Origin of the sequence: Haliea sp., assembly GCF_040222615.1 — a bacterium.
Taxonomy (GTDB): domain Bacteria; phylum Pseudomonadota; class Gammaproteobacteria; order Pseudomonadales; family Halieaceae; genus Haliea.
The window spans coordinates 1-54379 of record NZ_JAVKCQ010000140.1 but is presented as its reverse complement, the minus strand read 5'-3'; the positions used below and the strand labels follow the sequence as shown (position 1 = coordinate 54379).

Annotated in this window: 61 protein-coding genes (1 of these 61 cut by a window edge); 25 read left to right on the top strand and 36 right to left on the bottom strand. The window is 64.2% G+C overall.

Annotated elements, in window-relative coordinates; all coding sequences use genetic code 11:
* Nucleotides 1-563, top strand: partial view of a hydrogen peroxide-inducible genes activator gene (locus RJQ10_RS11415; protein ID WP_350146662.1) — the 3' portion only. The gene continues 352 nt to the left of window position 1, outside the view; the window shows 563 of its 915 coding nt (coding positions 353-915); its start codon lies off the left edge, out of view; its stop codon occupies nt 561-563.
* 57 nt (nt 564-620) lie between these two features.
* On the opposite strand, the gene RJQ10_RS11410 is transcribed toward RJQ10_RS11415, so the two are convergent.
* Both RJQ10_RS11410 and RJQ10_RS11405 read right to left on the bottom strand, forming a co-directional pair.
* Nucleotides 621-989: a hypothetical protein gene (locus tag RJQ10_RS11410; protein WP_350146660.1), complete on the bottom strand. Its 369-nt coding sequence runs from the start codon at nt 987-989 to the stop codon at nt 621-623.
* 74 nt (nt 990-1063) lie between these two features.
* Nucleotides 1064-2107, bottom strand: coding sequence for an SPOR domain-containing protein (locus tag RJQ10_RS11405; protein ID WP_350146659.1), 1044 nt, complete (start codon nt 2105-2107; stop codon nt 1064-1066).
* Nucleotides 2108-2247: 140 nt separating this feature from the next.
* Between RJQ10_RS11405 and uvrD the strand changes: the two genes are divergently transcribed.
* Together uvrD and RJQ10_RS11395 are read left to right on the top strand one after the other, a co-directional pair.
* Complete coding sequence (gene uvrD / locus RJQ10_RS11400; RefSeq protein ID WP_350146657.1) at nt 2248-4398, top strand: DNA helicase II; 2151 nt, start codon at nt 2248-2250, stop codon at nt 4396-4398.
* Between the two features lie 152 nt (nt 4399-4550).
* Nucleotides 4551-5717 (top strand): TRAP transporter substrate-binding protein, encoded by a 1167-nt coding sequence (locus RJQ10_RS11395; RefSeq protein ID WP_350146655.1) that lies wholly within the window; start codon nt 4551-4553, stop codon nt 5715-5717.
* Here the strand turns inward: RJQ10_RS11395 and RJQ10_RS11390 are convergent, their stop codons facing one another.
* Genes RJQ10_RS11390 through RJQ10_RS11380 form a run of 3 tightly spaced genes read right to left on the bottom strand, consistent with a single transcriptional unit; the run spans nt 5718 to nt 8028 of the window.
* Nucleotides 5718-6110, bottom strand: a complete 393-nt coding sequence (locus RJQ10_RS11390) for an acyl-CoA thioesterase (RefSeq protein WP_350146653.1) — start codon at nt 6108-6110, stop codon at nt 5718-5720.
* 41 nt (nt 6111-6151) lie between these two features.
* Nucleotides 6152-7516, bottom strand: coding sequence for a TRAP transporter large permease (locus RJQ10_RS11385; RefSeq protein ID WP_350146651.1), 1365 nt, complete (start codon nt 7514-7516; stop codon nt 6152-6154).
* Entirely contained in the window at nt 7516-8028 is a 513-nt protein-coding gene (locus RJQ10_RS11380) for a TRAP transporter small permease subunit (protein WP_350146649.1), read from the bottom strand. The genes RJQ10_RS11385 and RJQ10_RS11380 overlap by 1 nt, the downstream gene beginning before the upstream one ends.
* A 102-nt stretch (nt 8029-8130) precedes the next feature.
* Between RJQ10_RS11380 and yaaA the strand changes: the two genes are divergently transcribed.
* Complete coding sequence (gene yaaA, locus RJQ10_RS11375) at nt 8131-8910, top strand: peroxide stress protein YaaA (protein ID WP_350146647.1); 780 nt, start codon at nt 8131-8133, stop codon at nt 8908-8910.
* A 34-nt stretch (nt 8911-8944) separates the two neighbouring features.
* The gene (locus tag RJQ10_RS11370; RefSeq protein ID WP_350146644.1) at nt 8945-10408 is read left to right on the top strand and encodes a flavin-containing monooxygenase; all 1464 of its coding nucleotides are present in this window, start codon (nt 8945-8947) and stop codon (nt 10406-10408) included.
* Nucleotides 10409-10420: 12 nt separating this feature from the next.
* Here the strand turns inward: RJQ10_RS11370 and RJQ10_RS11365 are convergent, their stop codons facing one another.
* From RJQ10_RS11365 to RJQ10_RS11355, 3 genes are read right to left on the bottom strand one after another with little or no spacing between them, the layout of a single operon-like run.
* Nucleotides 10421-11587: a GNAT family N-acetyltransferase gene (locus tag RJQ10_RS11365; RefSeq protein WP_350146642.1), complete on the bottom strand. Its 1167-nt coding sequence runs from the start codon at nt 11585-11587 to the stop codon at nt 10421-10423.
* Nucleotides 11588-11594: 7 nt separating this feature from the next.
* Complete coding sequence (gene ubiA, locus RJQ10_RS11360) at nt 11595-12464, bottom strand: 4-hydroxybenzoate octaprenyltransferase (protein WP_350146640.1); 870 nt, start codon at nt 12462-12464, stop codon at nt 11595-11597.
* Between the two features lie 32 nt (nt 12465-12496).
* Nucleotides 12497-13258 (bottom strand): chorismate--pyruvate lyase family protein, encoded by a 762-nt coding sequence (locus tag RJQ10_RS11355; RefSeq protein WP_350146638.1) that lies wholly within the window; start codon nt 13256-13258, stop codon nt 12497-12499.
* Nucleotides 13259-13338: 80 nt separating this feature from the next.
* Here RJQ10_RS11355 and RJQ10_RS11350 point away from each other — a divergent pair, with 80 nt between their 5' ends.
* The 3 genes from RJQ10_RS11350 (at nt 13339) to RJQ10_RS11340 (ending at nt 15727) form a co-directional block, all read left to right on the top strand.
* The gene (locus tag RJQ10_RS11350; protein WP_350146636.1) at nt 13339-13581 is read left to right on the top strand and encodes a hypothetical protein; all 243 of its coding nucleotides are present in this window, start codon (nt 13339-13341) and stop codon (nt 13579-13581) included.
* 179 nt (nt 13582-13760) lie between these two features.
* Nucleotides 13761-15131, top strand: coding sequence for an FAD-dependent oxidoreductase (locus RJQ10_RS11345; RefSeq protein ID WP_350146634.1), 1371 nt, complete (start codon nt 13761-13763; stop codon nt 15129-15131).
* Complete coding sequence (locus tag RJQ10_RS11340; RefSeq protein WP_350146700.1) at nt 15128-15727, top strand: DUF1415 domain-containing protein; 600 nt, start codon at nt 15128-15130, stop codon at nt 15725-15727. The genes RJQ10_RS11345 and RJQ10_RS11340 overlap by 4 nt, the downstream gene beginning before the upstream one ends.
* A 7-nt stretch (nt 15728-15734) precedes the next feature.
* On the opposite strand, the gene recG is transcribed toward RJQ10_RS11340, so the two are convergent.
* Nucleotides 15735-17831 carry an ATP-dependent DNA helicase RecG gene (gene recG, locus RJQ10_RS11335; protein WP_350146632.1) on the bottom strand — a complete coding sequence of 699 codons (2097 nt, stop codon included), beginning with the start codon at nt 17829-17831 and terminating at the stop codon, nt 15735-15737.
* Nucleotides 17832-17950: 119 nt separating this feature from the next.
* Between recG and RJQ10_RS11330 the strand changes: the two genes are divergently transcribed.
* The gene (locus RJQ10_RS11330; protein WP_350146630.1) at nt 17951-18820 is read left to right on the top strand and encodes a Rossmann-fold NAD(P)-binding domain-containing protein; all 870 of its coding nucleotides are present in this window, start codon (nt 17951-17953) and stop codon (nt 18818-18820) included.
* A 16-nt stretch (nt 18821-18836) separates the two neighbouring features.
* Here RJQ10_RS11330 and RJQ10_RS11325 read toward each other — a convergent pair whose 3' ends face one another.
* The 5 genes from RJQ10_RS11325 to RJQ10_RS11305 all read right to left on the bottom strand — a co-directional run bounded on the left by RJQ10_RS11325 (nt 18837) and on the right by RJQ10_RS11305 (nt 23370).
* Nucleotides 18837-19220 (bottom strand): RidA family protein, encoded by a 384-nt coding sequence (locus RJQ10_RS11325; RefSeq protein ID WP_350146628.1) that lies wholly within the window; start codon nt 19218-19220, stop codon nt 18837-18839.
* Nucleotides 19217-21373: a bifunctional GTP diphosphokinase/guanosine-3',5'-bis pyrophosphate 3'-pyrophosphohydrolase gene (gene spoT / locus RJQ10_RS11320; RefSeq protein ID WP_350146626.1), complete on the bottom strand. Its 2157-nt coding sequence runs from the start codon at nt 21371-21373 to the stop codon at nt 19217-19219. The genes RJQ10_RS11325 and spoT overlap by 4 nt, the downstream gene beginning before the upstream one ends.
* 41 nt (nt 21374-21414) lie before the next feature.
* The gene (gene rpoZ / locus RJQ10_RS11315; RefSeq protein ID WP_350146624.1) at nt 21415-21678 is read right to left on the bottom strand and encodes a DNA-directed RNA polymerase subunit omega; all 264 of its coding nucleotides are present in this window, start codon (nt 21676-21678) and stop codon (nt 21415-21417) included.
* A gap of 111 nt (nt 21679-21789) precedes the next feature.
* Nucleotides 21790-22410, bottom strand: a complete 621-nt coding sequence (gene gmk, locus RJQ10_RS11310; RefSeq protein WP_350146622.1) for a guanylate kinase — start codon at nt 22408-22410, stop codon at nt 21790-21792.
* Nucleotides 22411-22497: 87 nt separating this feature from the next.
* On the bottom strand, nt 22498-23370 hold the full coding sequence (locus RJQ10_RS11305) for a YicC/YloC family endoribonuclease (protein WP_350146620.1): 873 nt from the start codon (nt 23368-23370) through the stop codon (nt 22498-22500).
* Nucleotides 23371-23524: 154 nt separating this feature from the next.
* Here RJQ10_RS11305 and rph point away from each other — a divergent pair, with 154 nt between their 5' ends.
* Entirely contained in the window at nt 23525-24244 is a 720-nt protein-coding gene (rph, locus tag RJQ10_RS11300; protein WP_350146618.1) for a ribonuclease PH, read from the top strand.
* Between the two features lie 100 nt (nt 24245-24344).
* Here rph and RJQ10_RS11295 read toward each other — a convergent pair whose 3' ends face one another.
* The gene (locus RJQ10_RS11295) at nt 24345-25109 is read right to left on the bottom strand and encodes an exodeoxyribonuclease III (RefSeq protein WP_350146616.1); all 765 of its coding nucleotides are present in this window, start codon (nt 25107-25109) and stop codon (nt 24345-24347) included.
* Between the two features lie 160 nt (nt 25110-25269).
* On the opposite strand from RJQ10_RS11295, the gene pyrE reads away from it, so the two are divergent.
* Nucleotides 25270-25914 (top strand): orotate phosphoribosyltransferase, encoded by a 645-nt coding sequence (pyrE, locus tag RJQ10_RS11290; RefSeq protein ID WP_350146614.1) that lies wholly within the window; start codon nt 25270-25272, stop codon nt 25912-25914.
* Between the two features lie 54 nt (nt 25915-25968).
* A complete protein-coding gene (locus RJQ10_RS11285; RefSeq protein WP_350146612.1) occupies nt 25969-26640 on the top strand; it encodes a hypothetical protein in 672 nt (223 codons plus the stop codon).
* On the opposite strand, the gene slmA is transcribed toward RJQ10_RS11285, so the two are convergent.
* From slmA to coaBC, 4 genes are all read right to left on the bottom strand, one after another.
* Nucleotides 26637-27278 (bottom strand): nucleoid occlusion factor SlmA, encoded by a 642-nt coding sequence (gene slmA / locus RJQ10_RS11280; protein ID WP_350146610.1) that lies wholly within the window; start codon nt 27276-27278, stop codon nt 26637-26639. The genes RJQ10_RS11285 and slmA overlap by 4 nt on opposite strands.
* Nucleotides 27279-27371: 93 nt before the next feature.
* Complete coding sequence (argB, locus tag RJQ10_RS11275) at nt 27372-28274, bottom strand: acetylglutamate kinase (protein ID WP_350146608.1); 903 nt, start codon at nt 28272-28274, stop codon at nt 27372-27374.
* A 39-nt stretch (nt 28275-28313) separates the two neighbouring features.
* Nucleotides 28314-30851, bottom strand: a complete 2538-nt coding sequence (locus RJQ10_RS11270) for a phosphomannomutase/phosphoglucomutase (protein WP_350146606.1) — start codon at nt 30849-30851, stop codon at nt 28314-28316.
* Complete coding sequence (coaBC, locus tag RJQ10_RS11265; protein ID WP_350146604.1) at nt 30844-32049, bottom strand: bifunctional phosphopantothenoylcysteine decarboxylase/phosphopantothenate--cysteine ligase CoaBC; 1206 nt, start codon at nt 32047-32049, stop codon at nt 30844-30846. Before coaBC ends, RJQ10_RS11270 begins: the two co-directional genes overlap by 8 nt.
* A gap of 100 nt (nt 32050-32149) precedes the next feature.
* On the opposite strand from coaBC, the gene radC reads away from it, so the two are divergent.
* The 5 genes from radC (at nt 32150) to RJQ10_RS11240 (ending at nt 34695) form a co-directional block, all read left to right on the top strand.
* Nucleotides 32150-32824, top strand: coding sequence for a RadC family protein (gene radC / locus RJQ10_RS11260; RefSeq protein ID WP_350146602.1), 675 nt, complete (start codon nt 32150-32152; stop codon nt 32822-32824).
* 128 nt (nt 32825-32952) lie between these two features.
* The gene (gene rpmB, locus RJQ10_RS11255) at nt 32953-33189 is read left to right on the top strand and encodes a 50S ribosomal protein L28 (protein ID WP_350146600.1); all 237 of its coding nucleotides are present in this window, start codon (nt 32953-32955) and stop codon (nt 33187-33189) included.
* Between the two features lie 26 nt (nt 33190-33215).
* Nucleotides 33216-33371 carry a 50S ribosomal protein L33 gene (rpmG, locus tag RJQ10_RS11250; RefSeq protein WP_027950179.1) on the top strand — a complete coding sequence of 52 codons (156 nt, stop codon included), beginning with the start codon at nt 33216-33218 and terminating at the stop codon, nt 33369-33371.
* A gap of 65 nt (nt 33372-33436) precedes the next feature.
* Nucleotides 33437-34249, top strand: coding sequence for a bifunctional DNA-formamidopyrimidine glycosylase/DNA-(apurinic or apyrimidinic site) lyase (mutM, locus tag RJQ10_RS11245; protein ID WP_350146598.1), 813 nt, complete (start codon nt 33437-33439; stop codon nt 34247-34249).
* A 56-nt stretch (nt 34250-34305) separates the two neighbouring features.
* Nucleotides 34306-34695 carry a hypothetical protein gene (locus RJQ10_RS11240; protein ID WP_350146596.1) on the top strand — a complete coding sequence of 130 codons (390 nt, stop codon included), beginning with the start codon at nt 34306-34308 and terminating at the stop codon, nt 34693-34695.
* On the opposite strand, the gene coaD is transcribed toward RJQ10_RS11240, so the two are convergent.
* Nucleotides 34692-35174, bottom strand: coding sequence for a pantetheine-phosphate adenylyltransferase (coaD, locus tag RJQ10_RS11235; protein ID WP_350146594.1), 483 nt, complete (start codon nt 35172-35174; stop codon nt 34692-34694). The genes RJQ10_RS11240 and coaD overlap by 4 nt on opposite strands.
* Before the next feature lie 43 nt (nt 35175-35217).
* Nucleotides 35218-35865 carry a 16S rRNA (guanine(966)-N(2))-methyltransferase RsmD gene (gene rsmD / locus RJQ10_RS11230; RefSeq protein ID WP_350146592.1) on the bottom strand — a complete coding sequence of 216 codons (648 nt, stop codon included), beginning with the start codon at nt 35863-35865 and terminating at the stop codon, nt 35218-35220.
* A gap of 74 nt (nt 35866-35939) precedes the next feature.
* Here rsmD and ftsY point away from each other — a divergent pair, with 74 nt between their 5' ends.
* From ftsY to trmB, 6 genes are all read left to right on the top strand, one after another.
* Nucleotides 35940-37106, top strand: a complete 1167-nt coding sequence (gene ftsY, locus RJQ10_RS11225; RefSeq protein ID WP_502880235.1) for a signal recognition particle-docking protein FtsY — start codon at nt 35940-35942, stop codon at nt 37104-37106.
* Entirely contained in the window at nt 37103-37765 is a 663-nt protein-coding gene (ftsE, locus tag RJQ10_RS11220) for a cell division ATP-binding protein FtsE (RefSeq protein ID WP_350146588.1), read from the top strand. The genes ftsY and ftsE overlap by 4 nt, the downstream gene beginning before the upstream one ends.
* Complete coding sequence (gene ftsX, locus RJQ10_RS11215; protein WP_350146587.1) at nt 37762-38736, top strand: permease-like cell division protein FtsX; 975 nt, start codon at nt 37762-37764, stop codon at nt 38734-38736. The genes ftsE and ftsX overlap by 4 nt, the downstream gene beginning before the upstream one ends.
* Before the next feature lie 132 nt (nt 38737-38868).
* Nucleotides 38869-39723, top strand: a complete 855-nt coding sequence (rpoH, locus tag RJQ10_RS11210; protein WP_350146586.1) for an RNA polymerase sigma factor RpoH — start codon at nt 38869-38871, stop codon at nt 39721-39723.
* A 71-nt stretch (nt 39724-39794) separates the two neighbouring features.
* Nucleotides 39795-40172, top strand: a complete 378-nt coding sequence (locus RJQ10_RS11205; protein WP_350146585.1) for a DUF423 domain-containing protein — start codon at nt 39795-39797, stop codon at nt 40170-40172.
* A gap of 3 nt (nt 40173-40175) precedes the next feature.
* Nucleotides 40176-40859: a tRNA (guanosine(46)-N7)-methyltransferase TrmB gene (gene trmB / locus RJQ10_RS11200; RefSeq protein WP_350146584.1), complete on the top strand. Its 684-nt coding sequence runs from the start codon at nt 40176-40178 to the stop codon at nt 40857-40859.
* A 106-nt stretch (nt 40860-40965) separates the two neighbouring features.
* Here trmB and hemW read toward each other — a convergent pair whose 3' ends face one another.
* The 8 genes from hemW to RJQ10_RS11160 form a co-directional block, all read right to left on the bottom strand.
* Nucleotides 40966-42111, bottom strand: coding sequence for a radical SAM family heme chaperone HemW (gene hemW / locus RJQ10_RS11195; RefSeq protein WP_350146583.1), 1146 nt, complete (start codon nt 42109-42111; stop codon nt 40966-40968).
* Nucleotides 42111-42740, bottom strand: a complete 630-nt coding sequence (rdgB, locus tag RJQ10_RS11190) for an RdgB/HAM1 family non-canonical purine NTP pyrophosphatase (protein WP_350146582.1) — start codon at nt 42738-42740, stop codon at nt 42111-42113. Before rdgB ends, hemW begins: the two co-directional genes overlap by 1 nt.
* A 5-nt stretch (nt 42741-42745) precedes the next feature.
* Nucleotides 42746-43180, bottom strand: coding sequence for a DUF4426 domain-containing protein (locus RJQ10_RS11185; RefSeq protein ID WP_350146581.1), 435 nt, complete (start codon nt 43178-43180; stop codon nt 42746-42748).
* A gap of 7 nt (nt 43181-43187) precedes the next feature.
* Entirely contained in the window at nt 43188-43778 is a 591-nt protein-coding gene (gene metW / locus RJQ10_RS11180; RefSeq protein ID WP_350146580.1) for a methionine biosynthesis protein MetW, read from the bottom strand.
* A complete protein-coding gene (gene metX, locus RJQ10_RS11175) occupies nt 43778-44935 on the bottom strand; it encodes a homoserine O-succinyltransferase MetX (protein WP_350146579.1) in 1158 nt (385 codons plus the stop codon). The genes metW and metX overlap by 1 nt, the downstream gene beginning before the upstream one ends.
* Nucleotides 44925-45512 carry a YggT family protein gene (locus RJQ10_RS11170; RefSeq protein ID WP_350146577.1) on the bottom strand — a complete coding sequence of 196 codons (588 nt, stop codon included), beginning with the start codon at nt 45510-45512 and terminating at the stop codon, nt 44925-44927. The genes metX and RJQ10_RS11170 overlap by 11 nt, the downstream gene beginning before the upstream one ends.
* Nucleotides 45509-46342, bottom strand: coding sequence for a pyrroline-5-carboxylate reductase (gene proC, locus RJQ10_RS11165; protein WP_350146575.1), 834 nt, complete (start codon nt 46340-46342; stop codon nt 45509-45511). Before proC ends, RJQ10_RS11170 begins: the two co-directional genes overlap by 4 nt.
* A gap of 65 nt (nt 46343-46407) precedes the next feature.
* The gene (locus RJQ10_RS11160) at nt 46408-47112 is read right to left on the bottom strand and encodes a YggS family pyridoxal phosphate-dependent enzyme (protein WP_350146573.1); all 705 of its coding nucleotides are present in this window, start codon (nt 47110-47112) and stop codon (nt 46408-46410) included.
* A gap of 122 nt (nt 47113-47234) precedes the next feature.
* On the opposite strand from RJQ10_RS11160, the gene RJQ10_RS11155 reads away from it, so the two are divergent.
* On the top strand, nt 47235-48269 hold the full coding sequence (locus RJQ10_RS11155) for a type IV pilus twitching motility protein PilT (protein WP_350146571.1): 1035 nt from the start codon (nt 47235-47237) through the stop codon (nt 48267-48269).
* A 23-nt stretch (nt 48270-48292) separates the two neighbouring features.
* The gene (locus tag RJQ10_RS11150; RefSeq protein ID WP_350146570.1) at nt 48293-49441 is read left to right on the top strand and encodes a PilT/PilU family type 4a pilus ATPase; all 1149 of its coding nucleotides are present in this window, start codon (nt 48293-48295) and stop codon (nt 49439-49441) included.
* A 46-nt stretch (nt 49442-49487) separates the two neighbouring features.
* Here RJQ10_RS11150 and ruvX read toward each other — a convergent pair whose 3' ends face one another.
* The 7 genes from ruvX to RJQ10_RS11115 form a co-directional block, all read right to left on the bottom strand.
* Nucleotides 49488-49955: a Holliday junction resolvase RuvX gene (ruvX, locus tag RJQ10_RS11145; RefSeq protein ID WP_350146568.1), complete on the bottom strand. Its 468-nt coding sequence runs from the start codon at nt 49953-49955 to the stop codon at nt 49488-49490.
* Entirely contained in the window at nt 49948-50538 is a 591-nt protein-coding gene (locus tag RJQ10_RS11140) for a YqgE/AlgH family protein (protein ID WP_350146566.1), read from the bottom strand. The genes ruvX and RJQ10_RS11140 overlap by 8 nt, the downstream gene beginning before the upstream one ends.
* A gap of 47 nt (nt 50539-50585) precedes the next feature.
* Nucleotides 50586-51437, bottom strand: a complete 852-nt coding sequence (locus RJQ10_RS11135) for an energy transducer TonB (RefSeq protein ID WP_350146564.1) — start codon at nt 51435-51437, stop codon at nt 50586-50588.
* 8 nt (nt 51438-51445) lie between these two features.
* A complete protein-coding gene (gshB, locus tag RJQ10_RS11130; RefSeq protein WP_350146562.1) occupies nt 51446-52399 on the bottom strand; it encodes a glutathione synthase in 954 nt (317 codons plus the stop codon).
* 84 nt (nt 52400-52483) lie between these two features.
* Nucleotides 52484-53221 (bottom strand): 16S rRNA (uracil(1498)-N(3))-methyltransferase, encoded by a 738-nt coding sequence (locus RJQ10_RS11125; protein WP_350146560.1) that lies wholly within the window; start codon nt 53219-53221, stop codon nt 52484-52486.
* Nucleotides 53222-53230: 9 nt separating this feature from the next.
* Entirely contained in the window at nt 53231-54058 is an 828-nt protein-coding gene (metF, locus tag RJQ10_RS11120) for a methylenetetrahydrofolate reductase [NAD(P)H] (RefSeq protein WP_350146558.1), read from the bottom strand.
* A 7-nt stretch (nt 54059-54065) separates the two neighbouring features.
* The coding region (locus tag RJQ10_RS11115; protein WP_350146556.1) for an adenosylhomocysteinase at nt 54066-54379 on the bottom strand (314 nt) is incomplete at its 5' end.

The following is a 54379-nucleotide window of genomic DNA, read 5'->3' as shown; positions in this document are numbered from 1 at the left end:
ACCCCGATTTCCGCCTGAGCATCATGGAAGAACAATCCCATGTACTGGTGGAGAAGGTGCGCAGGGGGGAGCTGGACACCGCGGTACTGGCGCTGCCCTACAGCCACGAGGGTCTGCTGGCATTTCCGTTCTGGGAGGAAGACCTGTTCCTGGTGACCCATCGGGACAGCCCGCTGGGCAAGCGGACGCGGGTCAAGGCGGGGGATCTGCGCGAGCTGAGCCTGATGCTGCTCAAGGATGGGCACTGTCTCAAGGATCACGCCCTGGCGGTGTGCCACCTGCAGTCATCCAGTCTCGATGAAACCCTGGAGGGCGCCAGCCTCTATACCCTGATCCAGATGGTGGCCGGGCACATGGGTTCCACCCTGGTGCCGGAGATGGCGCTTGATCAGTTGCTCTCAGGCAGCTCCGAGCTCAATGCCCTGCACCTCGATGAGCCCGGCCCGCATCGGACCATCGCCTTTATCGTGCGGCCGAATTTCGGCGGCCTGGCGAATATCGAGGTGCTGAAGCAGCTGTTCAAAAGGGAGCTGGCCGTCCACGCCGCTGCTGCGCCGCGGTAGTCAGAAGGGGGGGTCGGGAGGGCGCAGGGGTCATCGGCCATCCCGACCAGCGGCGCCTCAGCCCGGGTTGGCGGCGCGGTATTCGCGGATTTCCGTATTGAACTGGCCGGCAACCGCTTCCTCGGTGGAGACTGCTGAGTTGTAGGCATCAATGGATTTCTCATAGACCGCTTGCAGCGCCTTCGGATCTTCTGCCTTGCCGCCTTCGATTGCCGTCTTTGCCGCGGTGAACTCGCCCTCCAGGCAACTCATGTACTCCAGGTTTGCGGCCTGGAAGGTCTTCACGGCCTGCTGGCCGGCTATCATTTCGTCCATGGTGGCAGAGGCGCCATCGGGCAGGTCGGGGGCCTCAGGCTGGACACATTCCGCCATTGCCATGGAACTGCCCAGGGCCAGTACTGCCAGCAGGGAATTTACAACTTTCATGGTGGTGCTCCTCAGTGAGTTTGGGTGAACCTTAGCAGCACCGGCGGGCGCTGCCAAGCTGGTGCGAGGCTCGTCTATTCGCGACCCACCCAGAGTTTGGACAGTCCGTAATCCTGCTCCAGTTTCCGGGCCACGGTTTGCGCCTGGCTGTCCGAGGCCAGGCCGATAACGCGCACGCGGTACAGAGTTGTACCGTCGCGTTGGGTTGCGGTGACGGTTACCTGGCCGGAGGCCGGCTGCAGGCGCGCGGCCCACTGCTCGGCCACGCTGCGTTCGCTATAACTGCTGAAATTGACGAACCAGTCGCCGCCAGCGGTCGCAGCCGGGTCCGGGGCGGGAGTCGCCTGTGCCACGGCTTGTTGTGGTTTGGCGGGCGCCGGCGCTGCGCGGGCGGTGGCGTCGCGTTGGGCAACGAGCTGTTGTTCCAGCCCCGCCAGGGTGTCGCTGAGCTGGCGGTTCTCATCCCGCAGCGCGGCGAGGGTTGTGCGCAGCTCGCGGTTGTCTTCTTCCAGGGTGCCGAGGCTGGCGCGAGTGCTGCTGATTTCTTCGGGCTTCGCGGCTACCGCCAGCAGTGCCTGCAGGTCGCGGATCTCCTGCTCCATGGCCGCGCGCTGTTTCATGACGCCATAGCCACCGGCTGCGAGCAGCACCAGCGCCAAGGCGGCAACGGCGATCAGCCCGACTGGCCAGGTATCGGTAAAGCGGGAAGCCTCTGTCGGCCGGTACTCGTCGTCCTGCGGCTCCTCTTCATCCCAGGAATCGACATCATCGTAATCATCCGCTTCGTCCTCGGAGGAAAACGCCTCTTCCTGCGGTTTGTAGGCGGGCGGGGCAGCCCTGACCGGGCTTACGGGGGGCATTGCGAGCGCCGGTGGCTCGCTGTCCAGTTGGGAACTGCCGCTCTCGTCATCCTCGTCCCCGTCCCCGTCCCCGCCCTCATCCTCGTCCAGCGGGTCGCGCACGCTGGTCTCGTCGTAGCGGCGGAAATCGGCTTCTTCCTCGTCACTGTCGTGACTGAAGCTGGGCAGGTCATCTTCGCTGGAATCCTCGTCCTGCCAGGGGTTCCAGTCCTCCGCGGAGTTGTCCTGGTCCCGATCATCGCGCCTGTCGTTGCTCATCCTGTCACTCCGGTCCGCCCCTGTGGCCATCGCGAATCTTAACAGAGGGCCGCGGCCAATGCTCTGCGGGGACGCCAATTGGACAACAGGAGAGCGGAATTGCTCGTTCGCCAGCGCCACAATTTGGGTAGAATGCGGCAATGGATGTTTCCGATATTCTCTCCCCCCTCAACGATGCCCAGCGCGAGGCCGTCGCCGACGACAGCCCGAACCTGCTGGTGCTGGCAGGCGCCGGCAGCGGCAAGACCCGGGTTCTGGTGCATCGTATCGCCTGGCTTGTCCGCGCCCAGGACGTGTCGCCCTGGGCAATACTCGCCGTGACCTTTACCAACAAGGCGGCGAGGGAAATGCGCTCGCGCATCGAGGAGATGCTGCATATTCCCGCCCACGGCATGTGGGTCGGGACTTTCCACGGCCTGGCTCACCGCTTGTTGAAGGCGCACTGGAAGGAGGCAAAGCTGCCGCAGAATTTCCAGATCCTGGACAGCGACGACCAGCTGCGGCTGGTCAAGCGGGTGTGTCGGGAGCTGGAGCTGGATGAGTCCCGCTGGCCGCCGCGGCAGGCCCAGTGGTATATCAATGCGCAGAAGGATGAGGGCCTGCGCGCGGCCCACATCAACCCGCCCCAGGGGGACCTGTTCGCCCAGACCATGCTGCAGGTCTACCGCGCCTATGAAGCGGCCTGCGAGCGCGGCGGGATGGTGGACTTTGCCGAGCTGCTGTTGCGCGCCCACGAACTGTGGCTGCACAGCCCGGCGGTGCTGCAGCACTACCGCGATCGCTTCCGCCAGATCCTGGTGGACGAGTTCCAGGACACCAACACCATCCAGTATGCCTGGCTGCGCGTGCTGGCGGGGGATCGTATCCCGGTGGTGGCGGTGGGCGATGATGACCAGTCCATCTACGGCTGGCGCGGGGCCAAAATCGAGAACATCCAGCGTTTCGGCGAGGACTTCAGCGGAACCCGCACCGTGCGTCTGGAGCAGAACTACCGCTCCACCCAGACCATCCTGCAGGCCGCCAACGGCGTCATCGCCCACAATTTTGGCCGCCTCGGCAAGGAGCTTTGGACCGAGGGGGAGTCCGGTGAGCCCATTTCTCTCTATGCCGGTTTCAACGAGCAGGACGAGGCCCGCTTTATCGTCGAACAGGCGGAGGCCTGGATCAATGACGGCAACGAGCGCGCTTCCATAGCCATTCTGTATCGCTCCAATGCCCAGTCCCGGGTGCTGGAAGAGGCGTTGATCCGCAGCGCTATTCCCTACCGAATTTACGGTGGCCAGCGTTTCTATGAGCGCCTGGAAATCCGCAATGCCCTGGCCTATATGCGATTACTTACTAACCGGGGAGACGACGCAGCTATTGAGCGCGTCATCAATACTCCGCCACGGGGTATTGGCAGCAAGACCCTCGAGACGCTGCGCCAGCTGGCCCGGGAACGGGGCATCCCCCTGTGGCAGGCAATCAACGGCGCCCGCGAGGAGAAGCTGCTGCCGGCCCGCGCCCTGGGTGCGCTGGAGGGATTCCAGGTGCTGATCAACGAGCTCGACTCCGGCACCGATGAGCTCGCCCTGGAAGAGCTGGTGGAGCATGTGATCGAGGGCTCCGGGCTGGTGGATTTCCACCGCAACGAGAAAGGGGAAAAGGGTCAGGCCCGGGTGGAGAACCTGGAGGAGCTGGTCAGCGCCGCCAAGCAGTTCAGCCCCGAGGGCGAAGAGCTGTCGCCCCTGCAGCAGTTTCTCGACAATGCCGCCCTGGACGCGGGCGACGCCCAGGCGGACGACTTTGAGGACAGCGTACAGCTGATGACCCTGCACTCCGCCAAGGGCCTGGAGTTCCCGCTGGTCTTCCTGGCCGGAATGGAAGAGAACCTGTTTCCCCACCGCATGTCCCTGGAGGAGCCGGGCAGGCTGGAGGAAGAGCGGCGCCTGGCCTACGTCGGTATCACCCGGGCCATGCAGCGGCTGGTTATCACCTACGCCGAGTCCCGCCGCATCCACGGCAGTGAGAGCTACAACACGCCCAGCCGGTTTATTCGGGAAATCCCGGCGGAGCTGCTGCGCGAGGTACGTCTGCACACGGCCATCAGCCGTCCGGTCAGCAGCCTGTCCCAGGCCGCGGTACCGGATACCGGCATAGCCCTGGGCCAGCGGGTGTATCACCAGGTTTTCGGCGAAGGGGTGGTGCTCAATTTCGAAGGCCGCGGCAACAACGCCCGGGTGGAGGTGAACTTCGATTTCGAGGGCAGCAAGTGGCTCGTGGTGCAGTACGCAAAGTTGCAGTTGTTATAGCTGGACGGCGTTCCGTCGGGCGGCGCTCCGTCGGGCGGCGCACCGTCGGGCCGAGCACGCCCGGGGCGGTCGGTCGCTGGTCAACCCCGGGCCCCCGGGGTAGACTGCTGCCAACGCCAATAAACTGATTTTCACCTGCAAGTAGAATAATCATGGCTCTGTCCCCGTTCGAACGCCGCTACACCCCCGCCATCATCCTGCTCCTGCTGGCCGCGCTGGTAGTCGTCATCGCCCTGTGGGCCAGCGAGCGCAGCGGCGGCATCGGTGCCCTGGCAGGGCGCGACGGGGTCCAGGCGGGCAGTGGCGACCAGGCCCGCTTTACCTGGAAGATCGTCACCACCTGGCCCAAGAACCTGCCCGGGCTGGGTTCAGGGCCGGAAAACTTTGCCCGCATGGTGGGGGAGATGAGCAACGGCCGCCTTACGGCCCGGGTCTACGGAGCCGGCGAGATGGTTCCCGCCTTCGAGGTATTTGATGCGGTGCGCCAGGGAGTGGCGGATGCGGGCCACGGTGCTGCCTATTACTGGAAGGGCAAGGTGCCGTCGTCAGTGTTCTTCACCGCTATCCCTTTTGGCATGACCGCCCAGGAAATCAACGCCTGGCTGCACTACGGCGGCGGTCTGGAGCTGTGGCGGGAGGCCTATGCGCCCTCCAATATAATCCCCTTCGCCGGGGGCAATTCCGGGGTGCAGATGGCGGGCTGGTTCCGCAAGGAAATCAACTCCCTTGCCGACCTGCAGGGCCTGAAGATGCGTATTCCCGGGCTGGCCGGCGAGGTGTTCAGCGCGGCCGGTGGCACGTCCGTGCGCATTTCAGGCGGCGAGCTGTATACCTCGCTGCAGACCGGCGTGATCGACGCCGCCGAGTGGGTTGGGCCCTACAACGACCTGGCGCTGGGCCTGCATGAGGTGGCCAAGTACTACTACTATCCCGGCTGGCACGAACCGGGTGCCATGCTCGAGTTCATCGTCAACAAGGATTCCTACGAAGCCCTGCCGCCGGACCTGCAGGCCATCGTCACCGCCGCCGCCCGCGCCGCCAACCAGGACATGCTCGACGAATTCACCGCGCGCAACAACGCCGCCCTGCGGGAGCTGGTGGAGAATCACGGGGTGCAGCTGCGGCAGCTGCCGGACGATGTAATGCAGGCATTTCATACTGCGGGCGAGCAGGCCATGCGGGATCTGGTCGCTGCGGATCCCATGGCGGCGAAGGTTTACGCCTCGTTCATTGAGTTCTACGCGGGGGTGCGGAACTATCACCACATCTCCGAGCAGGCCTACATCAACGCCCGGGACGAGGTACTGGGCAGGGACTGATCAGTTGCTGATGGCGCGGGTCCTGCCCTTCTCGTCGATCGCAACGAATACGAACTCCCCCTCGGTGACCTTGATCGGATCGCCGTCGTGCTTGGAGTTGATCCACACTTCCACCACGATGCGCACAGAGCTGCGGCCCACTTCCAGTACGTCGCAATAGCAGGCCACAACAGCGCCCACATGCACCGGGGTCAGGAAAGCCATACCCTCAATGGCTACGGTGGCAACGCGGCCTCCCGCGACATCCGTGGCGGTGACGGAACCGGCCATGTCCATCTGCGAGACCAGCCAGCCGCCGAAGATATCACCGCTGGCGTTGGTGTCCCGCGGCATGGCGACAACCTGCAGGGCCAGGTCGCCCTGGGGCATGGGTGTGGTGTCGATGTCGTTCATGTGAAGCCTGGTTGTGTGGTCCGAGTAACGTTGCCGGGCCCCTATTGTTTCAGGGCGGCGGGCAGCCATGTTGCCAGGGCGGGCCACACCCAGAGGGCCGCCAGCACCAGCAATTGAATGATTATAAAGGGAATCACGCCCCGGTAGATAGCGCTGGTACGAAGCTCCGGCGGCGCCACGCCGCGCAGGTAGAACAGGGCGAAGCCAAAGGGCGGAGTGAGGAAAGAGGTCTGCAGATTGATGGCGATCATGATGCCCAGCCAGATCGGGTCCAGTCCCATCATCAGCAGCACTGGTCCCACGATCGGCACCACCACGAAAGTGATCTCGATAAAGTCGAGGATGAAACCGAGCAGGAAGATCACCAGCATCACCACCAGCGTGGCGCCGAACACGCCGCCGGGCATCTGCCCGAACCAGTGGTGGATCAGGTCCTCGCCGCCGAAGCCGCGGAACACCAGGGAAAACACCGCCGCACCGATCAGGATCATGAACACCATGCAGGTGACCTTCATGGTGTCGATCATTGCCTCGCGCAGCCGCAGCGGGGGCATCTCGCGCTTGGCCAGGGCCAGCAACAGGGCGCCCACCGCGCCAACGCCGGCGGCCTCGGTCGGGGTGGCGGCGCCCGCCAGAATGGAGCCCAGCACCACCGCGATCAGCACCAGTGGCGGCACCAGGCTGCCCAGCAGTTCGGCCAGCGCCACCGGCTCGGTTTCCACATTGGGCGCCAACCGTGGCCGGAACCTGGCGACAGCCATGATGTAGGCCAGATACAGCATTACCAGCAGGATCCCCGGAATCAGGGCGCCGACGAAGAGGTCGCCGACCGACACTGTCTTGGGGTTGAAGATACCCATGCTCAGCTGCGCCTGCTGGTAAGCATTGGAGAGCACGTCACCGAGCAGTACCAGAGCGATGGAGGGTGGAATGATCTGGCCCAGGGTGCCGGTGGCGCAGATGGTGCCTGCGGCCAGGGAGGGGCTGTAGCCGCCCTTGAGCATGCTCGGCAGGGACAGCAGGCCCATGGTCACTACCGTGGCGCCGACGATCCCGGTGCTCGCCGCCAACAGCATCCCCACCAGTATGACCGCGATACCCAGGCCCCCGGGCAGCGAGCCAAAGCTCCGGGACATGGTGCCCAGCAGCTGCTCGGCGATCCGGGACTTCTCCAGGATCACCCCCATCAAAATGAACAGCGGTACGGCGATCAGGGTGTCGTTGCTGATGGTGCCGAAAATGCGCGCCGGCAGCGCTGCCAGGAACGCGGGATCGAAATGCCCGGCAATGACGCCCACTGCGGCAAAGGCCAGCGCCGTGCCCGCCAGGGTGAACGCTACCGGGTAGCCTAGCATCAGCAGCAGGCAGATCGCGGCGAACATGTAGAGCGCTATGTAGCCGTCCATCAGCCCCGCCCCCCGACCAGGACAGAGGCGTTGCGCAGGGTTTCCGCCAGGGCTTGCAGGAACAGGTTGATGGCGAGCAGCGGCAGCAGGGTTTTCAGCAGGAACACCGCCGGGATGCCACCGGCTTCGGCCGAGGTTTCGCGGATTATCCAGCTTGCCTCGACGTAGTCCCAGCTGGAAACGAGAATGAACCCGCACATGGGCAGCAGGAACACGATGCCGCCGATCGCGTTGATCCAGGCCTGGCCCCGGGGCGAGAAGCGCCGGTAGAAGATGTCCACCCGCACGTGGCCGTCGTGCTTCAGGGTGTAGGCGGCGCCCAGCATGAATACGCAGCCATGCAGGTAGGTGATTGCCTCCTGGGCCATGATGGAGCCGGTATTGAAACCGTAGCGCAGCAGCACCACCGCGGCGGTGAGCAGGGCCATCGCCAGCAACAGCCATGCAAGGAACCTGCCGCAGGTCTCGGTAAAGCGGTCAATGGTGTGCACAGCAAGTGTCAACAGGGCCATCTGTTATTGGTCTTTTTGAACAAACCGGTGCAGGGTATCATAGGCGTTATAGTTGGGCACAAGCTGCATCAGCCCGATCAAGCCCCTGACGGACCCGTTTCCATGCTGACACTGATTTCGCCGGCGAAGACGCTGGATTTTGACACGCCTCCCGCCACCCGCAAAAGCACCCAGCCCCGCTTCCTCGAGCAATCCACGGCGCTGGTGGAAGACGCCCGCAAACTGGACCCGGCGGCCATCCGTGAGCTGATGGGCGTCAGCGAGGCGATTGCAGAGCTCAACCATCGCCGGTTCCACAACTGGACTACTCCTTTCAGCCTCGACAACGCAAAGCAGGCGATCCTCGCTTTTCGCGGTGACGTCTATACCGGCCTGGAAGCGGATACCCTGGGCAAGGCACAGCTGGATTTCGCGCAAAAACACCTGCGCATCCTCTCAGGCCTGTATGGCCTGTTGCGCCCGCTGGACCTGATGCAGCCCTACCGCCTGGAAATGGGCCTCAAGTTCGCCAACCGCGGCGGTAGCAACTTGTACCAGTTCTGGGGCGGGGAGATCACCCGGGCCATCAACGCCGAGCTGGGCAAGAGCGGCAGCCGGGTACTGGTGAATCTCGCTTCCAATGAATACTTCAAGGCGGTGCAGCCCGGAGCGCTGGATGCCGATATCATCACGCCCCAGTTCCGGGACCTGAAGAACGGCAAGTACAAAGTCATCAGCTTCTACGCGAAGAAGGCCCGGGGCCAGATGGCGCGCTTCATCATCGAAAACGGGCTCAATGACGCCGACAGCCTGCTGCAGTTCAGCGTCGACGGCTACAGCTACAATCGCCGGGAATCCGGCCCCCGGGAACCGGTGTTTACCCGCAAGGCGCCGACCGCCTGAGCGGCGTCTCCGATAACGATAACAGGGACACAACATGAACGGCGGCACACTGCACCAGGTCATCATCATCGGCGCGGGCATGTCCGGCCTGTGCGCCGGGGTCCGCCTGCACGCTATGGGCATCGACGATTTTGTGATCCTGGAGAAGTCCGCCGGCGTGGGCGGCACCTGGCACGACAACACCTACCCCGGCGCCTGCTGTGATGTCCCCTCGGTACTCTACAGCTTCTCCTTTGAGCCCAACCCGAACTGGTCCCGCGAGTACTCGGCGCAGGAGGAAATTCGCGCCTATTTCGAGCACTGCGCGGACAAGTATGGTTTGCGCGATCGTCTGCGGCTGTCGACCGCCGTGCGCTGCGCGCGCTTCGATGAGGGCGCCGGGGAGTGGGAAGTCACGCTGGAGTCCGGTGAACAGCTGCGCAGCAAGGCGGTGATCAGCGGCCTGGGCCAGCTCAACATCCCCAATACGCCGGAGTTTGCGGGCGCTGGTTCCTTTCGCGGCGAATCCTTCCACTCCGCCCGCTGGCGCCACGATATCGACCTCACCGGCAAGCGGGTCGCGGTGATTGGCAATGCCGCCAGCGCCCTGCAATTCATTCCCCACGTCGCGGCACAGGCGGCTCAGCTGCATGTGTACCAGCGCAGCGCGAACTATGTGATCAAGCGCAACGACAGCTTTTATACCGAAGCCCAGAAGCGCCGGTTCGCGCGTTGGCCCTGGCTGCAGAAACTGCACCGGGCCGGGGTATACATCCGCGGGGAGCTGCTGTTCTACCCGGTTTTGCGCAACAGTCGCTTGTTGCGGCCGCTGTGGGAAAAATGGGCCCGGGAGCACCTGGAAGAACACATCCAGGATCCGGAATTGCGCCGCAAGCTCACTCCGGACTATCCCGTGGGTTGCAAGCGGATCCTGGTTGCCGACGATTATTACCAGGCTTTTGCCCGTGCTAATGTGGATCTGGTCACCTCACCGATTACCGCCATTGATGAACAGGGCGTGGTCACGGAAGACGGTGTGGCGCGGCCGGTCGACGTTATCATCTATGGCACCGGATTCAACACCTCGGCGATGCTGTCCGGGGTGGATTTCATTGGCGCCGGCGGGCGCAGCCTGAAGCAGGCCTGGGCCGACGGCGCCGAGGCCTATCGCGGTGTCTGCGTCGCCGGCTTTCCCAACCTGTTCATGCTCTACGGCCCCAACACCAACCTCGGGAGCAACTCCATCATCTTCATGGTCGAGCGCCAGGTGAACTATATCGCCGCGTGTATCGACAAGCTGCTGGCCCACGATCTGCGGTCGCTGGCGGTGAATGCCGCGGTCATGCGCGCCTACAACGACCGCCTGCAGGGCGACATGGCGGGAACGGTGTGGGTGGCCAACTGCGACAGCTGGTACAAGAACGCCGCCGGCAAGGTGGTCAACAACTGGCCCCGGTCGACGCTGTATTATTGGTGGCAGATGCGCGCCCCGGACTTTGCCGATTTCGACATGACCTGACGCCGGCGCAACTCAGCTGTCCCGGCGAAAGGGCAGCAGGTTGGCGGCATCCTGCCGGTAGGCCTCGATGTGGGGCCGCTCCCGGCGGGTAAAGTCGGCAACCGCCGCCGCCAGCTGTGGGTCGGCTATCCAGTGATTGGAAAAGGTGTGTACCGGGCGGAAGCCGCGCTGGATCTTGTGCTCGCCCTGGGCGCCGGGGTCGAAACGCTGCAGCCCCTCGCGGATGCAGTACTCGATTCCCTGATAATAGCAGGCCTCGAAGTGCAGGCAGTCGAATTCCTCGATGCACCCCCAGTAGCGCCCGAACAGCGTGGTTGCCGAGCGGAAGTAGAGGGCGGCGGCCACCGCCCTGGCGCCGTGCGCTGCCACCACCATGATCACCTGGTCCCCGAGCGACGGGGCTGTCTGCAGGAAAAAGTCGCGCGTCAGGTAGCCACCATGGCCGCTGCGCTTGGCATAGGTGAGCTGGTAGAAGCGGTGGAACTGCTCCCAGTGTGACGGGGTGATCTCGGCGCCGCGCAGCAGCTGCAGCCGCAGGCCCTGCTCCCCGACGCGCTCGCGCTCCCGGCGCAGGTTCTTGCGCTTGCGACTGGCAAAGGTTCCCAGGAACTGGTCGAAACTGTCATAGCCCTCATTGAGCCAGTGGAACTGGGTCGACATGCGCTGGGGCAGCCCGGCGGCCAGCAGGCGGGCGGAGGTGTCTTCCTCCGGAAACAGCAGGTGCCAGGAGGAAATGCCCCTGGCGTCGGCAAAGCTGCGGATGGCCGCCAGGGCGTGGTCCCACAGGGCATCGCTGTCGAACCCGGCGGCCACGCACAGGCGGGGTCCGGTGGCGGGGGTGAAGGGAATCGCCGATACCAGCTTCGGGTAATAGCTGAGGCCTGCGCGCTGCCAGGCATCGGCCCAGGACCAGTCGAAAACGTATTCGCCGTAGGAGTGGGACTTCAGGTACAGGGGCAGCAGCGCTATCAGCCGCCCGCCCTGGCGCAGCAGCAGGTGGCAGGGCTGCCAGCCGGTCGCGGCGGTCGTACAGGCGGTTTCCTCCATGCCGAGCAGAAAGGCATGGCGCAGGAACGGGTAGTCGGTTGCGGCGACGGCATCCCATTCGCTGGCACTGACGCCGGCGAGGGAATCGATAAATTCGGCGACGGGCAGGCCCGCTGCTTCGGTGGCGGCCATGACCTGTTCAGTGACCTTGGCTTGCGTAGTGCAGGGCAATACCCATGAATATGACCAGTCCCACCCAGTTGTTGTGGCGGAACGCCTTGAAGCAGGCGTCCCGGTGCCGGCTGCGTATCAGGTACTGGTGATAACCGAACAGCAGCGCCACTGCAACCAGACTGAGATAATAAATGCCTCCCAGACCGAACCGCTGGCCGGCGAGAAGCAGGGCGAGCAGACACAGCAGCTGCAGTGCCGCCAGCACCAGACGGTCGGCGTCGCCAAACAGGATGGCGGTGGACTTGATACCCACCCTGAGATCATCGTCGCGGTCCACCATCGCGTACTGGGTGTCAAACACCATGGTCCACAGCAGATTGGCGATATACAGCAACCACAGGGCACTGGGCAGCTCGCCCAGCTGGGCGGCAAAGGCCATCGGGATGGCCCAGGAGAACGCTGCCCCCAATACCACCTGGGGCCAGTAGGTGAACCGCTTCATGAATGGGTAGGTGGAAGCCAGCAGCAGACCGCCCACGGACAGCAGTATGGTCAGGGTATTGGTCAGCAGCACCAGACCGAATGAGGCCAGGCAGAGCACCAGGAACAGGATGCGGGCCTGGGTGACGGAGACTTCACCCGTCACCAGCGGTCTGGTGCTGGTGCGCTCGACGCTGCCGTCCCAGTGCCGGTCTGCCAGGTCGTTGACGATGCAGCCGGCAGAGCGCATCAGGAAGGTTCCCAGGGCGAAGATCAGCAGCAGTTTTGGCTCCGGCAGTCCGTCGGCGGCGATCCACAGCGCCCACAGGGTCGGCCACAGCAACAGCAGGGTGCCAATGGGCTTGTCGAAGCGAACAAGTTTCAGCAGGGGGACGATGTTGACGCCTTGACGCATGATCGGTAGCGGTGGGGAAACAAGCTGCAAGCTTACTGGTTTACGCCACCGATTGCAGCGCTTACCTTGCCGCGCCGGCTGCGGTGCACCGGCAGGGTAGCATCCCAGGGGTTGAAGCCCTGCAGGAATACCTCACTGACCAGCAGGCGCTTGCCGCGGATATCGAAGCAGGAGCGCCGGGCCCAGGCGTCGTCCTGCTGGTGTATCCACGGTGCCATGTAGGCGCTGTCGCCGGCGAGACGGGCCAGCTCGAAGGGGCTGCGCTGCATGGCCGGAAAGCGGAACAGGATGGCGCCCAGGGAGCGGTTTCGCAGTTTGCGCAGGTGCGCCAGTTCACCGCCCAGGCTGCTGATGGGAAACACACTGCGGGCAAATACCACGGCGCGCTCATCCAGGCGCAGCAATACTTCGCGAACCAGCGCGCGCTGGCGGGGCGGCACCTGCAGCAGCGCCTGCTCGGAGGGCAGGGGAACCTGCCAGCCCTGGTCGAGGCGCAGGACATTGAAGCGGCCGGCGTCGAGCGCGATCAGCCGGGCGGTGAGCGAGTCGTCATCCAGCAGCCAGCGGCGACAGGCCGCGGGCAATTCCGCGGCGGTAAATTGCTGCACGCGGCGCCAGCGCGGGTCGCGGGCGCTGTGGGCCGTCAGGTTGGCGGGCACGTCGCGGGTCTCCCCGGGCAATCCAAAGGCGGGAGCATGCGGCAGTAGTGGCCGGCGTGCAAGGGCAGCAGACGCGTCCCGGCCGCGCTTGCGCTGGATACGGGCGGGGCTCCCCGGCAGGGTCGGTCCCCGCATGGTGTCCCGGTGCCTGGCTGCGGTAAGCTTGGAGCGGCGCTGGCTCCGGCCCGCCTCCGGGGTGGCAACAGGGTGGAACAGTGATGAGATTGGTTGTGGTATTGGTAGCGCTGCTGATTGTTGGTCTTCTGGTGCAGAAGCAGCTGGGGGGCAGCAGTACTGTGGAACAGGCGGGACAGGGGGCGCAGCACGTGCGCGAGGGAGCGCCCCGGGTGCCGACCAACCCCGGGCAGCTGCAGGCATTTGAGCAGCAGATGGGTGACTACATGGCCGATGAGGCCGAGCGCAGGGCCAGGGAGATCGAGGCGGCGGAGCAGCAGTGACCGAAACCGGGACGAAGTTGAACCAGGGATCGGTTCAACGACTGCCCGACCGCAAAGCCCTTGCACAATTTTCATACAACCTTATAGTGTTGCGCTCGAAATTCGGCTGCTACTACCCCCGGTTGTCCGCGTTATCAGGGGAGGGTTGCCCGCATAACTGACAGAGAGCGAGAGTCCTTATGAGCAAGTGGGAATGCATTGTCTGCGGCCTGGTCTATGACGAAAAAGAGGGTTGGCCGGACGATGGCATCGCCCCGGGCACCAAGTGGGAGGATGTGCCCGAGGACTGGCTGTGTCCGGATTGCGGCGTCGGCAAAGAGGATTTCGAGCTGATCGAGGAGGCTCCCGTTGACGAGACGCCCCACCACGAGGAGCCGGTAGCGGACAAGGTGCACCCACCGGTGGTGATTATCGGCACTGGTCTCGCGGGCTACGGTCTCGCCAAGGAGTTCCGCAAACACGACAGCGAAACACCGCTGATCCTGATTAGCTCCGATGACGGTCGCGCCTACTCCAAGCCCATGCTGTCCACCGGCTACACCAAGGACACCAGCGCCGATGACCTGGCCCAGCTGGATGCCGGCTCCATGGCCAAGCAGCTCAAGGCCAGCGTCTGGACCATGACCCAGGTCAGCGACATTGACACCGCGCAGCAGGTGATCCGGGTGGGAGACGCGAAAACCGCGATCCACTACGGCAAGCTGGTGCTGGCGCTGGGTGCCCAGACCATCCAGCCGCCCATCGCGGGCGACGCGCTGGAGCTGGTGTATTCGGTCAACGACTTGCTGGACTACGACGATTTCCGCACAGCGATGGCCAAGAACAAGGTCCGCAAGGTCTGCATCATCGGCGGTGGGCTGATCGGCTGCGAATTCACCAACGACCTGCTCAACGGCGGCTTCGAGGTGGAAGCGGTGGACCCGCTGGGCTACTGCCTGCCGACCCTGCTGCCTGAAGCCGCGGGCAAGGCCGTGCAGGCAGCGCTGGAAGAGAAGGGCGCAAAGTTCCATTTTGGCCCTCTGGTGACGGCGGTGAACAAGGCAGAAGACGGCGTTGTCGTGAGCCTCAACAATGGCCATACCATCGCCGCGGACATCGTGGTCTCGGCGGTGGGTGTGCGTCCCCGCGTCGATCTGGCGAAGGCTGCCGGTATCGAGGTCAACCGCGGCATCGTCACCAACCGCCTGCTGGAAACCAGCGCTGCCAACGTCTATGCGCTGGGCGATTGCGCCGAAGTGGCCGGCCACGTGCTGGTCTATGTGGCGCCGCTGGTGGCAGCTTCGCGGGCGCTGGGCAAGACCCTGGCGGGTGAGCCCACCGAGGTGGTCTATCCGCCGATGCCGGTGACGATCAAGACCCCGGCCTGCCCCGTGGTGGTAGCGCCGCCGGCGGCGGGTGCCGCGGGCGAGTGGAAGATCGAGGCGGAAGGCAACAATGTCCGCGCCGAATTCCGCAGCACTGGCGGCGACCTGCTGGGCTTTGCCCTGACTGGCGATGCGACCAGGGCCAAGATCGAGCTGCAGAAGGCGCTGCCGGCGATCCTGCCCTGAGCCCCGGCGGCACCGGGATCCGCGGGGCGGCCCTCGGCGTCGACCGGGCGGAGCGCCAGCTGCGCGCCTGGCTGGAAAGCTGCGTGGTCGGCCTCAACCTCTGCCCTTTCGCCCGGCCCCTGCTACAGGGGCCCGGTTTGCGCATAGCGGTCTGTACTGCCGACGACAGCGAGCAGGGCCTGCAGCAGATGCGGGCCTCTCTGCTGCGCGAACTGGACCTGCTGCAGGGCAGTAGCGCAGATGAAATCGCCACCACGCTGCTGGCCTATACCGGCGGCCTGTCCCGCTTTGACGACTACCTCGATTTTCTCGACCAGGCCAACATGCTGCTGGAGGCCGCTGGCCTGGAAGGGGTTATCCAGCTGGCCAGTTTCCATCCCGACTACCAGTTCGCGGGGGAAGCGCCCGACGCCGCCAGCCATTACAGCAACCGCGCGCCGCTGCCGGTAATCCACCTGCTGCGGGAGGACATGCTGGAGCGTGCGCTGGCTGCCTGGCCCGAACCGGAAAACATCCCCCGGGCCAATATTGCCCGTCTGAACAGCATGGGCCGGGAGGAACTGGCCGCCCGCCTGGCTCGCCTGCGGGCGCTCTGACGGGCCCTCAGACTTCGGCGAAGCGTGCCTTGCTGCCGGTCCAGCGCTGGATCAGCTCGTCGACAATGGCCGGGTCGCCGCCCTGCAGGTTTGCGGCGATAGCCTGTACCCGCTCCAGCAGGTGGTTGTGGGTCGGCAGCTCGGCGATGCGGAAAGCCAGCAGACCGGTTTGGCGCGTACCCAGCACTTCTCCCGGGCCCCGCAGCTCCAGGTCCCGCTCGGCGATGTAGAAGCCGTCGTTGCTCTCGCGCATGGCCACCAGGCGCTGCTTGCCGCTGCGCGACAGCGGCGCCTGATAGAGCAACACACAGTGACTGGCGCCTCCGCCGCGTCCGACCCGGCCTCGCAACTGGTGCAGCTGCGCCAGCCCCAGCCGCTCCGGGTTTTCGATGATCATCAGGCTCGCATTGGCGACATCGACACCCACTTCAATCACCGTGGTCGCCACCAGCAGCGCCACCGCGCCCGCCTTGAACGCGGCCATGACGGCCGCTTTTTCCGCGGGTTTCATTCGCCCGTGCACCAGGCCCACCGACAGATCCGGCAGCGCTTCCCGCAGCAGTTGCGCGGTCGCTTCCGCCGCCTGGGCCTGCAGGGCATCGCTCTCCTCAATCAGGGTACAGACCCAGTAGGCCTGGCGGCCCTCGGCGCAGGCGCTGGCAACCCGGCTCATGACCTGATCCCGGCGCTGGCTGTCCACCAGCAGGGTTGTCACTGGCTGCCTGCCCGGCGGCAGTTCATCGATGACCGAGCAGTCGAGGTCGGCATAGGCCACCATCGACAGGGTGCGCGGGATGGGAGTGGCGGTCAGCACCAGCTGGTGCGGGCGACCGTCGATGCCCGCCTTCTCACTCAGCGCGAGACGCTGGTGCACGCCGAACTTGTGCTGCTCGTCGACCATGACCAGGCCCAGGCGATGGAAGGCTACATCCTCCTGGAACAGGGCATGGGTGCCGATCACCATGGCCGCCTCGCCGGAGGCGATTCTCGCTGTCGCGGCCTTGCGGGCCCTGCCCTTCACCCGCCCGCTGAGCCATTCCAGGTCAATGCCCAGGGCTTCGAACCAGCCGCCAAAATTGAGCCGGTGCTGTTCGGCGAGAATCTCCGTGGGGGCCATCAACGCCACCTGGTAGCCGTTGGCGATTGCCTGCAGCGCGGCGTGAGCCGCAACCAGGGTCTTGCCGGAACCGACATCCCCCTGGACCAGGCGCAGCATGGGCAGGGGTTGCGCCAGATCCTGGCCGATTTCCGCCATCACCCGCAACTGGGCAGCGGTGGGGCTGAAGGGGAGCCCGGCCAACAGGGACCGCTGCAGCGCAGCTGCCCGGCCCTGCGGCAGGGACGGCGCGGCTCTTTGTTGCTGTTTCTCCCGCAGTCGCAGGAGCGACAGGTTGTGCGCGACGAGCTCTTCCAGTGCCAGCCGCAACTGTGCCGGATGGGTTCCCCCCAACAGCGCCTGCAACGGCGCGTCCGGCGGCGGTGCGTGCAGGTAGCGCAGGGCCTCCACCAGAGTGAAGCGCTGTCCGCTGCCGGTGGGCAGGAGATCCCTGGGCTGGGCCCGTTCCAGCTGCTGCAGGGCCTGGGCGCAGAGCTTGCGCCACTGGGCCTGCCCGATCCCGCTGGTGGTCGGATACACCGGTGTCAGGGTCGCGTCCCCGGCGGCGCCCGCAGCGCCGGCGAACCCGTCGTCGTCATCGTCCGCGAGCAGGCGGTACTCCGGGTGGAAGATCTCATAGCCACTGGCACCGCGCCGTATCTGGCCGAAGCAGCGCAGCCTGGTGCCGGGCTGCAGACCCTTCTTCTGCGCCGCGCTGAAGTGGAAGAAGCGCAGGGTGAGGGTGCCGGTGCCGTCCTGGATCCGCGCCACCAGGCTCCGCCGCCGGCCGAACACGATGTCCGCGAGACGCACCTCGCCCTCGACGGACACCTCGCCCCCTTCCTGCAACGCGGCGATCGGGGTGACCCGGGTGCGGTCCTGGTAGCGCAGGGGCAAGTGAAACAGCAGGTCCTCTACCTGGCTGATGCCGTAGTCTTCCAGCTGCCGGGCGAGACGTGGACCGACCCCCCGCAGCGCGGTAACCGGCTGGGGTTCAAGCACGGCCAAGACTGGAGACTCCGGGGAGGGTGGTGCGGGCACCTGCGCAGGGGGTGCAGTACACTGTGATCACGGCGTTGGGCCCGTTGGGTCGAAGCTGCACAGTGTAACCAGTCAGGGAAGGGCAGATGAAGGGCAAAAGCGTTTTGATTGTCGGTTGTGGTGACCTCGGGGCCCGCGCCGGCGGTATCCTGCAGCAGGAGGGCTGGTCGGTGACGGGTCTGCGGCGGAATACCCGCTCCCTGCCCCGGGGTTTTGCCGGGATTGCTGCGGACTACGCCGCCGAGGACACCTCTCTGACCATGCTGGAAGCACTGGCGCCGGACTTTGTCATTCTTACCCTGAAGCCGACCGGCGGCGGCGAGGCCGGATACCGCGCGGGATTCAGCCGGGCCATGCGCAAGGTGCTCGCTGGCCTGGGCAGGCATCGTCCGGCGGGCGTCGTGATGGTGTCCAGTACCCGTGTCTACGCGGAGGCAGGGGGCGGCTGGGTAGAGGATGACAGCCCCCTGGCAAGCGCTGATCCCGCCGCCCTGGCGATTATCGACGCTGAGCGGCAACTACTCGATTCGGAGCACCCGGCTTGTGTGCTGCGCTGTGCCGGTATCTACGGCCAGCCCGAGGGCTATCTGCTGCGCCGGATCGCCGGTGGCGAGCTGTGCCCGCAGACGCCGCTGCGCTACAGCAACCGGATTCACCGGGATGATGTGGGGGGCTTGCTGGCCTGGTTGCTGCAACAATGGCAGCGGGGTGTCGCCCCGGCACGAACCATGATTGCGGTCGACAACGCGCCCGCGCCGCAGTTCGAGGTCGAACTCTGGCTGGCGCAGGCGCTGGGTATTGCCGAGTGGCGCAACCGCGTCGATGGCATGCGCGCAGGTGGCCACAAGCGCTGCCGCAACCTGGCCCTCAGGGCCAGCGGTTACAGGCTCAAGTATCCTGACTATCGAGCAGGTTATACCGCGGTACTGGAGGAACGCCCGCTGCCGGGCGACTGAAGCGGGCGCCGGGGTGTCAGAGGGCCAGGATTGCCTCGACTTCGATAGCGACACCCTTGGGCAGGCCGGCAACCTGGACACAGGCCCGGGCCGGGAAGGGGGCCTGCAGGAATTCCGCCATCACCTCGTTGACGGTGGCAAAGTCGCCCATGTCGGTCAGCGAGATATTGATCTTCACCGCGCTGTTGAGCGTGCCGCCGGCGGCTTCGGCCACGGCAGCCAGGTTGCTGAACACCTGTTGGGCCTGGGCGCGGATGTCCCCGGTGACCAGTTCCATGGTGCCGGGCACCAGCGGAATCTGGCCGGAGAGCCACACGGTGTTACCCACCTTGACTGCCTGGGAGTAGGGTCCGATCGCGGCGGGGGCGTCGGGGCTGGAGATGATGGCGCGGTTGGTCATTTGCCTGTTCCCTGCTTGGGGCGCCGTGCGGGCGCCTCGTTCTTGAGTCGCGATACCCGGCGCACCGAGTTGACGGTGCGCAGGCGCTTCATGATCCGCGCGAGGTGGATCCGGTTGTTGACCTGCATGGCGAGGTCGACGTAAGTGAACTGGTAATCCTTGTCTTCGGTGGAGATCTTCTCGATGTTCACGCCCATGCTGTTGATACGCGTGGCGAGCACCGCGATCATGCCGCGGCGGTTTTCCACTTCTATCCTCAGTTCGGTAAGGTACTCGCCCTGTACCTGTTCATCCCAGCGCAGCGCCACCAGGCGCTCGCGGTTCTCGCGCATCTCCGCCAGGTTCTTGCAGCGCTCGCGGTGCACCACCACGCCTTTTTCCGAGCTCAGGTAGCCCTCGATGGGGTCGCCCGGAATCGGGTGGCAGCAGCGCGCGTAGGTGACCATGAAGCCCTCGGTGCCGCGGATGGCCATGGGCTGCGGCTTCTGCTCCGCCGGCTCCAGCTGGCCTGCCGCCAGCTCCCCGAGAATCTGCTGGGCAGTAATGGGTGGCAGCCGGTTGCCGCGGGCGATGTCTTCCAGCAGGTCATCCAGGGCGGCGTACTCGTGCCGTTTCAGGTAGTCCTGCATCTGGCTGGCGGGAAGCTGTTCCAGGCTGCTGTCGAAGGCCTGCAGGGCCTTGTCCAGCAGGCGCCGCCCGAGGGCGACAGAGTCCTCCCGGGTCTGGTGCTTGAGAAAGTGGCGGATATTGGTCCGCGCCTTGGCGGTAACCGCGTAGTTGAACCAGGAGGGGTTCGGGCGCGCCCCCGGCGCGGTGAGGATCTCAACGGTCTGGCCGCTCTGCAGGGGCTCTGACAGGGGCGCCAGCCGCCGGTTGATGCGGCAGGCCACGCAGCTGTTGCCGACGTCCGTGTGCACCGCGTAGGCGAAATCCACGGCGGTGGCGCCGCGGGGCAGCTCCAGGATGCGGCCCTTGGGTGTGAACACGTAAATCTCGTCCGGGAACAGGTCGATCTTGACGCTTTCGATGAACTCCAGCGAATTGCCGGCCCGCTGCTGCATTTCCAGCAGCCCCTGCACCCATTCCCGGGCCCTGGCGTGGCTGCCGTTGGCGGACTGGCCATCGCTCTTGTACAGCCAGTGCGCGGCGATTCCGTTGTTCGCCATCTCCTCCATTTCCCGGGTCCGGATCTGGATTTCAATGGGTACACCATGCATGCCCATCAGCACCGTGTGCAGGGACTGGTAGCCGTTGGCCTTGGGGATCGCGATATAGTCGCTGAACTCTCCCGGCACCGGCTTGTAGAGGCTGTGTACGGAGCCCAGCACCCGGTAGCAGGTATCCACCGAGTCGACGATGATGCGGAAGGCATAGATGTCCATGATTTCCGCGAAGGACTTCTTCTTCGACTTCATCTTGCTGTAGATGCTGTAGAGGTGCTTCTCGCGGCCAATCACCTCGACATCGTGGCCCTCCTGCTCCAGGGTGGACTCGATCTGGTGGCGGATCTTGTCGACCAGCTCCTTGCGGTGGCCGCTGCCGGCCCGCATCGCCGCTGCAATGCGGGTGGCGCGCATGGGATAGAGAGCGCTGAAGCCAAGGTCCTCGAACTCGATGCGCACCGAGTTCATGCCCAGGCGCATGGCGATGGGAGCGTAGATTTCCAGGGTTTCGCGGGCGATCCGGCGGGCCTTGTCCTGGGGCAGGACACCGAGGGTACGCATGTTGTGCAGGCGGTCCGCCAGTTTCACCAGGATCACGCGGATGTCCCTGGCCATGGCCAGGGCCATTTTCTGGAAGTTTTCCGCCTGCTTTTCAGCCAGCGAGCTGAACTCCATCTGGGTCAGCTTGCTGACCCCGTCCACCAGTTCCGCCACCGCGGGCCCGAACTGGCTGCCAATGGAGTCCTTGTCGATGCCGGTATCTTCAATGACATCGTGCAACATGGCCGCCATCAGGCTCTGGTGGTCCATGTGCATGTCGGCGAGGATACCGGCAACGGCCAGGGGGTGGGTTACATAGGGCTCGCCGCTGCGCCGGATCTGCCCGAAGTGGGCCTGCTCGGCAAAGTAGTAGGCGCGCCGAACCTGCCGGGCCTGTTCGACGTCCAGGTAACTGCGGAGGGTGGAATCAAGGGCATCGATGGTTTGCATGTCAGTAATGGTACCTGCCTAGCAAGGATGCCCGAAAGACATCAGAAGGACTCGTGAGACGCCGCCATGACTTCGGCGAATTCCTCTTCCGCGTCCATTTCCTCTTCGCGGGTGAGGATGGACGAGGTGATCAGGCCCTCGGCAATTTCACGCAGGGCGATAACGGTGGGCTTGTCGGACTCTTCCTCCACCAGGGGATCCTTGCCGCCGGTGGCGATCTGGCGGGCGCGCTTGCTGGCGACCATCACCAGTTCAAAACGGTTATCTACATTTTCCAGACAATCTTCAACGGTTACGCGTGCCATCTGTCAATCAATCCTGTTGGGGTTAACGAACCCTCAATTATACCCGCATTGACGGGTTTAGGGTACAGCGGCGAATAGCCGCGAGGCGATGTGAATAATGCCGCTGACGAATCAGCTGTCGAGCAGATTCAGCAGCAGGTCGGTCAGCACTTCCTGCTGGCGGGGCGTTTGCAGCCGCTGGCAGACCACTATGGCCTCCAGCTCGGACAGGGCCTGGTCGAAGTCGTTGTTGACCACCAGGTAATCGGACTGGACGTAGTGCGACATCTCCTCGACCGCCTCTGCCAGGCGCGCGGCGATGATGCCCGGGTCGTCCTGGCCGCGGCCGGTGAGACGCTGCTCGAGGGCCTGTCGCGACGGTGGCAGGATGAATATGCCGCGGGTGGCGGGCAGCAGGCGCTTGACCTGCTCGGCTCCCTGCCAGTCGATCTCCAGAATGACGTCAGTGCCGGTGGCCAGCTGTTCCTCTACCCAGGCCTGGGAGGTGCCATACAGGTTGCCGAACACCCGCGCGTGTTCCAGAAAAGCGGCCTTGTCCAGCATGCGGAGAAACGCCGGCTCATCAATGAAGTGGTAGTTGACCCCGTCCTGTTCGCCCGGGCGCTGGGGTCGGGTGGTGTGGGATACCGAGACGCGCAGGCGCTCACAGCGCTCGATAAGCGCATTGACCAGGCTGGTCTTGCCGGCCCCGCTGGGGGCGGAGACGGTATACAGGGTGCCGGTGCCGCTCATGATCTGGGGCTGTCCTATTCCGGATGTGTACTGGGGGGCATTTTACACAGTGACGCGGGCCTTGGGGCAAGCAGTGTTGCTCCCCCGTTACTCAATGTTCTGAATCTGTTCCCGCATCTGCTCGATCAGGACCTTGAGCTGGACCGCGCTGTGGGTGCTGCTGCTGGCGATGGACTTGGAAGACAGGGTATTGGCCTCCCGGTTCAGCTCCTGCATCAGGAAATCCAGTCGTCGGCCGCAGGGGCCGCCCTGGTCGAGGGTGCGGCGCACCTCTTCCACATGGGTCTGCAGCCGGTCCAGTTCCTCGTCCACATCTGCCTTCTGGGCCAGGTAGACGAGCTCCTGCTCCAGTCGCCCGCTGTCGACCTCGACCTGCAACTCGGCCAGCCGCGCCTGCAGGCGGCTATTCTGCTGTGCCTTGAGCTCCGGCAGTAGTGCGCGGGTGGCCGCGGTTTCCTCCTCGACCTGCGCCAGCCGCTCCCGGATCAGGGTGGCCAGCTTGGCACCCTCCCGGGCGCGATTGTCGACCAGTGAATCCAGGGCCTGCTCGAACACGGCAGCGGCACTGACCTGGAGCGCTTCTTCATCTGTTGCAGGAACGCTGCACACGCCGGGAAACTGCAGCACCTCCAACGGGTTTAGCGGCTGCGCCTGTCCCAGTGCCCGGGTCACCTGGCTGGCGGCCTCAACGACCCGCCGCAGCTGCTCCTGGTTGATTTCCAGCGCCGGCAGCTGGTCGGACAGCGGTTGCAGCCGGAAAGCGCACTCCACCTTGCCCCGGGCCAGCTTCAAGGCGGCTTGCTGGCGCAACTTCCCCTCCAGGTTGCGCAGGGACTCCGGCAGCTTGAAGCCGCAATCCAGATAGCGGTGGTTGACGGTGCGGATCTCGACCGTGAGGGCGCCCTGTGCGGTCTCCAGGGACTCGCGGGCAAAGGCGGTCATGCTGTAAATGGCTGCCAAGGGGGTGCCTTACTACGCTGGGGGGAACGGGAAGTCTAGCAGTTTGCACAGCCAGCTCACAGGATTGCAATCCCGTAAGCGCACTCCCGGGCCTGCAGCGCGGCCATGGCTCGCGTATACTGTCGCGTTGCCATTCTGACCGGAGTTCCAGCCCATGCAAAGACCCAGTGGCCGCGCGCCCGCCGACCTGCGTACCGTCACCCTGACGCGCGACTATACCTGCCACGCCGAGGGCTCTGTGCTGGTGGAGTTCGGCGCCACCAAAGTCATCTGCACCGCTTCGGTGGATGCCGGGGTACCCCGGTTCCTGCGCGGAACCGGCAGCGGCTGGGTTACCGCCGAGTACGGCATGTTGCCGCGCTCCACCGGCTCGCGTATGGATCGCGAAGCCAGCCGCGGCAAGCAGGGCGGGCGCACACTGGAAATCCAGCGCCTTATCGGGCGCTCCCTGCGCTCCGCCGTGGACCTGAAAAAGCTGGGCGAGTACACCATTACCGTGGACTGCGATGTTATCCAGGCCGACGGTGGCACCCGCACCGCGGCCATCACCGGCGCCTGCGTGGCCCTGGTCGATGCCCTGAACCACCTCCAGCGCAAGAAACTGATTACCACCGAACCGCTGCTGCAGATGGTGGCTTCGGTGTCCGCGGGAATTTTCCAGTGCGTACCGGTGCTGGACCTGGACTACCGCGAGGACTCCAGGGCTGATACCGACATGAATGTGGTCATGGGTGAAGACGGCGGATTTATCGAAGTCCAGGGCACCGCTGAGGGCCAACCCTTTCACCGCGCCGAGATGGACGCCATGCTGGATCTTGCGGAGTCAGGTATCCGCCACCTGTTTGCCCTGCAAAAACAGGCCCTTGCGGGCTGAATCTTGTGCGGCGCTCAAAGGGCGGCTGAGATTTGGGCCCAGGTGGGCAATGCCTCTACTTGCCCGCCTGGCCCCAAATCCCAGACCGCCCCTCGCGCAGTCAGACCTCGATATCGTAGTCCATGATCACCGGCGCGTGACTGGAAAACACCCGCGCCTTGTAGAGCGCGCCATAATCCACAGCGTACTTCAGCCCCTTGGACACGACCTGGAAGTCGGTACGCCAGCCGTTCTCGCCGGGCTCACCGTCCGGCCACCAGCTGAACTCGTCGCTATCGGAATTGATTTCCCGGAAAGCATCTACATAGCCGGACTCGACCAGCTCGTCCATCCATTGCCGCTCTTCCGCCAGGAAACCGGGTGTGTTGCTGTTGCGCTCGGTATCCTGCACGTCGGCCGCGGTGTGGGCGATATGCCAGTTGCCGCAGATAATGAACTCCCTGCGCTTGTTGCGGATTTTCTGCAGGTGATGCTGCAGCAAGCCGTAGAATTCGGTCTTGCGCCGCAGCTGTTCGGCGTTGCCGGGTTCTGCGTAGGGCGCCAGCAGGCAACCCACGCTCAGGTTTTCATAGTCGGCCTGGATATAGCGGCCTTCCATGTCAAAGTCCGCGAAACCGAGGCCGGTCATGATGGCCTTGGGCAGCTTGCGGCAGTAGATGGCCACGCCGTCGGTTTTGCCGTCCATATGGTCGAAAAAGTAGGCGTTGTATTCCCGCGGGAAGTACAGGTCGTCGCGCAGGTCATACTCTGTGCAGCGCAGATCCTGGATACAGACGAAGTCCGCGTCCTGCTCGCTCAGCCAGTCATAAAAACCATTGCTGGCGGCGTGCTGGATGCCGTCGGCACTGAAACTGATGATCCTCATGCGTGGCCCCTTGCAGAGAGAGCGTGTATCATAAATTGGACAAGTCGGACGCCGGTTGATGGCGGCGAACAACCGCAGCCGCCCATAATAGCGGCGCTGCTGCGGAATCATAACCCCTATCCCCTCATTTCGCAGCTTTTACCCTGCACCGGATTAGCGCATGAATACATATCAGCAGGAGTTCATTGAACTGGCTCGCCGTTACGAGGTGCTCAAGTTTGGTGAATTTACCCTGAAATCGGGGCGCGTCAGCCCCTATTTCTTCAATGCTGGCGGTTTCGCCAGTGGCGCCGCCCTGGCGGCGCTGGGGCGTTGCTATGCCCAGAGTATTGTTGCCGCCGGGATCGAGTTTGACGTCATCCTGGGGCCAGCCTACAAGGGTATTCCGCTGGCGGCGGCAACCGCCATAGCCCTGGCCGACGGGCACGGACGCGACGTTCCCTTCGCCTACAATCGCAAGGAAGCCAAGACCCACGGCGAGGGCGGCGTCCTGGTGGGGGCTCCCCTCCGCGGACGGGTACTGGTGATTGACGATGTCATTACCGCCGGTACCGCAGTCCGTGAGGTCATCGCCATGATCGAGGCCGCCGGCGCCAGTCTCGCCGGGGTGGCCATTGGTCTCAACCGGCAGGAGCGCGGTGCCGGGGAGTTGTCGGCAATCCAGGAAATCGAAGCGGAGTTCGGTATACCGGTCCTCAGCATCATTGAGATGAACCACATCATCGCCTACCTCGAAGCTGCCGGGGACGATCACGCGGAGGCGCTGGCCGCCATGCGCAGCTATCGTCTGCGCTATGGGGTGTGACTTGTTTGCCCATGTGGCAGGCTCTATATTGGGAACATGACTGCAACGCGATATTTGCTATACCCAACTCTGGCGCTTCTTCTGTCGGGTCATGCCCTTTTCGCGCATGCCCAGGGCAAGGAGCTGTACCGCTATATCAACTCGGACGGGGTCGTCGTTGTCGACTATCAGGTGCCTCCCGAGTACGTTGCCGGAGGCTACGAGGTCCTCAACCTTCGCGGCGTGGTCCTGCGGGTAGTACCGCGAACGCCGACGGCGGAGGAACTGGCCGATGGCAGCTTCATCTCGGCTGAAGAGGAGGCGCGGTTGCGCCGGTACGACAAGGCCCTGCTGCTGCGCTATAGCACAGTGCCGGATATAGAGGCGGCCCGGGACCGGTCCCTCGGCGACCTGCGCATGCGGTTGAATATCCTGGAGAGCAATCGTCGAGGGTATAGCCAGCAGATTCAAAAATACCAGGCCCAGGCGGCTGATCTTGAGCGCCGCGGCACGGAGGTGGATCCGCAGCTACTGAAAACCATTGCCGAGTTGCAGAGGAAAGTGGTTTCCACTGAGCGGCAGATTGCAGAGCGCAGAGGCGACCTGGAGGAGGCAGAGGCGAGCTTTGCCGCCGATATCGAGCATTTCTTGCTGCTACAGGAAAATGTGCAGCTGCGGGGGGGGCCACCTGTTGTAGAGAACGCAGAGGACACCGATACCGGCACCGACACCGGGGAGGAGAACTAGGCTTGTCCCAGCAGTGACCCTGACTGCCCTGCGGCCGGGCTGGTAACGACCTGGCGGAAGAAGCCGTCCATCACCAGATCCCACTGTTCCTGCCAGTTCGCAGTGGGAGAGCGGGTAAAACCGCTGCGCACGAACTGGGCTATCCGCCCCTCGGCGGTTGCCATGAGCAGATTGGCTGCCGCTCCGAGGGGGATCACCGGTCGCAGGCCCTCGCGCAACTCCGCCTCCCTCAGCACCTGCTTTAATTGGGTTTCGTAACGGTCGAACAACTGCACGACTCGCTGATGGAGGCGCCCGGTCTCACCCGTCAGGGCGTCGCCGGTCAGAATGCGCGTGATACCCGGATTGCGCTCGGTGAACGCCAGCAGCAGCAGCAGCAGTTTGGCACAGCGCGCAGCGGCGCCGGGTTCTTCGTTGAGGATGATGCTGATGCGGGAGAACAGGGTGTCCTCAATGAATTCGATGAGTCCCTCAAACATCTTGCCCTTGCTGGGAAAGTGTCGGTACAGCGCAGCTTCCGAGACACCCACCTGGCGCGCCAGCCCTGCGGTGGTGATGCGGGTGCCGGGGCCGGCCTCCAGCATCTGGGCAAGCGCTTCCAGGATCTGCTGGCGGCGTTGGGACTTTTTTGGCGGCATGACGCTCACGATCGGCAGAGGATTCGATAATGCTAGCGGCTCACCGGCGGTCCTGCAATAACTCCGGGCCGACGGCGGGGCTTTTTTGCGGCCTCAACCCGGGCGGCTGGTAATCAGGGTCCCTATTCCGATGTCGGTAAAGATTTCCAGCAAAACGGCGTGGGGTACCCTGCCGTCGATAATATGGGCACTGGCAACCCCGGACTTTACCGCATCCAGGGCACAGCCGATCTTGGGTAGCATGCCGCCGCTGATGGTGCCGTCGGCAATCAGCCCGTCCACCTGCCCGGTGCTGAGGCCGGTAAGGATATTGCCGTCCTTGTCCAGTAGACCGGAGACGTTGGTCAGCAACATGAGCTTCTCGGCACGGATTACCTGGGCGATTTTCCCCGCCACAAGATCTGCGTTGATATTGTAGGTGTTCCCCTCCCGATCAACGCCGATCGGTGCAATAACCGGAATGAAATGGCTGCCAAGGATGACCTGCAGCACTTCGGTGTCGATTTGCTCAACTTCCCCAACGTGACCGATATCGACAATTTCAGAAGCGCCCAGCTCCGGGCTGTAGCGGTTGACCCGCAGCTTGCGGGCGCGGATCAGCTGGCCATCCTTCCCGGTAACACCAATGGCTTTGCCGCCGGCGCGGCTGATGGAGGAGACGATCTCCTTGTTGACACTGCCGCCCAGCACCATCTCCACCACGTCCATGGTTTCGCTGTCGGTTACCCGCATGCCGTTCACGAACTCGGTGTGGATGTTGAGCTTCTTCAACAGCTCGCCGATCTGCGGGCCGCCACCGTGCACCACCACCGGGTTCATGCCGACAAGTTTCATCAGCACCACATCGCGAGCGAAGCTCTCGTGCAGCAGGGGGTCCACCATGGCATTGCCGCCGAACTTGACCACAATGGTCTTGCCGGTGAAACGCTGGATGTAGGGCAGGGCTTCGGTCAATACCCTGGCGATATTCATGGCCGATTCGCGATCGAGTGACATAACGGTTCCTGCACAGGGCTTGCGCCCGGGTAAATGAGATCAGTCGGGGATTTCGAGGCCCGGGGCAATCGCCGCGAGCTGGACCCGGAAAGTGTCCATGATAAGTTGCAACTGCTCGGGTGAGGAGGCCTCAAACCGTGCGGTCAGTGCGGGGGAGGTATTGGAAGCCCGTATCAGGCCCCAGCCGTCACTGAAATCGACCCGCAAGCCGTCCAGGGTGTTGGTCTTGCCCTCGGGGAAACTGGCGTTCTCGATGAATTTTTCTATCAGTGCGAACTTGGTCGCCTCGGGCACTGGAATCAGGATCTCGGGCGTATTGGCAGTTTGCGGGAACACACTCATCAACTGATCCAGGGAGTCGCCCTGGTTACTGATGATTTCCACCAGTCTGGCCGCTGCGTACAGGCCGTCGTCAAACCCGTACCAGCGCTCGCCGAAAAATATATGCCCGGAAAACTCGCCGCCCAACAGGGCGCCGGTCTCCACCATTTTTTCTTTCATGAAGGCGTGCCCGGTTTTCGACAGGACCGGGCGGCCGCCGTGGTCTACCACCAACCGGGACAGATTGCGGCTGCACTTGATGTCGAAGACGACATCAGTTCCCGGATGTCGGGAGACGACGTCCTGCACATAGAGCATCATCAGCTGGTCTGTACGCAGTATCTGACCGGAGCTGGTGACCACCGCCAGCCGGTCACCATCGCCGTCGAAAGCGATGCCCAGATCGGCTTTCTCGCGCACGACTGTGGTTACCAGGGCGCCGAGGTTGTCTTCCCTGCTGGTATCGGGCGAGCGGTTGGGAAAGTCACCGTCGATATCGCAAAACAGCGGCACAACCTCGCAGCCCAACTCGGAGAAGAGGCGCGGCGCCAGCTCGCTGGTAGCGCCGTTGCCGGCGTCAATCACAAGTTTCAGGGGCAGGGTCAGGGCGATGTCTCCGACCACTTCATCCAGATAGTCGGGCAGCGGGTCCGCCTGGGACAGGCTGCCCTGGCCCTCGCTGAAATCTCCCGCCAGCGCTCTCTCCCGGATTTGCTGTATCAGGCCACCGGCGACACTGTAGTGGTCAAGGACGATCTTGAGCCCGTTGTCTGCGGCCGGGTTGTGGCTGCCGGTAACCATGATGCCGGAATGTTTGGTCAGTTTGCGGGTGGCATAGTACAGCAGTGGTGTCGGGACTACGCCGATGTCTATTACCCGACATCCGGTATCCAGCAGGGCGTGGATCAAGGCCCGCTTGATACGTGGACTGGACGTGCGGCCGTCGCAGCCCACCACCAGGGTATCCTGATTCATCCCGGTCACGAGGCTGCCTATGGCGCTGCCGATCAGGCCTATGGCGGTGTCGCCCAGCTCGCTGTCGGCCTTCCCGCGGATGTCATAGGCCCGGAAAATATGCTGTGGAAGGAGCTCTGCAGTCACTGGCTCCGCGCTTTCCTCTCCCAGTTCCAGCTCCAGGCTCTCCTCGTCTTCAGAGGCCTCGGAGTCCAGAATGGTGTCGCGCTGGAACAGGGGGTTGGTCAGGTGGTGGCCGGTGAGTACGGCGGGAGGTGTGGGTCTGGCGTCATCGTTTGCGGGGGCGGTAGTCTGCCCGGCCAGCAGGCCGCGCAGGTGTTGTCCCAGGGGTACCAGATGGGGAATATCCAGATGCAGGCGTGTTTTCAGGCCGGCGCTGTCGATGATCCGGGCCACGTCGCGGCCGACCAGTCGCGGCAGCCACAGAATCACAGTGAGCAGCCCGGCGCAAACGCCCCCCAGCATTACGCCGAGCACCAGCAACAGCGGCAGCCGGCTTGCGTCGAGTTCTGCCACCAGGGTGTCCGAGGGGGTGAAAGATACTTGCCAGGCAGTGTCCGGGACTGCCTGCACGGCGCGGTAGGGCAGGCCGTCTGTACCGCTCTGGCCAGTGCGCAGGAGCTCGCTGCGATTATTGCCGAACATTTGTTCCAGAACCACTGCCCCGAGGTCATCTTTGCCGGTCTGCAGGTGCGCGATCAGCCCCTGCTGGCGCAGCGTGCAGAGGACCGCGGTGCGGCTTTCGCCTCTTGTCCGGTTGGGGGCGAGGAACGCCACGACAGTGAACTGTTCCCCGTCAATAGTGTAGGCCTCGGGTCTTCCGCCCTCGCCGGTGGCAGCCCTGCGCACCAGATCGACCTCGATATGGTTGCGCAGACCGTAGTTTCCCTCGCCAAGGGTGGCGGTGCCCACGTCTGTCAGCGGTATCAGCCTCAGCTCGGAAAACTCGGGAAAATAGGGCAGCAGGGTCGCGGCGAGTGCTTCCGGATCGGCGCCTTCGCCCAGTTGCCGCTGCCAGGACGTCGCCCGGGCTGCCTGCTGCAGCCTGAGATCCAGGTCCTGGAGCAGGGTAGAGAGACTGGTCGCCTGTTGCCTGGCCACCATGGCGCTGATGGTCTGGATGTGCCTGCTCTCCAGCTGCGGTTCCCGAAGCAGGGCCAGATAGCCAAACCCGGCCAGCAGGGGCGCCAGCGCCAGGAGCAGCGCTATGGCTGTAATCCTGAACAGCGTGCTTTTGCCGGCGATTACCCCGCGGCTGTTGTGCGGATCCCGGTCAGTCACGAGCGGTACCCAGCCGTTCTGCGATCAGTGCGACCAGCTCCCGGGCTATGGCCGCCTTGCTCGCCCGGGCCAGTTCCCGGTGGCCTTCCGCCCAGAGCACCGTCACCGCGTTGTTGTCGCTATTGAAGCCAATGCTGCTGTCGGAAACGTCATTGGCGACTATCATGTCCACTCCCTTGCTCTCCAGCTTGCCTTTTGCGTAGGCAATGATGTTGCTTGTTTCTGCGGCAAATCCCACGGTGAACGGCGCGTCGGCGCTGGCGCTCACTGTGGCGAGAATATCCGGGTTGCGCTGCAGTTCCAGGGTGATGCGTTCGGCCCCCTTCTTTATTTTCTCCCCGGCCACGGCGGCCGGACGATAATCGGCGACCGCGGCGCAGGCAATGAAAACATCACAGCTCGGCACCAGACCCAGGCATTCCCGCAGCATGTCCTCCGCGCTTTGCACGTTGACCCGGTGTACATGATCCGGCGTCGGCAGCTGCACCGGGCCGCTCACCAGGGTGGTCAGGGCGCCGGCATCCGCCGCGGCTCGCGCCAGGGCGAAGCCCATCTTTCCCGAGCTGTGGTTGGACAGGTAGCGGACGGGATCGAGCGCCTCACGGGTGGGCCCCGCCGTGATCACCACGCGTTTGCCCGCCAGCAGGCCGCTGCTGAACAGGTCCGCTGCGGCCCGGGCAATGGCTGCGGGCTGCTCCATGCGCCCGGGGCCGACGTCGCCGCAGGCCTGCTCGCCATCGGCGGGGCCGATTATGTGGAAACCCCGCTCGGCGAGCACGCTGACATTGGCGGTCGTCGCCGGGTCGCGCCACATCTGCTGGTTCATTGCCGGTGCGAGCAGCCTGGGTGCCGCGGTGGCGAGGGCAACGGTGGTGAGAAGGTCGTCGGCGCGGCCCGCTGCAAGCCGGGCCAGCAGGTCTGCGGTCGCCGGGGCCACAAGCAACAGATCGGCCCAGCGGGCGAGCTCAATATGACCCATGCCCAGTTCCGCCTCGGTATCCAGCAGTTCGGTGTGTACCGGCCTGCCGGACAGGGCCTGCAGGGTCAGGGGAGTAATGAACTCGCGGGCGCCGCGGGTCATGATCACCCGTACATCGGCCCCCAGTTCCTTGAGCTGGCGCACCAGTTCCGCAGCCTTGTAGGCGGCGATGCCGCCGCTGACGCCGAGCACAACATTGCGATTGAAAAGATGTGCCACTGCGGCCACCGAACTGGGACAATGAGTTTGAGAGATAGAGACAATACCATCACGTCAGGGGTTTTGACACAGCACAGGCATTGCCAGGGAGGGTGAGCCGATGTCAATCAGGCACTGGGGCGCCGGCGAGGGTCCGCGGGAAAAATTGCTGCAGCGGGGGGCGGTATCGTTGTCCGATGCGGAGGTATTGGCGGTGATGCTGCGTACCGGGCGCCGCGGCCATACGGCGCTGGATATGGCCCGGGAACTGCTGCTGCGCTTCGGCAGTCTATCGGGGCTGCTGGCGGCGGGGCAGGAAACGCTGCTGGGCAGCCCGGGAATGGGAGCCGGCAAGGTCGCGCAGCTGGCAGCGGCCCTGGAGCTGGCCCGGCGGCATGCGCTGGAAGAGGCCAGGGCCGGCAGCGCCCTGTGCAGCCCGCGGGAAACGCGGCGCTTCCTGCAACATCATCTGGGCGGCCAGCAGCGGGAAGTGTTTACCTGCCTGTTTCTGGACAATCAGCACCGGATCATCCGCTGCGAAGATCTGTTCTACGGCACCCTCGACGGCGCCGCCGTGTATCCGCGCGAAGTGGCGGTGCGGGCGCTGCAGTATCACGCCGCGGCAGTCATTCTGGCGCACAACCATCCCTCCGGGGTGGCCGAGCCCAGCCAGGCTGACCGGCGTATCACCGAGCGGCTGCAGTCCGCACTGGGGCTGCTCGACATCCGGGTACTGGACCATGTGATTATCGGCCGCGGGCAGAGCTATTCCTTCGCCGAGAGCGGCTTGCTATAGGCCCCGCTTTTGCTTGCGAAGCGGGTTGCCTTCTGGTATAAAGTCGCGCTCCGCGCGGCCGGGGTACCATTTCAGACCCGTTTGGCCACACCAATTTTACAAGTCCCGTGGTAATGGGAGAGGCGAACATGGCAAGAGTATGTCAGGTAACCGGCAAGCGTCCGGTCACCGGTAACAATGTATCACACGCGAAAAACCGCACCCGTCGTCGTTTTTTGCCCAATCTGCATCACCACCGGTTCTGGGTTGAGTCCGAGAAGCGCTTCGTGTCCCTGCGGGTTTCCAGCAAGGGCATGCGCATTATCGACAAGAAGGGCATCGACCAGGTGCTGAGCGATATCCGCGCCAATGGCATCAAGGTCTGAGCTGTCAGAGCTGAAGGAGAGAAACCATGAGAGACAAGATCAGAATGATTTCGTCAGCCGGTACAGGCCACTTCTATACCACTGACAAGAACAAGCGCACCACCCCGGACAAGCTGGAAATGAAGAAGTACGATCCTGTGGTTCGCAAGCATGTCATGTACAAGGAAGGCAAGATCAAGTAATCGATCAGTGTCTTCGGTACTCGTCAAACCCCGGCCCAGGTCGGGGTTTTTTGTGGGCTGCGCTGATGCCTGAACTACCTGAGGTAGAGACCACGCGCCGCGGTGTCGAGCCATGGAGCCGGGGCCAGCGAGTGGTTGCGGTGCAGGTGCGGGAGCCACGCTTGCGCTGGCCGGTGCCGCCCGACCTGGCCCTGCGGCTGCAGGGGCAGTTGATCGAGGCCGTGGAGCGGCGGGCGAAATATCTCCTGTTCCGCACCGCGGCCGGCAGCCTGCTGGTCCATCTCGGCATGTCGGGCTCTCTGCGGGTCATCCGCGATGGCAGCCCGCTGCTGCGCCACGACCACGTCGAAATCCTGCTCGCCAGCGGCGACCGCCTGCGCCTCAACGACCCTCGCCGCTTCGGCTGTATGCTGTGGCTGGAGCCGGGTGCCTCGCACCCCCTGCTGGAGAGCCTGGGTCCTGAACCCCTGTCATCCGATTTCAGTGGTGAGCTGCTGTACCGGCGCTCCCGCGGTCGCCGCGGACCGGTCAAGTCCTTCCTGATGGATGGTCACATCGTCGTGGGGGTTGGTAATATTTACGCCAATGAAGCCCTGTTCCTGGCGGGAATTCGCCCTGACCGCCCGGCGGGACGCATCGGCCGGGCTCGCTACGAGCGCTTGGCTGAGTGTGTTAAGCAAGTGCTTACTTCCGCTATAATCCAGGGCGGCACTACGTTGCGTGACTTTGTTGGTGGAGATGGCAAGCCTGGCTACTTCGCCCAGCAACTGTTTGTATACGGCCGTGGTGGGGAGGGCTGCAAGCGCTGCGACCGGCCTTTGCGCGAGTGCCGGCTGGGGCAGCGAGCTACCGTCTATTGCGTGGCCTGTCAGCGCTGAACAGGCTAAACTGCAGGCGTAGCCGTTTGGGGTCGGGTTCTTTCCGGGAGTGGAAAATGAAAAAAAGCAGTGTAAGCCGTCGTCTCGCATCCATCACACTTGTGGCCGCCATGGTCGCGGCACCGTCGCTGTCGGCCCAGACCGCGGTCGACGAAAGCCCCTCGACGGGAGCCATGGTTGGCGATCTGTTGCTGGCGCGTCCCATTGGCCTGGTCATGACCGTGGGCGGAACTGCCGCCTGGATAGTCAGCCTTCCCTTTACGCTGATGGCCGGCCATGCCGGCGAGGCCGCCGAGACGCTTATGGTCGGTCCGGCGGAAACCACGTTCCTGAGGTGCCTGGGTTGCCGCGAGACCGGCTACACCAACAAGGATATTGAGCGCTACCGCGAGCGGAACAAGCAGTCCGCTGACGCGCAGTCCGCCGACGCGCAGTCCGCCGACTAGCTGAACCTGGCCTGCAGGGCCCGGGCCACCGGCTCGGGCACGAAAGGCGTGATATCACCGCGCAGCGCCGCAATTTCCCTGACCAGGGACGAAGAGATATAGGACAGGTGTTCCGAGGGCGTCAGGAAAACGCTCTCGAACTCCGGATCCATTGCCCGGTTCATGTTCGCCAGCTGGAATTCATACTCGAAATCCGCCACCGCGCGCAGGCCGCGCAGCACACAGCGTGAGCCCTGGCTTTTGGCAAATTCGATCAGCAGATTGCTGAAACCCACCACCTCCACATTGTCCAGGTGTTGCAGGGATGCCTTGCACAACTCCACCCGTTGCTCCAGGGAGAACAGGGGGGTTTTCTTTTCGCTGTGGGCGATGGACACCACGACCTTGCCAAACAGGCGGGCCGCCCGCTCGGTGAGATCAACGTGACCGTTGGTGATCGGGTCGAAGGTGCCCGGGTAGATGACCGTGTGCGTGCGCATTGTGCCGTCCGGCGTCAGGGTTCGAGCTGCGGATGGTAAACACTCACTGATTCCGGTGCAAATGCCCCTCTGCCGCAGTCTGCGGTCCAGCGTCTGCCGGGCAGCGGTAGAGGCGATAGTTGACCGCGCCGGCGGTCTTGTCCCGGTGCAACTGCCAGGCTTCCGGCAGCGCCGGCAGGCTGTCCCCGCTACCGGTTTCGATATAGATACTGGCTCCCCCTGCCAGTAATCCCCGGCTTTGCAGCAGTTCGCAGGCGGGTGCCACCAACCCCTGGCCGAAAGGCGGATCGATAAAAACGATATCCCAGGGCTTGTCGGCCCGGGCCAGGAAATCGCTGGCCCGGGCCGCATGGCAGGAGCCCGCCGTTGTCGCCTCCAGAGTCTGCAGGTGACGCCTGATCTGCGCAAGGCTGCCGGGATTGCTGTCGACGAAATCACACTGTGCCGCGCCCCGGGACAGGGCTTCCAGGCCCAGCGCGCCGGACCCGCTGAACAGATCCAGGCACCGCGCCTCGCGAATGTCGGCGGCAAGCCAGTTGAACAGGGTTTCGCGCACCCGGTCCGGCGTGGGACGCAGGCCTTCGGCGGCGGTAAAGCGCAGCTTTCTCCCGCGCCAGCGCCCGCCGATGATGCGCAGCAGGCCGGCCACCGTGGGCGGGTCCTGTGGTCGCCGCCTGCTCCTCCCCGTCATTTCGCCGCTCCGCCCAAGAGTGATAGGATACGCCATCCCGCGGATGCCCTCCGGCAAACTCTAACACGAGACTCATGAAGTTTTTCAAACGCAACAGGAAGTTACCCGGACAGCCTGAGACTGCCGTTGATGCGGCGACCGGAACTGACGTGGCCGAAGGGGCTGCCGAGGCCGGAGAGCTGGCGGCGGAGTCTTCGCCGGTGTCGCCCCCGGTGCCCGCCGCGGAAGCCATGGTGCCCGCGCCTGGCGACGACCGGGCACCCTCGGTAACCGAACCCGCCGCGCGCCCGGTCGCTGCCACCGAGGCAGGTTTCTTTGCCCGCCTGCGTCGCGGTCTGGGGCGTACCAGTGACACCCTGGTCCAGGGTCTGGGCACGCTGTTCCTGGGCCGCAAGGAAATCGATGCAGACCTGCTGGAGGAGCTGGAGTCGCGGCTGTTGCTGGCAGATGTAGGCGTCGATGCCACGGTGGAGATTATCGATCGCCTCACCCGGCGGGTGTCGCGCAAGGAGCTGACCAGTCCGGATGCCCTGCAGCGGGCGTTGCAGGAGGAGCTGCTGGAAGTCCTGCGCCCCTGCGAGGAGCCGTTGCAAGTGGCGGGCAAGAAGCCCTTTGTAATCCTGATGGTTGGCGTCAACGGTGTCGGCAAGACAACCACCATCGGCAAGCTGGCGCGTCGCTACCAGGCCGAGGGCCGCTCGGTGATGCTGGCGGCGGGGGACACCTTCCGCGCCGCGGCGGTGGAGCAGTTGCAGGTCTGGGGCCAGCGCCACCAGGTGCCGGTAATCGCCCAGCACTCGGGGGCCGACAGTGCCTCGGTGATCTACGATGCCCTGCAGGCCGCCCAGGCCCGCAACGTCGACGTCCTGATCGCGGATACCGCCGGCCGACTGCACAACAAGGACCACCTGATGGAGGAGCTGCGCAAGGTGGTCCGGGTCATGGGCAAGCTGGACCCGGAGGCTCCGCATGAAGTCATGCTGGTGCTGGATGCGGGTACCGGTCAGAACGCCCTGGCCCAGGCCAGCCAGTTCCAGCAGGTGGTGGGTGTTACCGGGCTGACCCTGACCAAGCTCGATGGTACGGCCAAGGGCGGGATCATCTTCGCCATTGCCCGCAAGCTGGGCTTGCCAATCCGCTTTATCGGTGTCGGCGAGACTGCCGATGACCTGCGGCCGTTTGCGGCGGAGCCCTTTATTGAAGCCTTGTTTGCTGGTGCAGGTACCGATCCCGAACCATGATCACTTTTGACCGTGTCAGCAAACGCTACGCGGAGGGCCACGAGGCCCTGAGTGAAGTCAGCGTCGAGATCGGCCAGAACGAGCTGGTGTTCCTCACCGGGCACTCGGGCGCGGGCAAGAGCACCCTGCTGCGCCTGATCATGCTGATTGAGCGCCCCAGTCGCGGCCAGGTGATTGTCGACGGTCAGAACCTGGCCCGGGTCGGTAACCGGGGTATTCCCGCCCACCGCCGCAACATCGGTGTCGTGTTCCAGAACCACCAGCTCCTGTTTGATCGCTCGGTCTACCACAACGTGGCGCTGCCACTGGTGATTGCCGGCTACGATCAGCGCGAGGTCGGGCGCCGGGTGCGGGCGGCCCTGGACAAGGTGGGTTTGCTGGCGAAGGAGCGAGCCCTGCCCATCACACTATCGGGCGGCGAGCAGCAGCGCGTGGGTATTGCCCGGGCGGTGGTGGCGCGGCCCCGCATCCTGCTGGCTGATGAACCTACCGGCAACCTTGACCCGGCGCTGTCGGCGGAGATCATGCAACTGTTTGAGGCATTCAACCAGGTGGGTGTTACCGTGCTGATCGCCAGTCATGACCTGGCCCTGATTTCCCGCCTGCATCACCGCATCCTGACCCTGCGCGACGGGCGCCTGGTGAGTAACCGCGCATGAGTGCGCTTGAGAGCAGGTCGCGGCGGGACGGCGCCAGCACCAGCCGTGCGCGGATTCGCCACCGTTTCAACGGCTGGTTGACCCATCATCGTCTGTCGGCTGCCGAAAGCCTGGCCCGGGTGCTGGACAACCCTGTGTCCAGCCTGCTCACCTGGCTGGTGATAGGAATAGCCCTGGCCTTGCCCGCGGCCCTGGATGTCGCTCTCGACAACGCCCGCAAGCTCAGTGACAAGTGGGACAGTCCCGCCCAGTTGTCGCTGTTCCTGACGGCGACCGCCAGCGCCGACGAGGCCAGGGAGTTGCATCGGGAGCTGCAGCAGAGGCCGGATATTGCGGCCGTGGTATTTGTTTCCCGGGAGGAGGCACTGGCGGAGTTCAGCCTGCTTTCCGGATTTGCGGATGTGCTCGACAGCCTGGACAACAATCCGCTGCCCGACCTGCTGTTGGTGACGCCGGCCCCCGGAGCCGGCCCGGTGGCGGCGCTGCACCGGGAACTGTCGGCGGACCCGCGGGTTGCAGAAGCCGTTCTGGACATGGCCTGGCTGGAGCGGCTCAATACCCTCATGGAACTGAGTCGGCGCATGGTGCTCGCATTGGGCGGGGTGCTGGTGGCGGGCGTGGTCCTGATTCTCGGCAATACCATCCGCCTCGCCATTGAGAGCCGGCGCGAAGAAATCGTCGTGGTCAAGCTGGTGGGTGGCAGCAACGGCTTTGTCCGCCGACCCTTCCTCTATACCGGGCTCTGGTACGGGGTTGGGGGAGGATTTTTTGCGGCCCTGCTGGTTGCCGCCGCGCTGTGGTTCCTGGGCGAGCCGGTGGCGCGTCTGGCGGAGCTCTATCAAAGCAGTTTCGAGCTGGGAGGGCTGGGGGTCATGGGCAGCCTCAACCTCGTGGTGCTGGGGGGACTGCTCGGTCTGGCGGGTGCCTGGCTGGCCGTTTCCCGTCATCTGGGGCGAATTGCTCCCCGTTGAGCATGTCTGTCAACCCGTTGTTATTAAAGACAAATACTCAGGGGCTCGGGGTTTTTCAGGGAACTTTCCCGCGATTAGCACTCTAATGGAATGAGTGCTAGAATCGGCCTCATTGAACATGGAGAATCTCGCATGAGCAAAACCCTGTTGCCGGTCGACCAGATGGTCCCGGGCGCCAATCTTGCGGCCTATGTCCAGGCGGTAAGCAGCATTCCGCTGCTGACCCCCGAGCGCGAGAGAGAGCTGGCAGAGGATCTGTACTACAACGACAATGTCGAAGCAGCCCGGCAACTGGTCATGTCCCACCTGCGTTTTGTGGTGCACATCGCCCGCAGCTATTCCGGCTATGGGCTGGCGGAGGCGGACCTCATTCAGGAGGGCAATGTTGGCCTGATGAAGGCGGTGAAGCGGTTCAACCCCGAGAAGGGTGTGCGCCTGGTTTCTTTCGCCGTGCACTGGATCAAAGCCGAGATGCACGAATTTATCCTGCGCAACTGGCGCATCGTCAAGATCGCCACTACCAAGGCCCAGCGCAAGCTGTTCTTCAACCTGCGCAGTGCCAAGAAAAGCCTGGCCTGGCTGAGCGCGGAAGAGGCGCAGGCCGTGGCCAATGACCTCGGTGTCGATATAGCCGAAGTCCAGCGCATGGAAGGCCGGCTGAGCAGCCGCGATGTCGCCTTCGACTCACCCCTGGACCAGGATGACGACGATGCCTGGCAGGCGCCCCAGTACTATCTGGAAGACCAGCGCAGTGATCCGGCCCTGGCGGTTGAATCCGACGACTGGCAGGAAAACAGCGAAGAGCAGCTGTATGTCGCGCTGGCGGACCTGGATGAGCGCAGCCGCGATATCCTCGCCCAGCGCTGGCTGGCGGAAGAGAAGGCCACGCTGCACGAGCTGGCGGCGAAGTACGAGGTCTCGGCCGAGCGTATCCGCCAGCTGGAGCAGAACGCGATGAAAAAGCTGCGCACCGCTATCGTCGCCTGATAGTCGTCCTGCGGGAGCGCCGCTGGCGTTTTGCGTTACACTGGCGCTCCCGTTGCCGCCGGATACCTGACATGGCCCAGTTCTTTATTGCCAGCGCCGCCATCAGTGGCGCCCTCGCCGTCGCTTTTGGCGCCTTTGGCGCCCACGCCCTCAAGAACCGCCTGGACACCTATGCCCTTGGCGTCTACGAAACGGCAGTCCAGTATCACTTCTACCATTCCCTGGCGTTGCTGGCGGTCGGCATCCTGGCGCTCAACTATCCCCACGTGAACCTGCTGCGCAACAGTGGCTGGCTGTTTCTGCTGGGCCTGGTGGTGTTCTCTGGAAGCCTGTACCTGCTAAGTTTCAGCGGCCTGCGCTGGTTGGGTGCGATAACGCCGCTGGGCGGCCTGGCTTTTATTGCCGGCTGGGGTTGCCTGGCCGCCGCATCCTGGAAACTGCTTCCCTGAACCATGGCTGATACCCCGCACCGTCCCATCCGCAGCTATGTCCTGCGCATGGGCCGCCTCACCGATGGCCAGCAGCGTGCCTTTGATGAATATTGGCCGCGCTTCGGCCTTGCCCACAGTGATGGCTCCCTGGACTATCCTGCAGTGTTCGGCCGTGATGCCCCGAGGGTGCTGGAGATTGGTTTCGGCATGGGGCAGTCCCTGGTCGCCATGGCCGCGGCGGCGCCCGGCACCGACTTTATTGGCATCGAGGTGCACCGTCCCGGTGTCGGCAAGTTGTTACACAGCATGGCGGAGCAGGGCGTGGACAATATCCGCATCTACTGCCACGACGCGGTCGAGGTACTGCGCGACTGCATCCCGCCGGCCTCCCTGGATACGATCCAGATATTCTTTCCCGACCCCTGGCACAAGAAGCGCCATCACAAGCGGCGTCTGATCCAGTCGGCTTTTGCCGCACAGCTGGTTGCCTACCTGAAGCCGGGTGGCATCCTGCACCTCGCAACCGACTGGGAAAATTACGCGGAGCAAATGCTGGAGGTGGTGTCGGCGACGCCGGGGCTGGAGAATACCGCCGGTGGCGGCAACTTTGCACCCAGGCCCGATTCCCGGCCCCTGACCAAGTTTGAACAGCGCGGCGAGCGCCTCGGTCACGGCGTCTGGGACCTGCTGTTCCGCCGCATGTAGGTGCGGCCGGCCAGGTGCGGCCGGCCAGGTGCGGCCGGCCAGGTGCGGCCGGCCAGGTGCGGCCGGCGAGGTGCGGCCGGCGAGGTGCGGCCGGCCAGGTGCCCGGCTAGACCAGGAATTCCGCAACCACCGAATCGAGAAAACGCCGCCCCAGCTCGGTGGCGCGTATGTGCTCTTTCTCCTGCAGCAGGAGCCCGCGTGCGAGAAGCGAGTCCAGGGCTGGTTGGAGAGTGTCCGTGGCCAGACCCGTACGCGCGGTGTAGTCGGCCAGGTGAAAGCCCGCGTTCAGCCGCAGGGCGTTGAGCATGAATTCCCCGGGCAGGTCCCGCGCCTGCAGCCACTGCGGTTGCACCTGCATCTCCGTCGCTGCCGCAGCCATATAGGCATCGGGCTGGCGGCGTTTGGCATAGCGCAGGATACGGCCGTCCGTAAGGCTCACCTTGCCGTGGGCGCCGGCGCCGATGCCCAGGTAATCACCAAACTCCCAATAGTTGAGGTTGTGGCGACACTGCTGGCCGGGCGCAGCCCAGGCAGAAACTTCATACTGCCGCAGTTCCGTACCCGCCAACAGCGCCTCGCCCGCATCCTGGATATCTGCCAGCGCATCTTCCACCGGCAGTAGCGGCGGCTGTTTGTGAAAGACCGTGTTCCGCTCGATGGTGAGTTGGTACCAGGAGAGGTGGCCGGTACCGTAGCTGGTGGCGGTGGCGAGATCTGCCAGCGCCAGCCCGGCATCCTGCTGCGGCAGGCCGTGCATGAGGTCCAGGTTGATGCGCTGGAAACCGGCACTCCGGGCGGCGGCAATCGCTGCATGTGCCTGGTCGCCATTGTGCACTCGCCCCAGCGCCTGCAGCTGGGCTTCCTGGAAGGACTGGACGCCGATGGACAGGCGGTTGATACCCGCGGCCCGGAAGCCTGCGAACTTCTCCGCCTCGGCGCTGCCCGGGTTGGCCTCCATGGTGGCTTCCAGATTGGCCGCCAGGGGTATCCGGGCGGCGATCCCCGCCATCAGCCGCGTAATACCGCCGGCGCTGAACAGGCTGGGGGTGCCGCCACCGATAAACAGGGTGGCTATGCTGCGTCCCCGGGCGTGGTGGGCGTCCTCGGTCAGGTCAGCCAGCAGGCTGTCGATGTAGGCCTGCTCCGGAATGACGCTGGCCTCGTGGGAGTTGAAATCACAGTAGGGGCACTTGCGCTCGCACCAGGGCAGGTGGATGTACAGCCCCAGCGGGGGCAATTGCAGTTCAGGCATCAGCTGCCCGGGGGGGATTCGGCGCTGTGCAGGGAGCCCTGCAGTGCCTGTTCCAGCTGGGCGCAGGCGATCGCCCGATGACTGACGCGGTTCTTGGTGCGCGGCGCCAGTTCGGCTGCGCTGCAATTGAAGGCGGCAACATGGAACAGCGGGTCGTAGCCAAAGCCGCCGCTGCCCGCGGGCTGCTCGAGGATATGACCCTCCCAGCTGCCCTGACAGATGACCGGTGTGGGGTCCAGGGCGTGGCGCATGAACACCAGTACGCATTGATAGCGGGCACTGCGCCCGGCTTTGGGTACGCCGGACAGGGCGGCCAGCAACTTGCGGTTATTGGCCTCGTCGCCGCCCTCGGCATAGCGCGCGGAGCGAATCCCCGGGGCACCCTGGAGGAAATCGACTTCCAGTCCGGAATCGTCGGCCACTGCCGGCAGCCCGGTGTGCTGCGCCGCGGCCCTGGCCTTGAGGATGGCATTTTCGACAAAGGTCAGGCCGGTTTCCTCAACCTCCGGGACTCCGAATTCCGATTGTGCCCGCAGCTGCAGGCCCAGTGGCTCCAGGATACGTGCCAGCTCCGCCAGTTTGCCGCGGTTACCGCTGGCGAGGACGACGGTCTGCAGGGGAGTGCTCACGCTGATCAATGCTCGTACAGCTGGTGCTTGAGCTCAAAGCGGAAGGTCTCATCTGCTCCCTCCGGCCGGAAGTCGATGGTAAAAAAGCGCCACTCCTCGTTGATGAAACGGAATTCGGCAATGTAGTAGATGGCCTCGCCCTCCCGAACCTCCTGGAACTCCAGTGCCTGCGCGGTGATCAGGTCGCGGGTGCTGCCCTGCAGCAGCATGCCGCGTGGCTCGGTGGTGCCAGCAACGTGTTCGCGCACAGCCAGGTTAAGGATAGCGCGGTTTTTGCCGCGGACAATGCCGTAGCTGGACGCCACCCGCGGCTCGAGAAACGTCGTGTTGACCACGCTGTAGTGCAGCTCATAGGGCCCGAAGCGCTCGGACTGCTGGGCTGCCGCGCCAAGGGCGATGCAGAGGAATAGCGCCGGAATGAAGCGTAGGTAGCGGATCATGGTCACCTCAACGGCTGATCAGGTAGATGGCGGTGATCGCGAACAGGTTGGGCCAGGCGCTGGCCAGCAGAGGCGTGCGCTCGGTGTTGCCCACCATGTCCCGGGCCAGGATGCGAATGCCACGCTCCGCGCACAGTGCCTCAAAATCCCGCACCGTGCAAAAGTGGATATTGGGCGTGTCATACCAAGTATAGGGCATGAAGCGGGATACCGGCATGCGCCCGCGAGTCCCCAGGTAAAGACGGCAACTCCAGTGGGCAAAATTGGGAAAGGTGACTATGCCCTGGCGACCTATGCGCAGCATTTCCTCCAGCACCCGGTCCGGGAAGTGCACGGCCTGCAGGGCGTGAGCCATGACCACGGTGTCGAAGCTCTGGTCGGGGAAGCTGTCCAGCCCCGCGTCCATGTCCTGTTCAACAATATTCAGGCCGCGGGCGACGGCCGCGGTGATCTTGTCCGGATCGATTTCCAGCCCCAGGCCGCGGACGTCGCGCTGCTGCTGCAGCCGCTGCAGGAACTCGCCGTCGCCGCAGCCCAGGTCCAGCACCTTTGACCCGGGCTCGATCCAGCGCTGGATGTGGGTAAGATCAAGACGCATCAGCTGCTCTCCCGTACGCGCTGCATATACGCGGCGAACAACTGCAGGTAGCGGGGAATGGGCATCAGAAACGCATCGTGACCTTCCTCAGCCTCGATTTCCGCATAGGTCACCGGACGGTCGGCGGCGATCAGCGCGTCGACGATTTCCCGGGAGCGCTGCGGCGAGAAACGCCAGTCCGTGGAAAAGGACAGCACCAGGAAACTGCACTGGGCCCGGCGGAACGCTGCTACCGGGTCGTCATCGTACTCCCGCGCCAGATCGAAATAATCCAGGGCACGGGTCATGAGGATATAGGTGTTGGCGTCGAAGCTGCCGGAGAACTGGCTGCCCTGGTAGCGCAGGTAACTCTGGACCTGGAATTCGGCGCCTGTCTCATCCCCCAGTTCCAGAGTCCCGGAGCGCAGGTCGCGACCGAATTTGTTGGCCATGGCATCGTCCGACAGGTAGGTGATGTGCCCGACCATGCGTGCGAGCGCCAGCCCCTGTGTCGGCAGCGTGTTCTGCGCCAGGTAGTGGCCGCCGGCGAAGCCCGGATCGGACTGTATCGCCTGCCGCGCAATCTCATTGAAGGCAATGTTCTGGGCACTCAGGCGCAGTGCGGAAGCGATGACCACACTGTGGCGCAAACGCTGCGGATAGAGCAGTGCCCAGCGCATGGCCTGCATGCCGCCCAGGCTGCCGCCCACTACGGCGGCCCAGCAGTCTATACCGAGATAGTCTGCCAGCCGGGCCTGGCTGTGTACCCAGTCCCGCACCCGCAGCGAGGGGAAGTCCGGACCCCAGGGCTGGCCTGTCTCCGGGTTGACGGTAACCGGGCCCGTTGAGCCATGGCAGCCGCCCAGGTTGTTCAGGCTGACGACGAAGAAGTGATTGGTATCTATCGGTTTGCCGGGGCCGATACACTCGTCCCACCAGCCCGGTTTGCGATCCCCGGCGCTGTGGTAGCCCGCGGCGTGATGGTGGCCGGACAGGGCGTGGCACACCAGTACCGCGTTGGAGCGCCGGGCGTTCAGCTCGCCATAGGTCTCGTAGACCAGTTCATAGTCGGTGAGAACCCGGCCGCAGGCCAGGGTTAGCGGCTCCGTGAAGTGCGCGCGCTGGGGCGCGACGATACCGACGCTGGCAGGGTTCACGTTGTCGGGGTCAAAGTCCAATCACCAGCGCTGGGTGCAGGCCCACGCCTGCCGCCATGTGGCGCAGTGCAATCTGGATGATATTGATCAGGATGAAGACCAGGATGGGGGAAAAATCGAGCCCGCCCATGTTGGGCAACATCCTGCGAAAAGGCGCCATAACCGGCTCCGTAAGCTGGAACAGCAGCAGCAGGGCGGGGTGGCGACTGGCGGGCGCCACCCAGCTGAGGATAATCATCGCCAGCAGGGCGAAGAAATAGATATTGACCACCAGTCCCACCAGGCCGAGCACCGACCATACCACCAGCAGGACAACATTGGGCGGCCCCACGCCGTTGAGCGCCAGCAGCACTACGATGGCCGTCATTTGCAGTGCCAGCGCCAGCAGCAGGGTGGCCAGGTCCAGTCCACCGAGGCTGGGTACGACCCGGCGCAGGGGCAGCACCAGCGGATTGGTCAGACGGGCAAGAAACTGGCTGAGTGGATTGTAGAAGTCTGCCCGCACCAGCTGCAGCAGGAGGCGCAGTACCATGGCCAGCAGAGCCAGGGTCAGCAGGGTCTGGGCCAGGTAGGCAAGAATCTCGGTGATCGCGTTCACGCTTTATTGCCCTCCTGGTCCGCACCCATTTCCGCCGCCCGCTGCCGGGCCGCTGCCATGGCGTGCGCCACCAGGTCCCGCAAACCCTCATGCTCAAAGCACTGCACCGCGCTCTCCGTGGTACCGCCGGGGCTGGTCACGCGGCGCCGCAGCTCGACCAGGTCGACATCGCTCTCGGTGGCCATGCGCGCCGCACCCAGCGCAGTCTGGGTGGTCATGGCGGTTGCACAGTCGCGGGACAGGCCCATGGCACAGCCGGCGTTGATCATGGCCTCCATGAACAGGAAGAAGTAGGCGGGGCCGCTGCCGGACAGGGCGGTGACGGCGTCCAGCTGGCTTTCTTCCGGCACCCACTCGATCAGCCCAACGGCGCCCAGGATGGTGCTGGCCAGTTCCCGTTGCACGGGGCTGACATTGGCATTGGCGTACAACGCGGTGGCACCGACTCCGAGCAGCGCCGGGGTGTTGGGCATGCAGCGAACAACGGCTGTGCCGGTGCCCAGGCCGTGTTCCAGGGCGGTGATGGTGGTGCCGGCCGCAATGGAAATCACCAGCGCGCCCCTAGCTGCGACAGGTTCGACAATGCTGGCCATGGCCGCAGCCATCATCTGTGGCTTTACCGCAAGGATGACTACATCGGCGTCAGCGCAGGCTGCGGCATTGTCCGCAAACGTCGCTATAGCGCCCAGCTGGCGCAGTTTCTGCAGGCTTGCCGCGGTGGGATCAGAAGCGCGCAGAGCAGGTGCCGGATGACCGCTTTCCAGCAGGCCCCCGATGATGCTGGAGGCCATGTTGCCGGCGCCGATAAAGCTGATAACTGCTGTGTCCAAAGGTAATTTCCCGTTGGCTGGAGGTCAGGGCAGTGGCGCAGTATACACGCCCGAAGGCGGCAAAATCACCCGCCTGCGGGAGCGCTCCGCGGGCCGAAAATGTCGGTACCGACACGAACAATGGTGGCCCCCTCGGCGACGGCCGCCTCCAGATCGCCGGACATGCCCATGGAGAGTGTGTCCAGGCCAGGATTCTCTTGCTGCAGACTCGCCAGCGCCTCCCGCAGCGCGGCAAAGGGCCGGCGCTGCTGCGCCGGGTCCGGACTGGCAGCGGGAATGGCCATCAATCCGCGCAGACGCAGGCGGGGTAGCTGCGCGACCTCCCGCGCCAGGGCCGGGAGATCCGCCAGACTGACGCCGGATTTGCTGGCCTCGTCCGAGATATTCACCTGCAGGCAGACCTGCAGGTCCGGCAGCTCTGGTGGCCGCTGTTCGCTCAGGCGCCTGGCCACCTTGAGCCGGTCGATGCTGTGCACCCACTGGAAGTGGGTGGCGATGGGCCGGGTCTTGTTCGACTGGATGGGCCCGATGAAGTGCCAGCACAGGTCCAGGTCGGTCAATGCGGCTATCTTGTCCAGCGCCTCCTGCAGGTAATTCTCGCCGAAATCCCGCAGCCCCAGTGCCGCTGCACGGCGCACATCGTCCGCCGGCCTGGTCTTGCTAACGGCCAGAACCCGGACACTGTCCGCCTTGCGCTGGCTTTTTTCCGCGCCGAGTCGTACTCTTTCGAGCAGCCTGTTGATATTGTGCCTGAGCCTGTCGTCATCCATGTGGTAGATGGTAGCGGATTCCGGCTGTGGCAGGCGAGATGAAAAACATGTGGCTGCTGCGTGAGCCTGCGTCGGCAGCCGGAACCGGCGGGATTGCCGGGCTGGCCCCAGGGAGCGAATTGGTGGACATTACAGAACTTCTCGCGTTCAGCGCGAAGCAGGGCGCGTCAGACTTGCACTTGTCAGCGGGTTTGCCGCCGATGATCCGTGTCGATGGCGATGTGCGTCGCATCAATCTGCCGCCCATGGATCACAAGCAGGTCCACGACCTGATCTACGACATCATGAACGACAAGCAGCGCAAGGACTACGAGGAGTTCATGGAGACCGACTTCTCCTTTGAAGTTCCGGGTGTCGCGCGCTTCCGGGTCAACGCCTTCAACCAGAACCGCGGTGCGGGCGGTGTTTTCCGTACCATTCCCTCCAAGGTACTGACCATGGAAGACCTCGGCATGGGCCAGGTTTTCCGTGATATCTGCATGATGCCGCGCGGTCTGGTGCTGGTCACCGGGCCTACCGGCTCGGGCAAGTCCACCACCCTGGCGGCGATGGTCGACCACATCAACGACAACAAGTACGAGCACATCCTCACCATCGAGGACCCTATCGAGTTCGTGCACGAAAGCAAGAAATGCCTGGTCAACCAGCGCGAAGTGCACCGGGATACCCTGGGTTTTGCCGAGGCCCTGCGCTCGGCCCTGCGCGAGGATCCGGACATCATCCTGGTGGGCGAGATGCGCGACCTCGAGACCATTCGCCTGGCGCTCACTGCGGCGGAAACCGGACACCTCGTGTTTGGTACCCTGCACACCACCTCGGCGGCGAAAACCATCGACCGGGTGGTGGATGTATTCCCCGCCGCGGAAAAGGCCATGGTGCGCTCCATGCTGTCGGAGTCCCTGCAGGCGGTCGTTTCCCAGACCCTGCTCAAACGCGCCACTGGCGGCCGGGTGGCGGCTCACGAGATCATGCGCGGCACGTCGGCCATTCGCAACCTGATCCGGGAAGATAAAGTGGCGCAAATGTATTCCGCTATCCAGACCGGCCAGGCGCTGGGCATGCAAACCATGGATCAGTGCCTGAAGGAGCTGGTGGACAAACGGGTCATTTCCCGGGATATCGCCCGCGAGAAAGCGCGAATGCCGGAAAACTTCTAGTCCGACGTCGGGAGGAGCAGCCCATGAGGATCGAGGAACTACTGCAACGCATCGTCAAGGAGGGCGCTTCCGACGGCTTTATCTCTGCCGGCGCTGCCCCGTGCATCAAGGTGGATGGGCAGATCTATCCCATCAGCGACACCAAACTCACCGATGAACAGACACGGGAAATCGTCCTCTCGACCATGAGCGAGAAGCAGAAGGAGGAGTTCCTCAGCACCTTCGAGTGCAACTTCGCCCTCGCCAGCGAAGGCCTGGGCCGCTTTCGGGCCAGTGCGCTGGTGGAACGGGGTCGCGTCGGGATGGTATTGCGGCGAATTGAAACCCGCATCCCGGATGTCGATGAGTTGGGCTTGCCAGTAATCATCAGGGACCTGGCCATGACCAAGCGGGGGCTGGTCATTTTTGTCGGCGCCACGGGTACCGGCAAGACCACCTCACTGGCGGCAATGGTGGGCCACCGCAACCGCAACAGCCGCGGCCATATCATCAGTATCGAGGATCCGATCGAATTCATTCACGAGCACGGCAACTGCCTGGTCACCCAGCGCGAGGTTGGCATCGACACCGAGACATTCGATGTGGCGCTGAAGAATACCCTGCGCCAGGCACCGGATGTCATCCTGATCGGGGAGGTGCGTTCGGCAGATACCATGGCCCAGGCGCTGACCTTCGCCGAAACCGGTCACCTGTGCCTGTGCACCCTGCACGCCAACAATGCCAACCAGGCTCTCGATCGCATCCAGAGCTTCTTTCCGGCCAGCATGCACTCCCAGGTCTGGATGGACCTGTCACTCAACCTGAAGGCAATGGTGGCGCAGCAGCTGCTGCCGCGCAAGGACGGCAAGGGCCGGGTTCCCGTGGTGGAAGTGCTGCTCAATACGCCGCTGGTGCAGGAGTATATCCGCAAAGGCGAAGTGCACCTGATAAAGGAGGTAATGTCCAAGTCGACCGAGCTGGGCATGCAGACCCTGGACCAGTCCCTGGTGGAGGCCTACAAAAAGAACTACATCAGCCTGGACGATGCCATCCGCTACGCCGATTCAGCCAACGATGTCCGGCTGATGATAAAGCTGTTCGAGAAGGGCCGTGCGACCACCGACGATACACCGGACTTCGGCTTTGAACAGCCCGACACCCGCGGCAACTTTGTAGGCCAGCGCAGGCCGTAGCATGAGGGTCGGGCCGCGCAGGTCGGGCCGCGCAGGTCGGGCCGCGTCAGGTCGGGCCGGACCGGGCTCCCGCATGTTCCCGCAGCCAGGTCTGCAGGATCAGCTCCGCCGCATAGCTGTCTATCGGGGCCGCCTTGTAATCACCGCGGTGTCCCCGTTCGCGCTGTTCCTGCTTCGCGGTATAGCTGCTGAGGCGTTCGTCGGTCATGGCCACCGGCAGGCCGAGCCTGCCGTGCAGTCGACGTCCAAACTTGCGCGCCCGGGTGGCCAGCTCGCTGACGCTGCCGTCCATGTTCAGGGGATCGCCGACCACCAGCAAGTCGGGTTGCCATTCGGCCACCAGCGCCGCCAGTGCCGACCAGTCCGGCACGCCATCTCTCGCCCGCAAAATGGCCAGGCTGCGGGTGGTACCCAGCAGAGTGTTGCCGACAGCGACGCCTATCTGTTTCAGGCCGTAGTCGAAGGCGAGCACAGTGGCGGGTTGCTGATGGTCCGGGGTTGGCGAGTCAGGCATGCCCCGCCTGGGCTGAAATCAGGTTCATGTCGATACCGAGGCCGGCCGCCGCCGCCGCGAGTCGGCGATGCCAGGGAGTGGCAAAGATGACCTCGCTGTCCGCGGGCAGGGTCAGCCAGCTGTTGTGGGACAGTTCTTCTTCCAGCTGGCCGGCGGACCACCCCGCGTAGCCGAGAGCGATCAGGTGCTCCGCCGGCCCGCTGCCGTCGGCAATCGCGCGCAGTATGTCGCGGGAGGTGGTGAGTGTAATCTCCCCGGTCACCTGCAGGCTGGCTTCCCAGTCGGTTGCGCTGTGGCGGTGCAGGACAAAACCGTGGTCGATCTGCACGGGCCCGCCAGCCAGCACCGGCTCGTCGCTGAAATCCCGGTTGGCCTCGATATCCAGGTGTTCGAAGATCTCCGCCACGGTCAAATCCAGGGGCTGGTTGATAATGATGCCCATGGCCCCGCTTTCACCGTGTTCGCAAATGTAGGTGATGCTCTGGGAGAATATTCCTTCGGACAGGCTTGGCATGGCCAGCAGGAAGTGATCACGCAGGCAATTGCCACTCTTGATTGCGCTGGTCGCGCCCCTGACAGACATCCTGTGTGTTGACCCTCATTTGCGGCGGGATAATGAATACCCCGCCTCTACCCCGAGCTTAGCTGGTTTTCCTCGAATTGCCACGTGCGGATAATCTCCAGCTTGTCGGTGGTGGCCCTGAGTTCGGCGGAAAACGGGGCAAATGGCGCCGCCATGCGAACGATCTTGATCGCCGCTTCATCCAATACCGCAAAGCCCGAGGAGGCCAGAACCTGAATGTCTTCGAGCTGCCCGTCGAAGTTGATCACCACCAGCAGGCGCAGGCTGCCGTAGATGCCATAGCGAATCGAGGCTTCCGGGTAATACTGGTTGCCCACGGCTTCAACGCGCCGCCGCCAGTCGTGCAGGTAGGCGGCATCCACAGCTTCCCGGGTGGACAGGGAGGTCAGCCGGCGTACCCGCGGCCGGTTGGAATAGTCCCGGGCCTGGTCATCCAGCGCCGCCTCGAGATAGGCCAGTTCCTCGGTCAGGCGCTCTGAATCGGGGTTCAGGCCAGGCGCGGGCGCGGCCTCCGGGACACTTTCCTGCTGGCTGGCCGGGAGCTGCCGCTGACTGTTGTGGCTGGTGACCGGCGTTGCGGTTTCCTGCTGCTCCCTGGCCAGCTCTACCGCCTGTTGCTGTTGGGCCAGTGACAGGGGTGCACTGTCGGTGCTGGTGACGCTGGTTTCTTCCGCCTGGTCGCCGCTGCCCTGCTGGTTGAACTGGGCCAGGTGGCTGGCGTCGTCGGGCGCGAGCTCAGTCCGGCGCTGGGCCAGGGTAATCTCCAGCTGCGGGGTATACTCAGGCTCGGCGCCGGGATCAAAGCCGAGACCCAGCACCAGAATGGCGTGCAGGGCCGCCGCCAGGAAAATGGCGATTCCCATGCCGTTGCCGGGGTCTGTGGCGATACCCTGCTGCATGCCGGGCCTCAGCGCGCCGCCAACTCCGCGGCAATGCAATCCATCAGCTGCGCACCGATGTCCACATTGTAGGCATTGTCGATCTCCCGGATCCCGGTGGGGCTGGTGACGTTGATCTCGGTGAGGTAGTCCCCGATCACGTCCAGACCGACAAAGTAGAGGCCGCGCTCGCGCAGGGCGGGACCGACCTGGGCTGCAATCCATTTGTCCCGGTCGGACAGGGGTTGGGCCCTGCCGGTGCCCCCGGCGGCCAGATTGCCGCGGGTTTCGCCAGCTATCGGTACCCGCGCGAGGCAGTAGGGCAGCGCTTCGCCGTTGATCATCAGGATGCGCTTGTCGCCCTCGACGATTTCGGGAATAAAGCGCTGGGCCATGATCGTGTGCCTGCCATGGCTGGTCAGGGTCTCGAGGATGACGTTGAGGTTGGGGTCGCCGGGCATGACCCGGAAGATGGAGGAGCCGCCCATCCCGTCCAGGGGTTTGAAGATGACGTCGCCGTGCTCGCTGTGAAAGGCCTTCAGGCGCGCCGGATCGCTGCTCACCAGCAGGGGCGGGCAGCACTGGGGAAACCGGGTGGCGAAGACCTTCTCGTTGCAGTCCCGCAGGCTCTGGCAGCGGTTGACGATCAAAGTGCCCTCAAGCTCGGCAGCCTCCAGCAGGTAGGTGAGATAAATGTACTCATTGTCGAAGGGCGGATCCTTGCGCATCAGGATCACATCCAGCTCCGCCAGGTCGCGCACATGTTCAGAGTCCAGCTGGAACCAGGATTCCGGGTCCCGGAACACGGTCAGGTGCGCCATACTGGCCCGGGCCTTGCCCTGCTCCAGGAACAGGTCCCCCGGTTCCATGTAGAAAAGCTGCCAGTCACGGGCCTGGGCAGCGAGTAGCATGGCCAGGGTGCTGTCTTTTTTGTACTGGATCCGCGAGATGGGATCCATGACTACGCCGATCTTGATCGTCATTGGTAGTTTCCGCAGGTCTTCAAGGATGGTTAAAGTACGCAATGGGCCGTTGCGGCGCAAGCGCCGCCCCGGCTCAAGGGAGGTTTAATCGAGGCTGCCCATGTCGCCCCAGCGTGCCTGCAGGATGGCCAGCGCCGCCAATGGGGCTGTCTCCGTGCGCAGGATCCGGGGGCCCAGCGCCAGTGACTCGAAACCGGCGGCCTCGGCGGCGGCAATCTCGGCCTCGCTGAGACCTCCCTCCGGCCCCACCAGCAGGTTGATGGAAGCCGGTAGCTCTGTTCCCCGGGGCGCCGTTGTGGCCCGATGGTGGAGCACGAACCGGCGCTCACCGTCTGCCCCCTGCAGCCACGGCGCCAGGGCGGCGGGCTCGTGCACAACGGGGAGGACACTGCGGCCGCACTGTTCGCAGGCACTGATCGCCACCTGCCGCCAGTGCAGTTGCTTGCGACCCTCCCGCTCCCCGCGCAGGCGTACCTCGGTGCGTTCGGTGTAGAGTGGGCTGATCGCTGCCACGCCCAGTTCCGTGGCCTTTTGCACCACCCAATCCATGCGCTCCCCGCGGGAAATGCCGATGCCCAGGTGGAGCCGCAACGGGGATTCCGCGACTCCGGGGATGGACTCCAGCACGGTCACCACGACCTGCCGCTTGTCTGCCGCGACTATCCTGGCCTGGTACTCGCAGGCACTGCCGTCGAACAGGCGCAGCGCGTCCCCCTGCCCCATGCGCAGCGCCCGGGCCAGGTGCTGGCTGGGACCCGGCTCCAGCGCCAGCTCGGCCCCCACCGCCAGCGCCTGCTCGGTAAAGATGCGCGGTATGCGCACGGCCTGTCCTCAGAGTCCCAGGTTGTCGCGGATCTGCCGGGTCGGCTCGATCTGGTTCATGGTGTAGAAGTGCAGCCCGGGCGCGCCGCTTTCCAGCAGGGTCTGGCACAGCTGGCTGACCACGTCGATGCCGAACTGGCGAATACTCTCCTGGTCCTTGCCGTAGCCTTCGATGCGCTGGCAGATCCAGCGCGGAATCTCGGCGCCACAGTTGCGGGAGAACCGCGCCAGGTTGGCGTAGTTGGTGATCGGCATGATGCCGGCGACGATGGGCTTGTCGATCCCGATCGCCGCGCACTGGTCGAGGAAGTAGAAGTACGATTCCACGTTGTAGAAATACTGGGTGATCGCGCTGTTGGCGCCGGCATCCAGCTTCCGCTTGAGGAACTTCAGGTCGCTGTCGTAGCTTTCGGCCTGGGGGTGTATCTCCGGGTACGCGGCCACCTCGATATGGAAGTGGTCGCCGGTCTGCTCCCGGACAAAGGCCACCAGCTCACTGGCGTAGACCAGCTGGCTGGCGCCGCCCATCCCCGAGGGCATATCGCCTCGCAGAGCCACCAGACGCCGGACTCCCATCTCACGATAGCGCTGCAGCAGGGCGGCGATGGTGTCGCGGTCATCGGCGCCGAAGCTCAGGTGCGGCGCGACGTCAATGCCGTGCGCGCACAGCGCTTCCACGATACCCAGCGTGCTGTCGCGGGTTGAGCCGCCGGCGCCGTAGGTCACGGAGAAGAACGCAGGGTTCAGCGCCTGCAGGGCGGGGGTGGTTTTCTCCAGCAGTGTGGCCCGACCTTCCGCTGTTTTTGGCGGGAAGTATTCAAAGCTGATGATGCTCATGTCATCCCTAGTATTTGTAGCTGTCGGGCTTGAAGGGGCCATCGACCTTGACGTTGATGTACTCCGCCTGTGCCTTGGTCAGTCTGGTCACCACACCGCCAAAACCTGCGACCATTTGCGCGGCCACTTCCTCGTCCAGTTTCTTCGGCAGGACCTCGACCCTCAGGGCCGCTGCCTTCATTTCCGGCTCCAGGCTGGCGAAGCGGCGCTCGTACAGGTAGATCTGCGCCAGTACCTGGTTGGCAAAGGAGCCGTCCATGATGCGCGAGGGGTGGCCGGTAGCATTGCCGAGGTTCACCAGGCGACCCTCGGAGAGCAGGA

Coding starts and splice junctions, on each gene's coding strand:
- RJQ10_RS11410 (WP_350146660.1), bottom strand. CDS start 989: ATGAAAGTTGTAAATTCCCTGCTGGCAGTACTGGCCCTGGGCAGTTCC.
- RJQ10_RS11405 (WP_350146659.1), bottom strand. CDS start 2,107: ATGAGCAACGACAGGCGCGATGATCGGGACCAGGACAACTCCGCGGAG.
- uvrD (WP_350146657.1), top strand. CDS start 2,248: ATGGATGTTTCCGATATTCTCTCCCCCCTCAACGATGCCCAGCGCGAG.
- RJQ10_RS11395 (WP_350146655.1), top strand. CDS start 4,551: ATGGCTCTGTCCCCGTTCGAACGCCGCTACACCCCCGCCATCATCCTG.
- RJQ10_RS11390 (WP_350146653.1), bottom strand. CDS start 6,110: ATGAACGACATCGACACCACACCCATGCCCCAGGGCGACCTGGCCCTG.
- RJQ10_RS11385 (WP_350146651.1), bottom strand. CDS start 7,516: ATGGACGGCTACATAGCGCTCTACATGTTCGCCGCGATCTGCCTGCTG.
- RJQ10_RS11380 (WP_350146649.1), bottom strand. CDS start 8,028: ATGGCCCTGTTGACACTTGCTGTGCACACCATTGACCGCTTTACCGAG.
- yaaA (WP_350146647.1), top strand. CDS start 8,131: ATGCTGACACTGATTTCGCCGGCGAAGACGCTGGATTTTGACACGCCT.
- RJQ10_RS11370 (WP_350146644.1), top strand. CDS start 8,945: ATGAACGGCGGCACACTGCACCAGGTCATCATCATCGGCGCGGGCATG.
- RJQ10_RS11365 (WP_350146642.1), bottom strand. CDS start 11,587: ATGGCCGCCACCGAAGCAGCGGGCCTGCCCGTCGCCGAATTTATCGAT.
- ubiA (WP_350146640.1), bottom strand. CDS start 12,464: ATGCGTCAAGGCGTCAACATCGTCCCCCTGCTGAAACTTGTTCGCTTC.
- RJQ10_RS11355 (WP_350146638.1), bottom strand. CDS start 13,258: ATGCGGGGACCGACCCTGCCGGGGAGCCCCGCCCGTATCCAGCGCAAG.
- RJQ10_RS11345 (WP_350146634.1), top strand. CDS start 13,761: ATGAGCAAGTGGGAATGCATTGTCTGCGGCCTGGTCTATGACGAAAAA.
- RJQ10_RS11330 (WP_350146630.1), top strand. CDS start 17,951: ATGAAGGGCAAAAGCGTTTTGATTGTCGGTTGTGGTGACCTCGGGGCC.
- RJQ10_RS11325 (WP_350146628.1), bottom strand. CDS start 19,220: ATGACCAACCGCGCCATCATCTCCAGCCCCGACGCCCCCGCCGCGATC.
- spoT (WP_350146626.1), bottom strand. CDS start 21,373: ATGCAAACCATCGATGCCCTTGATTCCACCCTCCGCAGTTACCTGGAC.
- rpoZ (WP_350146624.1), bottom strand. CDS start 21,678: ATGGCACGCGTAACCGTTGAAGATTGTCTGGAAAATGTAGATAACCGT.
- gmk (WP_350146622.1), bottom strand. CDS start 22,410: ATGAGCGGCACCGGCACCCTGTATACCGTCTCCGCCCCCAGCGGGGCC.
- rph (WP_350146618.1), top strand. CDS start 23,525: ATGCAAAGACCCAGTGGCCGCGCGCCCGCCGACCTGCGTACCGTCACC.
- RJQ10_RS11295 (WP_350146616.1), bottom strand. CDS start 25,109: ATGAGGATCATCAGTTTCAGTGCCGACGGCATCCAGCACGCCGCCAGC.
- pyrE (WP_350146614.1), top strand. CDS start 25,270: ATGAATACATATCAGCAGGAGTTCATTGAACTGGCTCGCCGTTACGAG.
- slmA (WP_350146610.1), bottom strand. CDS start 27,278: ATGCCGCCAAAAAAGTCCCAACGCCGCCAGCAGATCCTGGAAGCGCTT.
- argB (WP_350146608.1), bottom strand. CDS start 28,274: ATGTCACTCGATCGCGAATCGGCCATGAATATCGCCAGGGTATTGACC.
- radC (WP_350146602.1), top strand. CDS start 32,150: ATGTCAATCAGGCACTGGGGCGCCGGCGAGGGTCCGCGGGAAAAATTG.
- rpmB (WP_350146600.1), top strand. CDS start 32,953: ATGGCAAGAGTATGTCAGGTAACCGGCAAGCGTCCGGTCACCGGTAAC.
- rpmG (WP_027950179.1), top strand. CDS start 33,216: ATGAGAGACAAGATCAGAATGATTTCGTCAGCCGGTACAGGCCACTTC.
- mutM (WP_350146598.1), top strand. CDS start 33,437: ATGCCTGAACTACCTGAGGTAGAGACCACGCGCCGCGGTGTCGAGCCA.
- RJQ10_RS11240 (WP_350146596.1), top strand. CDS start 34,306: ATGAAAAAAAGCAGTGTAAGCCGTCGTCTCGCATCCATCACACTTGTG.
- coaD (WP_350146594.1), bottom strand. CDS start 35,174: ATGCGCACGCACACGGTCATCTACCCGGGCACCTTCGACCCGATCACC.
- rsmD (WP_350146592.1), bottom strand. CDS start 35,865: ATGACGGGGAGGAGCAGGCGGCGACCACAGGACCCGCCCACGGTGGCC.
- ftsY (WP_502880235.1), top strand. CDS start 35,940: ATGAAGTTTTTCAAACGCAACAGGAAGTTACCCGGACAGCCTGAGACT.
- ftsE (WP_350146588.1), top strand. CDS start 37,103: ATGATCACTTTTGACCGTGTCAGCAAACGCTACGCGGAGGGCCACGAG.
- ftsX (WP_350146587.1), top strand. CDS start 37,762: ATGAGTGCGCTTGAGAGCAGGTCGCGGCGGGACGGCGCCAGCACCAGC.
- rpoH (WP_350146586.1), top strand. CDS start 38,869: ATGAGCAAAACCCTGTTGCCGGTCGACCAGATGGTCCCGGGCGCCAAT.
- RJQ10_RS11205 (WP_350146585.1), top strand. CDS start 39,795: ATGGCCCAGTTCTTTATTGCCAGCGCCGCCATCAGTGGCGCCCTCGCC.
- trmB (WP_350146584.1), top strand. CDS start 40,176: ATGGCTGATACCCCGCACCGTCCCATCCGCAGCTATGTCCTGCGCATG.
- hemW (WP_350146583.1), bottom strand. CDS start 42,111: ATGCCTGAACTGCAATTGCCCCCGCTGGGGCTGTACATCCACCTGCCC.
- RJQ10_RS11185 (WP_350146581.1), bottom strand. CDS start 43,180: ATGATCCGCTACCTACGCTTCATTCCGGCGCTATTCCTCTGCATCGCC.
- metW (WP_350146580.1), bottom strand. CDS start 43,778: ATGCGTCTTGATCTTACCCACATCCAGCGCTGGATCGAGCCCGGGTCA.
- RJQ10_RS11160 (WP_350146573.1), bottom strand. CDS start 47,112: ATGGATGACGACAGGCTCAGGCACAATATCAACAGGCTGCTCGAAAGA.
- RJQ10_RS11150 (WP_350146570.1), top strand. CDS start 48,293: ATGAGGATCGAGGAACTACTGCAACGCATCGTCAAGGAGGGCGCTTCC.
- ruvX (WP_350146568.1), bottom strand. CDS start 49,955: ATGCCTGACTCGCCAACCCCGGACCATCAGCAACCCGCCACTGTGCTC.
- RJQ10_RS11140 (WP_350146566.1), bottom strand. CDS start 50,538: ATGTCTGTCAGGGGCGCGACCAGCGCAATCAAGAGTGGCAATTGCCTG.
- RJQ10_RS11135 (WP_350146564.1), bottom strand. CDS start 51,437: ATGCAGCAGGGTATCGCCACAGACCCCGGCAACGGCATGGGAATCGCC.
- gshB (WP_350146562.1), bottom strand. CDS start 52,399: ATGACGATCAAGATCGGCGTAGTCATGGATCCCATCTCGCGGATCCAG.
- metF (WP_350146558.1), bottom strand. CDS start 54,058: ATGAGCATCATCAGCTTTGAATACTTCCCGCCAAAAACAGCGGAAGGT.